This window comes from Vibrio sp. D401a (assembly GCF_030248515.1).
GTDB classification, from domain to species: Bacteria; Pseudomonadota; Gammaproteobacteria; order Enterobacterales; family Vibrionaceae; genus Vibrio; species Vibrio rotiferianus.
The window spans coordinates 1-57,671 of the sequence record NZ_JAHGAI010000003.1; the positions used below are offsets into that span (position 1 = coordinate 1).

Annotated in this window: 47 protein-coding genes and 1 pseudogene (1 of these 48 running past the window's edge); 26 read left to right on the forward strand and 22 right to left on the reverse strand. The window is 43.1% G+C overall.

Features of this window, described 5'->3' with window-relative positions:
* Window positions 1–1,865 (forward strand): annotated as a pseudogene (locus KIV41_RS02795) (calcium-binding protein); the annotation flags it as partial.
* Window positions 1,866–1,914: 49 nt separating this feature from the next.
* On the opposite strand, the gene KIV41_RS02800 reads toward KIV41_RS02795, so the two are convergent.
* Entirely contained in the window at window positions 1,915–3,108 is a 1,194-nt protein-coding gene (locus tag KIV41_RS02800; protein ID WP_010448074.1) for a class I SAM-dependent methyltransferase, read from the reverse strand.
* Window positions 3,109–3,302: 194 nt separating this feature from the next.
* Window positions 3,303–4,706 (reverse strand): methyl-accepting chemotaxis protein, encoded by a 1,404-nt coding sequence (locus KIV41_RS02805; RefSeq protein WP_038887225.1) that lies wholly within the window; start codon window positions 4,704–4,706, stop codon window positions 3,303–3,305.
* 90 nt (window positions 4,707–4,796) lie between these two features.
* On the opposite strand from KIV41_RS02805, the gene yccX reads away from it, so the two are divergent.
* The gene (gene yccX, locus KIV41_RS02810) at window positions 4,797–5,069 is read left to right on the forward strand and encodes an acylphosphatase (RefSeq protein WP_033007078.1); all 273 of its coding nucleotides are present in this window, start codon (window positions 4,797–4,799) and stop codon (window positions 5,067–5,069) included.
* A 44-nt stretch (window positions 5,070–5,113) separates the two neighbouring features.
* Here yccX and KIV41_RS02815 read toward each other — a convergent pair whose 3' ends face one another.
* The gene (locus KIV41_RS02815; protein WP_005443942.1) at window positions 5,114–5,443 is read right to left on the reverse strand and encodes a TusE/DsrC/DsvC family sulfur relay protein; all 330 of its coding nucleotides are present in this window, start codon (window positions 5,441–5,443) and stop codon (window positions 5,114–5,116) included.
* 393 nt (window positions 5,444–5,836) lie between these two features.
* Here KIV41_RS02815 and KIV41_RS02820 point away from each other — a divergent pair, with 393 nt between their 5' ends.
* The gene (locus KIV41_RS02820; RefSeq protein WP_285335624.1) at window positions 5,837–6,184 is read left to right on the forward strand and encodes a hypothetical protein; all 348 of its coding nucleotides are present in this window, start codon (window positions 5,837–5,839) and stop codon (window positions 6,182–6,184) included.
* A 101-nt stretch (window positions 6,185–6,285) separates the two neighbouring features.
* Here KIV41_RS02820 and KIV41_RS02825 read toward each other — a convergent pair whose 3' ends face one another.
* The 5 genes from KIV41_RS02825 to KIV41_RS02845 all read right to left on the reverse strand — a co-directional run bounded on the left by KIV41_RS02825 (window position 6,286) and on the right by KIV41_RS02845 (window position 11,513).
* Window positions 6,286–6,948 carry a Bax inhibitor-1/YccA family protein gene (locus tag KIV41_RS02825; protein WP_071236421.1) on the reverse strand — a complete coding sequence of 221 codons (663 nt, stop codon included), beginning with the start codon at window positions 6,946–6,948 and terminating at the stop codon, window positions 6,286–6,288.
* A gap of 378 nt (window positions 6,949–7,326) precedes the next feature.
* Window positions 7,327–8,076 carry an amino acid ABC transporter ATP-binding protein gene (locus KIV41_RS02830; protein ID WP_029560978.1) on the reverse strand — a complete coding sequence of 250 codons (750 nt, stop codon included), beginning with the start codon at window positions 8,074–8,076 and terminating at the stop codon, window positions 7,327–7,329.
* Between the two features lie 23 nt (window positions 8,077–8,099).
* Entirely contained in the window at window positions 8,100–9,197 is a 1,098-nt protein-coding gene (locus KIV41_RS02835) for an amino acid ABC transporter permease (protein WP_138955961.1), read from the reverse strand.
* Between the two features lies 1 nt (window position 9,198).
* A complete protein-coding gene (locus tag KIV41_RS02840) occupies window positions 9,199–10,404 on the reverse strand; it encodes an amino acid ABC transporter permease (RefSeq protein WP_285335626.1) in 1,206 nt (401 codons plus the stop codon).
* A gap of 80 nt (window positions 10,405–10,484) precedes the next feature.
* Complete coding sequence (locus tag KIV41_RS02845) at window positions 10,485–11,513, reverse strand: amino acid ABC transporter substrate-binding protein (RefSeq protein WP_010448059.1); 1,029 nt, start codon at window positions 11,511–11,513, stop codon at window positions 10,485–10,487.
* A 462-nt stretch (window positions 11,514–11,975) separates the two neighbouring features.
* Between KIV41_RS02845 and KIV41_RS02850 the strand changes: the two genes are divergently transcribed.
* Window positions 11,976–12,896 carry a bifunctional precorrin-2 dehydrogenase/sirohydrochlorin ferrochelatase gene (locus tag KIV41_RS02850; RefSeq protein WP_010448057.1) on the forward strand — a complete coding sequence of 307 codons (921 nt, stop codon included), beginning with the start codon at window positions 11,976–11,978 and terminating at the stop codon, window positions 12,894–12,896.
* A 115-nt stretch (window positions 12,897–13,011) separates the two neighbouring features.
* On the opposite strand, the gene KIV41_RS02855 is transcribed toward KIV41_RS02850, so the two are convergent.
* Together KIV41_RS02855 and KIV41_RS02860 are read right to left on the reverse strand one after the other, a co-directional pair.
* Window positions 13,012–13,494, reverse strand: a complete 483-nt coding sequence (locus KIV41_RS02855; RefSeq protein ID WP_010448055.1) for a YajQ family cyclic di-GMP-binding protein — start codon at window positions 13,492–13,494, stop codon at window positions 13,012–13,014.
* A 32-nt stretch (window positions 13,495–13,526) separates the two neighbouring features.
* A complete protein-coding gene (locus tag KIV41_RS02860; protein ID WP_045394779.1) occupies window positions 13,527–14,579 on the reverse strand; it encodes a 3-deoxy-7-phosphoheptulonate synthase in 1,053 nt (350 codons plus the stop codon).
* 459 nt (window positions 14,580–15,038) lie between these two features.
* Here KIV41_RS02860 and KIV41_RS02865 point away from each other — a divergent pair, with 459 nt between their 5' ends.
* Window positions 15,039–15,530, forward strand: a complete 492-nt coding sequence (locus KIV41_RS02865) for a PaaI family thioesterase (protein ID WP_010448051.1) — start codon at window positions 15,039–15,041, stop codon at window positions 15,528–15,530.
* A 24-nt stretch (window positions 15,531–15,554) separates the two neighbouring features.
* Here KIV41_RS02865 and KIV41_RS02870 read toward each other — a convergent pair whose 3' ends face one another.
* Entirely contained in the window at window positions 15,555–16,907 is a 1,353-nt protein-coding gene (locus tag KIV41_RS02870) for a hypothetical protein (protein WP_010448049.1), read from the reverse strand.
* Between the two features lie 166 nt (window positions 16,908–17,073).
* On the opposite strand from KIV41_RS02870, the gene KIV41_RS02875 reads away from it, so the two are divergent.
* Window positions 17,074–17,907, forward strand: coding sequence for a S1 RNA-binding domain-containing protein (locus tag KIV41_RS02875; RefSeq protein WP_010448047.1), 834 nt, complete (start codon window positions 17,074–17,076; stop codon window positions 17,905–17,907).
* A 346-nt stretch (window positions 17,908–18,253) separates the two neighbouring features.
* Here KIV41_RS02875 and rsmF read toward each other — a convergent pair whose 3' ends face one another.
* From rsmF to KIV41_RS02895, 4 genes are all read right to left on the reverse strand, one after another.
* Complete coding sequence (gene rsmF / locus KIV41_RS02880) at window positions 18,254–19,690, reverse strand: 16S rRNA (cytosine(1407)-C(5))-methyltransferase RsmF (RefSeq protein WP_252042065.1); 1,437 nt, start codon at window positions 19,688–19,690, stop codon at window positions 18,254–18,256.
* A gap of 136 nt (window positions 19,691–19,826) precedes the next feature.
* Window positions 19,827–22,481, reverse strand: coding sequence for an MlaD family protein (locus KIV41_RS02885; RefSeq protein WP_285335627.1), 2,655 nt, complete (start codon window positions 22,479–22,481; stop codon window positions 19,827–19,829).
* Entirely contained in the window at window positions 22,478–23,719 is a 1,242-nt protein-coding gene (locus tag KIV41_RS02890) for a paraquat-inducible protein A (RefSeq protein WP_029560977.1), read from the reverse strand. The genes KIV41_RS02885 and KIV41_RS02890 overlap by 4 nt, the downstream gene beginning before the upstream one ends.
* Before the next feature lie 21 nt (window positions 23,720–23,740).
* Complete coding sequence (locus KIV41_RS02895) at window positions 23,741–25,537, reverse strand: ABC transporter ATP-binding protein (protein WP_010448040.1); 1,797 nt, start codon at window positions 25,535–25,537, stop codon at window positions 23,741–23,743.
* 87 nt (window positions 25,538–25,624) lie between these two features.
* Here KIV41_RS02895 and KIV41_RS02900 point away from each other — a divergent pair, with 87 nt between their 5' ends.
* The 14 genes from KIV41_RS02900 to rmf all read left to right on the forward strand — a co-directional run bounded on the left by KIV41_RS02900 (window position 25,625) and on the right by rmf (window position 46,805).
* Window positions 25,625–26,098, forward strand: coding sequence for a GAF domain-containing protein (locus KIV41_RS02900; protein WP_285335628.1), 474 nt, complete (start codon window positions 25,625–25,627; stop codon window positions 26,096–26,098).
* 97 nt (window positions 26,099–26,195) lie between these two features.
* Entirely contained in the window at window positions 26,196–26,822 is a 627-nt protein-coding gene (gene proQ, locus KIV41_RS02905; RefSeq protein WP_010448036.1) for an RNA chaperone ProQ, read from the forward strand.
* 17 nt (window positions 26,823–26,839) lie between these two features.
* Entirely contained in the window at window positions 26,840–28,834 is a 1,995-nt protein-coding gene (prc, locus tag KIV41_RS02910) for a carboxy terminal-processing peptidase (protein ID WP_285335629.1), read from the forward strand.
* 209 nt (window positions 28,835–29,043) lie between these two features.
* On the forward strand, window positions 29,044–29,709 hold the full coding sequence (locus KIV41_RS02915) for a hypothetical protein (RefSeq protein WP_285335630.1): 666 nt from the start codon (window positions 29,044–29,046) through the stop codon (window positions 29,707–29,709).
* A 232-nt stretch (window positions 29,710–29,941) separates the two neighbouring features.
* Complete coding sequence (gene pepN / locus KIV41_RS02920; RefSeq protein WP_285335631.1) at window positions 29,942–32,548, forward strand: aminopeptidase N; 2,607 nt, start codon at window positions 29,942–29,944, stop codon at window positions 32,546–32,548.
* A gap of 66 nt (window positions 32,549–32,614) precedes the next feature.
* Window positions 32,615–32,833 carry a DUF2835 domain-containing protein gene (locus KIV41_RS02925; RefSeq protein ID WP_005446806.1) on the forward strand — a complete coding sequence of 73 codons (219 nt, stop codon included), beginning with the start codon at window positions 32,615–32,617 and terminating at the stop codon, window positions 32,831–32,833.
* A gap of 199 nt (window positions 32,834–33,032) precedes the next feature.
* Window positions 33,033–37,874: an NAD-glutamate dehydrogenase gene (locus KIV41_RS02930; RefSeq protein ID WP_005446807.1), complete on the forward strand. Its 4,842-nt coding sequence runs from the start codon at window positions 33,033–33,035 to the stop codon at window positions 37,872–37,874.
* A gap of 304 nt (window positions 37,875–38,178) precedes the next feature.
* Window positions 38,179–39,189, forward strand: a complete 1,011-nt coding sequence (gene pyrD / locus KIV41_RS02935) for a quinone-dependent dihydroorotate dehydrogenase (protein ID WP_017190185.1) — start codon at window positions 38,179–38,181, stop codon at window positions 39,187–39,189.
* A gap of 169 nt (window positions 39,190–39,358) precedes the next feature.
* On the forward strand, window positions 39,359–39,901 hold the full coding sequence (locus KIV41_RS02940; RefSeq protein ID WP_005446810.1) for a cell division protein ZapC: 543 nt from the start codon (window positions 39,359–39,361) through the stop codon (window positions 39,899–39,901).
* A gap of 511 nt (window positions 39,902–40,412) precedes the next feature.
* Window positions 40,413–42,536 carry a bifunctional 23S rRNA (guanine(2069)-N(7))-methyltransferase RlmK/23S rRNA (guanine(2445)-N(2))-methyltransferase RlmL gene (gene rlmKL / locus KIV41_RS02945; RefSeq protein ID WP_252042071.1) on the forward strand — a complete coding sequence of 708 codons (2,124 nt, stop codon included), beginning with the start codon at window positions 40,413–40,415 and terminating at the stop codon, window positions 42,534–42,536.
* Window positions 42,537–42,554: 18 nt separating this feature from the next.
* On the forward strand, window positions 42,555–42,806 hold the full coding sequence (locus KIV41_RS02950) for a glutaredoxin family protein (protein WP_012128011.1): 252 nt from the start codon (window positions 42,555–42,557) through the stop codon (window positions 42,804–42,806).
* A complete protein-coding gene (locus KIV41_RS02955; RefSeq protein WP_252042072.1) occupies window positions 42,784–44,703 on the forward strand; it encodes an ABC transporter ATP-binding protein in 1,920 nt (639 codons plus the stop codon). Before KIV41_RS02950 ends, KIV41_RS02955 begins: the two co-directional genes overlap by 23 nt.
* A 7-nt stretch (window positions 44,704–44,710) precedes the next feature.
* Window positions 44,711–46,471, forward strand: a complete 1,761-nt coding sequence (locus tag KIV41_RS02960) for a DUF3466 family protein (RefSeq protein WP_285335633.1) — start codon at window positions 44,711–44,713, stop codon at window positions 46,469–46,471.
* 160 nt (window positions 46,472–46,631) lie between these two features.
* Window positions 46,632–46,805 (forward strand): ribosome modulation factor, encoded by a 174-nt coding sequence (gene rmf / locus KIV41_RS02965; protein WP_005532367.1) that lies wholly within the window; start codon window positions 46,632–46,634, stop codon window positions 46,803–46,805.
* Between the two features lie 148 nt (window positions 46,806–46,953).
* Here the strand turns inward: rmf and fabA are convergent, their stop codons facing one another.
* Window positions 46,954–47,472, reverse strand: coding sequence for a bifunctional 3-hydroxydecanoyl-ACP dehydratase/trans-2-decenoyl-ACP isomerase (gene fabA / locus KIV41_RS02970; RefSeq protein ID WP_010448008.1), 519 nt, complete (start codon window positions 47,470–47,472; stop codon window positions 46,954–46,956).
* Window positions 47,473–47,542: 70 nt separating this feature from the next.
* Complete coding sequence (locus tag KIV41_RS02975; protein ID WP_285335634.1) at window positions 47,543–49,183, reverse strand: Lon protease family protein; 1,641 nt, start codon at window positions 49,181–49,183, stop codon at window positions 47,543–47,545.
* Between the two features lie 213 nt (window positions 49,184–49,396).
* On the opposite strand from KIV41_RS02975, the gene matP reads away from it, so the two are divergent.
* The 4 genes from matP (at window position 49,397) to KIV41_RS02995 (ending at window position 51,962) form a co-directional block, all read left to right on the forward strand.
* Window positions 49,397–49,846: a macrodomain Ter protein MatP gene (matP, locus tag KIV41_RS02980; protein ID WP_045394892.1), complete on the forward strand. Its 450-nt coding sequence runs from the start codon at window positions 49,397–49,399 to the stop codon at window positions 49,844–49,846.
* A gap of 10 nt (window positions 49,847–49,856) precedes the next feature.
* On the forward strand, window positions 49,857–50,168 hold the full coding sequence (locus KIV41_RS02985; protein WP_010448001.1) for a DUF3634 family protein: 312 nt from the start codon (window positions 49,857–49,859) through the stop codon (window positions 50,166–50,168).
* A gap of 120 nt (window positions 50,169–50,288) precedes the next feature.
* Window positions 50,289–50,615 carry a hypothetical protein gene (locus KIV41_RS24860; protein WP_010447998.1) on the forward strand — a complete coding sequence of 109 codons (327 nt, stop codon included), beginning with the start codon at window positions 50,289–50,291 and terminating at the stop codon, window positions 50,613–50,615.
* A gap of 129 nt (window positions 50,616–50,744) precedes the next feature.
* Entirely contained in the window at window positions 50,745–51,962 is a 1,218-nt protein-coding gene (locus tag KIV41_RS02995; protein ID WP_252042077.1) for an HDOD domain-containing protein, read from the forward strand.
* 412 nt (window positions 51,963–52,374) lie between these two features.
* Here the strand turns inward: KIV41_RS02995 and KIV41_RS03000 are convergent, their stop codons facing one another.
* Complete coding sequence (locus tag KIV41_RS03000; RefSeq protein ID WP_252042078.1) at window positions 52,375–52,794, reverse strand: hypothetical protein; 420 nt, start codon at window positions 52,792–52,794, stop codon at window positions 52,375–52,377.
* A 233-nt stretch (window positions 52,795–53,027) separates the two neighbouring features.
* Between KIV41_RS03000 and KIV41_RS03005 the strand changes: the two genes are divergently transcribed.
* Window positions 53,028–53,393, forward strand: coding sequence for a regulator (locus KIV41_RS03005; RefSeq protein ID WP_285335635.1), 366 nt, complete (start codon window positions 53,028–53,030; stop codon window positions 53,391–53,393).
* Between the two features lie 24 nt (window positions 53,394–53,417).
* Here the strand turns inward: KIV41_RS03005 and KIV41_RS03010 are convergent, their stop codons facing one another.
* The 3 genes from KIV41_RS03010 to KIV41_RS03020 form a co-directional block, all read right to left on the reverse strand.
* Window positions 53,418–54,104: a hypothetical protein gene (locus KIV41_RS03010; protein WP_285335636.1), complete on the reverse strand. Its 687-nt coding sequence runs from the start codon at window positions 54,102–54,104 to the stop codon at window positions 53,418–53,420.
* Between the two features lie 6 nt (window positions 54,105–54,110).
* Window positions 54,111–55,238 carry an AAA family ATPase gene (locus tag KIV41_RS03015; protein WP_285335638.1) on the reverse strand — a complete coding sequence of 376 codons (1,128 nt, stop codon included), beginning with the start codon at window positions 55,236–55,238 and terminating at the stop codon, window positions 54,111–54,113.
* A gap of 222 nt (window positions 55,239–55,460) precedes the next feature.
* Window positions 55,461–55,838 (reverse strand): hypothetical protein, encoded by a 378-nt coding sequence (locus tag KIV41_RS03020; RefSeq protein WP_285335640.1) that lies wholly within the window; start codon window positions 55,836–55,838, stop codon window positions 55,461–55,463.
* A 184-nt stretch (window positions 55,839–56,022) separates the two neighbouring features.
* On the opposite strand from KIV41_RS03020, the gene KIV41_RS03025 reads away from it, so the two are divergent.
* A complete protein-coding gene (locus KIV41_RS03025; protein ID WP_285335641.1) occupies window positions 56,023–56,679 on the forward strand; it encodes a DUF2726 domain-containing protein in 657 nt (218 codons plus the stop codon).
* A gap of 89 nt (window positions 56,680–56,768) precedes the next feature.
* Here KIV41_RS03025 and KIV41_RS03030 read toward each other — a convergent pair whose 3' ends face one another.
* On the reverse strand, window positions 56,769–57,671 hold the 3' portion of the coding sequence (locus KIV41_RS03030) for a secretin N-terminal domain-containing protein (protein WP_285335642.1). It continues 363 nt past the right edge of the window; 903 of the gene's 1,266 nt are visible here — the last part of the coding sequence; its start codon lies beyond the right edge, outside the window; its stop codon occupies window positions 56,769–56,771.

A 57,671-nucleotide genomic window follows, 5' to 3' on the forward strand; every position in this document is an offset into this window, starting at 1 on the left:
CCACGCAAGACACCATCGATGAGCCAGATGAAACCTTCGACCTGCAAGTGGGTGGGGTGACAGGCACTGCAACCATCCAAGATGATGACGATGCACCCGTGATCACGGAGGTCGCTTTGGTTGGCGAGACCGTACCAGAAGGCCAACCCGCTGAGTTTAAAGTGACGCTGAGTAATGCCAGCAGCAGCGACCAAACCTACACGATTGGCTTAGTCAACGGTACGGCAGGTGATGATGATTACGACACCAATTTGTCCAACATCGTGTTCAGTGATGGCGTGACCTACGACGCTAATACGGGACAAATCACCGTCCCAGCGGGCGTTACCATGTTCACTGCAACAGTGGATACCACGCAAGATACCCTCGACGAGCCGGACGAGACCTTCTTCTTAAACGTGGGAGGAGTCCAAGGCACGGCAACTATTGTTGATGATGATCTTCCCAACACACCGCCAACGGTACGTGATTTTGGTATTTTGTTGGATATCGAAGACGGAATCTTTCCCGTTCAAGATGTTGATTTTGACAGCGTAACTGGCGCTGGACTGCAAAGAGTAGAAGATTTGGAGGATGATGCTGTAACTCCGAACGATGGTGATATAGAAATCGAAATCGTTGAACTTCCTTCATTTGGTGAGCTTTTCTTTGTAGATGAAAACAACCAAGAAGTCATTATAGATCAAGATTTTATAAATAATCCCTCTAACAAATTATACGAAGATACAGAGGTTAAGTATCGACTTACGGAAGACTTTTTTGATGAGCAGAGTTTTGACTCCCAAGATCTATTGGATGAGTTTGACAAAGACTTCCTAGCTGATTCAGTTGATGTGAATGGATTGAGCTTTTACGGAGGGACAATCGATAGCAATGGTGATTTTGTAAATAATGCTCAGATCAAAGTTGATTTTGCTGCTCAACAAGTAGGCTTAGTTGTCGTGTCACCTGGAGAGACTGGACAGGGTGATGAAATCAGTACCAGTGAATTCATTGCCATTGATCTCGATGACGGTCTTGAAGCGAAAGAAGCAAGGTTAAATTTGGCAAGCTTGAATGACCGCTTCAATAGTGGTGCTGCATGGATAAACGTTTATTTTTACATGGACGGAGTTCTCGCTGAAACCCAGGTTATCCAAACTGATGACATTGTATTTACCGGAAACCAAGAAGGCTTTGCTACTGTCGCCATTAGTAGCGGTAGCTTTGACGAAATTCGTTTATTCCCAGAGACCGATAGCGCGAGTGATAAAGCGAGTTTTACATTAGTAGGTACACAGATTACCAGCTTCAACAATGTAAATGATTCATTTGACTATCAAGCAGTCGATTCTGGAGGGCTCACAAGCACTGATACTGCAACAGTTGATATCGAGTTCTCTAATGTCTCTGTAGATGCAGTAGAAGCTTCTGCTGTCCAAGTAGCGTCAATGCAAGCTAACAACATAGTTCAAGGTACTGACCAAGATGATACGTTGGTTGGTACGGATGGTAATGATATCTTGATTGGTGGACTTGGCGACGATCTGCTTACCGGTGGAGGTGGTAACGATGTCTTTAAATGGACAGAAATGGATGATGCCACAGATACAGTGACTGATTTTGGTGACGGAGATTCTTTAGACTTTGTGGACTTGTTTGATGGCGTCACAGAAGACGATCTATCTATCTTGTTAGATGATCTGAGCTCTGGTGATTATGCTGGGCAAGTTGATGATATTTCGGTATCAGTAACCGAAAGTGGGATTAACTCGACCTTGACCATCAACAAAGATGGCCAACAACTCGAAGTTAACTTTGATGGAGCATCTGCCGCTGATATTGCGAACAGTCTCATTAGCAACCTTGAACAACTAAGAGAATAAAAAAACGGAGCGCAGCTCCGTTTTCTTTTGAATCGATTTTAATCAGCGATTAAAGCACCTTACATGCAAAACCTTTCAGGTAGAAGCCTTCTGGGTATGCTGTATCTGTTGGGTGATCAGCGGCTTGCTCGAAACGTTCTACGAATTTTACTTGGCGATTCGCATCTACTGCTGCATCGGCAATGATTTTTTGGAACAGAACTTGGTCCATTAAGCCTGAGCAAGAATAGGTCAGCAGCGTGCCACCAGGCTTAAGGATTTGCATTGCTAGCATATTGATGTCTTTATAGCCACGACATGCACCATTCAATTGCGCTTTACTTTCAGCGAATTTTGGTGGGTCCATGATAACTACATCGAACTTTGTGCCTTGATCGCGGTACTCGCGCAGTAGTTTGAATACGTCTGCGTTTAGGAACACCGCCCGCTTTTTCGAGATATCAAATTCATTAAGCTCGGCGTTAAATTTCGCGGTGTCCAGTGCAGGTTGCGACACGTCTGCGTTGATAACACGCTTTGCGCCGCCTTTTAGTGCGTATAAACCAAAACCGCCGGTGTAAGAGAAACAGTTGAGAACTTCTTTGTTCTTCATGTATTTCACAGCTTGCTGGCGGCTATCGCGTTGGTCTAGGTAGAAACCTGTTTTATGGCCGCCAACGATATCTACGCTGATCTTCACGCCGTTTTCTTCAATAACCACTGATTTTGGTGGCTCTTCACCGTGTAACACACCAGTCGTTTCTTTCAGGCCTTCTTTCTTACGCACTGCTACATCTGAACGCTCGTAAACGTTGCAATCAGGGAAACATTCCACTAGCGCATCAACGATCGCTTGCTTGTTGTATTCTGCACCTGCACTTAACAGCTGACACACGAAGAAGTTTTGATAGCGGTCGATTGTAACGCCAGGTAGGCCGTCAGATTCCGCTGCGATCAGACGATAACCAGTCAGACCATCGCGCTCGATAACGTCTTCACGAAGAAGTTGAGCGTTGTTGAAACGCTTAACGAAGAACGTTTTGTTGATCTCTTCTTTTTCAAAACTCCAGATACGCGCTCGAATTTGAGAAGCAGGCGAGTATGCAGCTTTAGCTAGCCATTTTCCGTCGTGAGTGAATACATCAACGGTTTCGCCAAGAGCTGGTTCGCCCTCAACTTTACTGATGCCTCGAGAGAAGATCCAAGGGTGCTTACGCTTTACCGATTTCTCACGACCTTTAACCAAATAGATAGCAGCTGTCATTTCTTTAGCTCTTGTTGAATTTTGAAAGGGGCGTATTGTCCGGGATGTTGCCCGCAAAAGCAATATCCATCGATAATCCAGTCATTTGCTGAGGTTTCATTTTCAGCTCGATGCGCAAAGCTGACGGGGATTACTCCTGTGCAATGGAAACAAAAAAGGGCCACCGAAGTGACCCTATATTTTTCAACTTATAACTAAGCTTTAAGTCCTGTCAGTAGAGACTCCATTGTGTCACTCTGAGCACGGAGTTGTTCAACATTTTGAGACGTTGTGCTGATCATATTACACACGTTATTTGCTTGAACACGAACTTCTTCTACGCTTGAGGCAATGTTATCTGCAACCACGCCTTGCTCTTCCGCAGCAGTTGCAATCTGAATGCTGCTGTCAGAGATAGTTTGGTTCTTATCTGCTAGTGAGCCGATCTCGTGATTTACTTCTGCCATCAGAGTTTGGCCTTCGTTGGCGTTATGCACCGTTACTTCCATCAGCTTAGTGAGCGATTGGCTGTTACGTTGTAGCGCCTCAATCATCGCTTGAATTTCAACCGTTGCTTGCTGAGTACGTCCCGCAAGAGCACGAACTTCATCAGCAACGACGGCAAAGCCACGACCTTGTTCGCCTGCACGTGCCGCTTCGATAGCCGCATTCAGTGCAAGTAGGTTAGTTTGCTCAGAAATACCATTAATGGTTGTAACCACTTCATCGATTTGTGCTGCGTTCGCATCTAATTCTTCAACCGCTTGAGACGCAGATTGGATCTCAGTCGATAGATTTGAGATAGAGTGAAGGGTATTTTCTACTTTCACCTGACCAGACTGCGCAACGCTGCGAGCATCTTCAGTCTGTGTGCTTGAACTGTGTGCCAGTGTTGCCACTTCACGAATAGTCGATGCCATCTGTTCTGTTGCACTAGCTAGAGAGTTGAGGTGCTCTTGCTGCGTATTCGAGATTTCAGAGCTGTTTTGAATCGATAGGTTAAGATCAGAACTGATTTGCTGCATCAGCGCGACAGATTCTTGAATCGACTGAACCATCTTTTGTTCACGATCTGCCACTTTATCGATAGTGATTGCAATTTCACTGAACTCATCACGAACACGGAAGAAGTTCATACGTGCGGTTAGATCACCATCCGCTAGCGTGTTTAGTGCTTTATTCATTGTGAACATTGCACCGCCGATGAACGTCATGATGTAGTAAACACCAAGCGCGATAATGAACAAAGTGACAAGAATGATACTGACTTGAGTAGTGGAAAGTGCAGTCCATAGTGATTGATCGTGGTTCGCAACAAGGCTGAATGACCCATTTAGAACAGAAATGGCACCTGGGCCAGTGCCGAAGCTGATCGTCTCCGAAGTTGCAAGTAACGCAGAGACTTGTGATTGGTTGAGATTTCCAGCCTCAATAAGGTTTTTCATTAGTATCAATTCTTCTTGATACAAATGTCCCAGCATAGTGTTTGCAGCACTATTAAGAACAAGCGTAAGAACAATTAAGGCAATGACGGGGAGCAAGAAGAGTAGATAGAACTTCTCTTGAATTTTTAAATGGATGAGATATTTATCAATCCAACGGAATGGAATTTCTTTCATAATAATAAAAACCAAATAAAAACCCACTATCCTTAGTGGGGTAAATAGACGCAATTAATATATCACTCAAATATAGGGAGCGGTATACGGATGGTACTAAAGTGTGAGAAGTTTCTGATAGTAGGTCATGTACAAGGGGTAGGATTTCGATACCACACATCGCATCAAGGATTGAAGCTCGGTCTAACGGGGTATGCGAAGAACTTAAACAACGGAGATGTTGAAGTGATTGCCTGTGGCACAGAAGAGCAAATTGCCGCGTTTTCGAAGTGGTTGGAGGAAGGTCCGCGGACAGCGAGTGTGGACAGTGTCACTCAGGAAAGTGTGTCTTACAAACCTTTCCGCGGATTTAAGATCTTATAGCTTTATAAGCTTTCATTTTGTAAGTGGTATTTTAAACCAGAGCCTTACAGACATTTCGCTGGTTTAGGAAGGCCAGCCAATTTGGTTGCCTGTTTCGCTGGGCCTTTCTTAAACAGTTTGAACAGGTACTTGCTGTTACCTTTCTCAGGCCCGTGCGCTTTTTCCATCGCTTTAACAAGCATTCTTACCGCAGGTGAGGTGTTGAACTCCTCATAAAAGTCACGTACGAAGTGAACCACTTCTAAGTGTGCATCGGTAAGCTCGATCTCTTCATCTTTTGCTAGAAGCTCAATCATGCCTTCTTCCCACTGAGTGTGGTCAAGTAGGTAGCCTTGAGCGTCGGTTTCAATTTCTTTGCCGTTGTAAACGAACATAGCTTTGTTTCCGCTAAGTAACCATTGATACGTATAGGGTAGCGTAGAGACTAACGTATTCTCAACAAAAGAATCTTCTAAGCTTTTTGAGCGATGTAAATATGTGCAGCCAAGAGTAGAGCTTGGAAAGGGGCAAACGGTTTGGATAAATCAACATCTATTCACTAATTTGTCTTTTTATGCGTTTAGTTAGAAAATTCTCGGGGTAAGTATTTTGATTTTTGCATCATTATGCAGAATGTTGCTGATAATAACATCCACACTCCAAGAGTACGCTTTTGAAAGCTCAGTCGCAGTTACAATGAGATAGGTAAAAACTCATATATTGTATTGAAGTTGCAAGATTACAATCTCAGCATTTAGCAAGTTCATAAGACATAGAGGTAGGCTTAGATGGAAATTCAATGGTGGAATGCGTTAGCTTTAATTGGTTGGGTGTTACTGCAGTTGGTATTTGTCTTTTTATCTTTTTTCTGTTTAATGGTTTTTATTCGTCATAAACCGCTAAAACCAAAGTATCAAGGGATAGGTAGTCTGATAGGCGTTGTGTTTTTTATTAGTTGGCTGGTTATGTTAGTAATTCCGTTCATTTCTGTTTACCAGTTTTTTGATCTTGTATTTGAAGCTTCTGAATGGAATGATTTTGAGCCAGCAACACAGTTTTTTGGTCATTGGTGGGTAGCGCTAGGAGTGCTGTGGTTATGTTCATCGTTCGATGAGTATTTGAGAGATAAAAGCTAGCGATACATAAATCAAAAATAGGGCGTCTTTATAAAGCGCAGACAAAGAAAAAGCCCGAAGTAGAACCTCGGGCTTTTAAGTTTTGAACTCAACCTAACAGATTAATCGTCGTTCATGATGCCTAGGATGCTAAGTAGGCTGATGAAGATGTTGTAGATTGAAACATACAGCGTAATCGTTGCTGAGATGTAGTTTGTTTCACCGCCACGAATGATGCCTTGAGTGGTCATCAAAATCGCCATCGTTGAGAATACGATGAACAAGCTGCTCATTGCCAAGTGAAGGATAGTTGATTGGATGAAGATACTTGCAATCATACCTACTACTAGAACAACGAACAGTGACAGCATTAGACCGCCCATCATTGATAGGTCGCGCTTAGTTGTTAGTGCGTAAGCTGAAGCTGCCATAAATGACAGGGCTGTACCACCAAGAGCAGTAAGAACAACATCGCCCATACCAGCGCCGATGTACATATTCAGAATTGGACCAATGGTGTAACCCAAGAAGCCCGTGAATAGGAACGTAAATACAAGGCCAAGGCTGTTGTTGCGGTTTTTCTCAGTCAAGAATAGCAAACCGTAGAAACCAACCAGCATCAGGATAATACCTGGACGCGGCAAGTTAAACGCCATAGAAACGCCAGCAACCAGTGCTGACCATAGTAAAGTCATTGAAAGTAGTGCATATGTGTTACGCAATACTTTGTTGGTTTGTAGAGCACTCTCTTGAGTAGTAGTGCGTGAAAACATAGGACTGTTCATAATCTTCCTCTATAAGGGACCGTCTTATCTTTGATATATAGACATATATGGGCCCGAAAGTTCAATAAATCAAGCCCGACACGTCTATCTCTAGAACAAAATAATAATAGAAATAGTGTGTTATGTATGTGGCAACTTGTAACACAATATTACCACCTTGCATAGCAAACAACGGTTTAATACTCAAAGCTCTGAAGACCAGCTCACGAAGTGCTTGTAAGATTGTGCAAATTTACAACGTATTGAATCAACTGGATTTTCGTAACTTTGGTTTTAAGCTCGTTGTTGAATAAAGAAAAGCGCTGATTTTTACTCCAGCGCTTAGATTTTTCAGCGTCTTTCACCCCACTTGGTTCGAGGGGCGATGCAAACCCATGATTAATGATGCAGAATTTGAGCTAAGAAATTCTGGGTTCTATCCGATTGAGGATTTTCAAAGAAGTCGACAGGGTTGTTTTCTTCAATGATTTCACCAGCGTCCATAAAGATGACTCGGTCGGCAACTTCCTTCGCAAAGCCCATCTCGTGCGTTACACACAGCATCGTCATGCCTTCTTCCGCTAACTCAACCATTACATCTAGAACTTCACGAACCATTTCTGGGTCGAGTGCAGAAGTCGGCTCGTCAAACAGCATTACTTTAGGGTTCATGCACAGAGAGCGTGCGATAGCTACACGTTGCTGCTGACCACCAGAAAGCTGACCAGGATACTTGTCGGCTTGATCTGGGATCTTAACGCGCTCTAGGTACTGCATTGCGATTGACTCAGCCTCTTCTTTGGGCATCTTCTTCACCCAGATTGGTGCGAGAGTGCAGTTCTCTAATACTGTAAGGTGAGGGAATAGGTTGAAGTGCTGAAAACACATACCCACTTCACGGCGAACCGCTTCGATGTTCTTCAGATCTTCTGTGAGTTCAGTGCCTGAGACATAGATGCTGCCAGCTTGATGTTCTTCCAAACGGTTTATGCAGCGAATCATGGTCGACTTACCTGAGCCAGAAGGGCCACAGATAACGATTTTCTCGCCTTTCTTTACGTCTAGGTTGATGTTCTTTAGTACGTGAAACTCACCATACCACTTATTCATGTCCTTCAACTGGATCATATAATCTTGTTGTTGCGTCATAATACGTCCTTGATCTTGATGAGTTATCGTTTGTGACCGGTATGCAGTTTGTTTTCAAGCCATATCGAGTAACGCGACATGCCAAAACAAAATACCCAAAACACTAACGCGACAAATACATAACTTTCTGTTGCGAAGCCTAACCACTCAGGGTCGGTATTCGCGGCTTGCCCAATACCCAGCACATCAAACATACCGATAATAAGCACCAGACTGGTATCTTTGAACAGGCCGATGAAGGTATTCACAATAGAAGGGATAGTGATCTTCAGTGCCTGAGGCAAAATGATGAGCCCCATTTTCTTCCAATAGCTTAATCCGAGTGCATCTGCCGCTTCATATTGTCCTTTCGGAATCGCTTGCAAACCACCACGTACTACCTCCGCCATGTAGGCGGCACTGAACATGACCACACCGATAAGCGCACGAATTAGCTTGTCTGTTTCAGAGCCTTCTGCCAAAAACAGGGGCAGCATTACTGATGCCATGAACAGCACGGTGATCAATGGAACTCCACGCCATACTTCGATGTAAACAGTACAAATACTGCGAATGATCGGCATGTCAGAACGTCGACCTAGTGCCAAAGCAACACCAATAGGTAGCGATACTACGATACCAACGAGTGCGATGATTAAGGTAACTAATAGACCGCCCCATTTGTGTGTCTCAACTACTTCAAGACCAAACACACCACCGTATAGTAGAGCAGCGATGATGAACGGATAGATGTTAACAAAGAACAGCCATATCCAAATACGTTTTGGTGTTTTCTCGTACGCTAGCAACACAGTAAAGATCGCTAACGTGATGTAGAACAGGCGAGGGCGCCATAGCTCAGCTTCAGGGTAGAACCCATACATGAACTGCTCCCAACGGACGCTGATAAATACCCAGCACGCCCCTTCGCGAGTACAGTCATCTCTTGTTGTGCCAATCCAATCCGCATTAATAAACGCCCAATCAAGGATGTTCCAAAGAGCAGAAAACACAATGTAAGCTAGAATCAGCGTTACTATTGAGTTGACAGGGCCATTGAATAGGTTTTTGCGCAGCCAACCTACTACACCAACAGTATTTGCTGGCGGCGGGAGATCAGGCTGAAATTGATGTGTGCTCATATTATCTCTCCACCAGCGCAACTTTGCGGTTATATAAGTTCATCAACGCAGAAGTCACCAAACTCAACGTCAAGTAAACGCCCATGGTCATCGCGATAATCTCTATCGCTTGTCCTGTTTGGTTCAGTGTGGTGCCTGCAAATACTGAAACCAAGTCAGGGTAACCAATTGCCATCGCCAAAGAAGAGTTCTTGGTAAGGTTTAAATATTGGCTAGTGAGAGGAGGGATGATAATACGCAGAGCTTGCGGAATGACGACTAACTTTAGCGTCTTAGTGCGAGGCAAGCCGAGCGACATCGCTGCTTCTGTTTGACCATGACTCACCGCATTAATACCAGAACGTACGATCTCGGCGATAAATGACGCAGTATAGACACTTAGTGCAAGAAGCAGTGCGGCAAGTTCCGGAATGATGCTGATACCACCGCGGAAGTTAAAGCCTTTTAATTCTGGGTATTGCAGTGAAATAGGCATGCCCGCTAAGAAGTACACGACTAAAGGCAGTACAACTACCAAACCCAGCACAATTCTGCCCATCGGTGTTTGCTGACCTGTTAAGCGTTGTTTATTGTTTGCCCATACATTGATCAAAATACTCGCGATGACACCAAAGACAACCGCTGCGATAACAAAACTGCTTCCAGCTTCCATAACAGGGGCAGGGAAGTATAAACCGCGTACGTTCAGAAAAATTGCTTCGCCAAGACTCATACTTTGCCTTGGTGACGGGAGGGCTTGAAGAACGGCGAAATACCAAAAGAAAATTTGTAGAAGTAGAGGGATATTTCGGAACGTTTCAATGTATACCGCGGCTAATCGACTTACCAACCAGTTGGAAGAGAGACGCGCGACACCCATGACAAAACCAATTATGGTGGCGAGAATAATACCCAGCACAGAAACCAATGCGGTATTAAGGAGGCCAACGACAAACGTACGCCCATAAGAAAACGTTTCGTCGTATTCAACAAGAGTCAGACCTATCCCAAAGCCTGCTTCTTGGTTAAGGAACCCAAACCCTGTAGCGATACCTCGTGCATCAAGGTTGTTGAGTGCATTGTTGATGATTGTATAGAAAAAAAATACCAGTGCAGCAATGGCAATGATCTGAAAAAGAGCAGAACGAAAGGCTGGATTGTATATCAGGCTCTTACTTCCGCTTGGTTTGGACATCGTACTTGGCGATGCATCATTCGTCGGTTTCATACAGCGATAACCTCAAACCCTTATTTATAGATTCACTCACGAAAAAGGGCGGCATAAACCGCCCTGTGATAATCGTTGTATTAGCGGATTGGTGGCGCGTACATGAAGCCGCCTGCATTCCATAGTGCATTGACACCACGAGAAATTTTCAGAGGTGAACCAGTACCAACTGTGCGCTCAAAGCTTTCACCGTAGTTACCAACTTGTTTGATAACTTGGTAGCCCCAATCGTCGCGAATACCCAGTCCTTTACCCTTTGGACCATCCACGCCAAGAATACGCTTGATGTTTGGATCTTTTGATTTCAACATCTCATCAGCATTTTTCGAGGTAATGCCATATTCTTCCGCGTTCACCATTGCAGATAGAGTCCATTTAGCGATATTGAACCACTGATCATCGCCTTGACGAACTACTGGGCCCAGCGGCTCCTTCGAAATGATTTCTGGTAGAACCGTTGCAGCAGCGGGATCTTTTAGATTTAAGCGAAGAGCATAAAGGCCGGATTGGTCAGTCGTTAATACGTCACAGCGGCCAGCATCGAAGCCTTTAGAAGTTTGAGCAGCAGTATCAAAGACTACAGGCTTGTAGGCCATTCCTTGGTTGCGGAAGTAGTCGGCGAGGTTTAGCTCAGTAGTGGTACCCGATTGCACACATACAGACGCGCCATCAAGATCTTTAGCGCTAGAAACGCCAAGGTCTTTCATTACCATGAAACCCTGACCGTCATAGTAGTTTACACCAACAAAATTTAGACCAAGAGCGGTGTCACGGTGCAGTGTCCAGGTAGTGTTTCGTGAAAGTACATCAATCTCACCCGACTGAAGTGCAGTAAAACGTTCTTTTGCAGTTAGGGGTACATATTTAACTTTCGTTTTATCCCCAAGAACGGCAGCAGCCAATGCTTGGCAATATTCTACGTCGATACCTTCCCATTCACCTTTTGAGTTTGGGTTAGAGAAACCAGGTAGACCAGTACTTACGCCACAAGTAAGAAAGCCTTGTTTTGTCACTTTGTCCAGAGTAGTGTCTGCAGCTTGTGCTGATGTCGCCATCATTGCAGTAGAAGCCGCTACGACGGAAGCAAGAATTGTTAGTTTATTTGCCATTTGTATCCTTCCTGTATGATCCATGTTTAATCAGGAGCGACCTGATACAACGTGTCCTGTTTTGTTTGTGTTATTGTCCTACGTGATTGATTTTCGAAGAAACGGCAATCGCAAAATCAATCCGTTATAAGCGTAGGAAAGGATCTGCTAATTCTCAAATATATAATTTAAAAAGGTTTTTGGAGAGAACTCACAAAGCGCCTTGAGATTTAGAATGACGAAATGTTAATTGTTTGTAAATAGTGCAACTAATTGTCGAATTGGTGCATCAGAACAATCACGCAAAGAGGGTTTAAAACGGAAGGATAAAAGTTTGTTATTAAAACTGTCATTAGTGTAGGTTGGCTATGATAGCGAAAATTTTGAACAAAAATTATTTGTGACATCAAAACAAGGTGAACAGGTTGCCCTGTTTTTGGTAGCATGAATTTCGGTAGTTATTTAAAGTAATCATGGATTGAAATGCGATATTTTCCTCTGTTCTTAGATTTAGTCGATAAACCCGTGCTGGTTGTTGGCGGTGGTGAAGTCGCCAGCCGTAAAGTAGAAGCTTTACTTAAAGCAGGGGCTGACGTCACCATTGTATCCCCGAGCTTGGTCGATTTTCTTGCGAAGTTGGCAAACGATCACCAAGTGCGTTGGGTTCAGCGCTTTTACTCTAGTGACATTGTCACTGGTTCGTTTGTTCAAGTTTGGGCGACAACGGATAATCCGGCACTGAACCACCAAGTTTACAAAGATGCTAAGGTGTTGGGCATCTTAGTGAACGTTGTCGACGACAAGCCTTATTGTGATTTCATTACGCCTTCGATGATCAATCGAGGTCGTATTCAAATCGCTATCTCTAGTGGTGGTGCTTCACCTGTTTTGATTCGAAACATTCGTGAAAAGCTAGAAGCGATCCTGCCACAAAATATGGGATTGATGGCAGAGTTTGCTAATTCAAAACGCAATTCGATTAAGGAAGCACTGCCTAGTGTCGACTTACGTCGTAAATTTTGGGAGAACTACTTCTCACACCCAGATGTTGAGAATGCACGTGATAACCGTGAGCTTGAAACCATTTACCAACAAACAATGGCAAAGCCTCTAGATGACCAAGGAAGCTGTACTTGGATTCAAGTAGGTAATGATGTCGAAATGCTACCAATTAAAGCTGTGCGTTACATGCAGCAAGCTGAACTCGCATTGTATTCAACAAAGTGCGAAGCAGATGTTATGGAACTCGTAAGAAGAGATGCCGAGCGTGAGTCATTCTCGAGTGCCACTGAGCTATCTGATATGCTGCAAAAAGCAAAAGAGGACAATTTACGAATCTGTGTCTTTGTTCCGCAGGGCACGAGTGAGTTTTCACTTTTGCAAGGGCAAGACTTAGTTATCTAAAAGCGATATCTCCCTCCTTCTAAGCGATACATACAAAAACGCCGACGATTCTCTCTCGTCGGCGTTTTTTATTCCACTATTCCTATCCAATTATAGGGAGAATAGGAGAGCGCAATTAATCACGGAAGTTGTTGTACTGGAATGGGATACCCATATCTGCTTCACGGATCGCTGCAATCGTCGCCTGCAAGTCGTCACGCTTCTTACCTGTAACACGAACTTTGTCACCTTGGATCGAAGCTTGCACTTTAAGCTTTGCGTCTTTGATCAGTTTAACTAGCTTTTTCGCGGTTGGAGTGTCGATGCCTTGGCGGAAAGCGATATTTTGGTGCCAGTTTTTACCTGTTGCTTCTGGATTTTTCGCGTCCATAGCATTTGCATCAATATTACGCTTAGCCAGGTGGCTACGCAGGATGTCACGCATTTGCTTAAGCTGGAACTCACCTTCTGCTGACACTTTTACGTTTTCTTCTACTAGCTCAAAGCTCGCATTCACATTGCGGAAATCGAAACGAGTAGACAGTTCTCGGTTAGCATTATCAACCGCGTTACGTAGTTCAACGGTATCGATTTCTGAAACAATATCAAACGATGGCATGAAGATTCCTTGATTATCTTGTTATAGGGAAATTACTTACTGGATTTTACTGCTTCTGCCAGCATATCTAGCATAGTCACAGTATCATCCCAACTCAGACATGGGTCAGTGATAGATTGACCATAAGTAAGGTTGTTAATATCAGTCATTGGCTGATTGCCTTCAATAATGAAGCTCTCTGCCATGATACCAGCAATACGAGTGCTGCCTGACTTAATTTGGTCACAAATGTCTTGTGCTACTTCTATTTGTTTACGATGTTGCTTTTGGCAGTTAGCATGGCTGAAGTCTACAATCAAACGTTGTGGCAAGTCGAACTCGGCAAGTGCATCACACGCTTGCTTCACTGATGTCTCATCAAAGTTTGGACCTTTTTCACCACCACGAAGAATGATGTGGCCATAAGGATTACCGCTAGTACGGTAAACCGTCATACGGCCATGCTTGTCTGGAGAGTAGAAGTAATGCGATGCTTTTGATGCACGGATAGCATCAATGGCAATTTTTACGTTACCGTTTGTACCATTCTTAAAGCCAACTGGACATGAAAGAGCAGATGCCATTTCACGGTGGATCTGAGACTCTGTGGTGCGAGCGCCAATCGCTCCCCAAGTAATCAGATCTGCAATGTATTGACCAGTGATCATATCAAGAAACTCAGTAGCAGTAGCAAGACCAAGCTTGTTGATATCCAGTAGCAGTTTACGTGCTTTGTGAAGACCAGCTTCTAGCGCGTATGAACCATCTAGGTTAGGGTCAGTGATAAGACCTTTCCAACCAACTACTGTACGAGGCTTCTCGAAATAAGTGCGCATGACGATAAATAGTTCATCTTTGTACTTATCTTGAATGTTAGCAAGGCGCGTCGCGTAGTCGATCGCTGCTTCTGTGTCATGCACTGAACAAGGGCCAACGATAGCAAGAATACGATCGTCTTCGCCTGTTAGGATTTTTTCAATTTGACGGCGAGATTGAGCTATACGATCCGCGACATCGTCAGTAATTGGATACACGCTTCCAAGCTCTGCGGGTGTAGGCATTGGACCCAATGGTTGGGTTCTCAATTCATCTGTTTTAATAGGCATGTTATAGCTTTTTTCTCTATTGCGAAGCGGTAAAGATAACGGAATTATAGTTAGGAATAAACCGTTTAACGGTATTCTTACCCAGTAAATAGTGCTTTACCTATGTGGAAGTGCTCATTTATTCACGACATTTATTTGTGAGGGCGCGTTTTACGCAATGCTATCAATGCATAGCGACTTGATTTTTAGAGCAATATTCCTATTTTCAAACATAACGAATTGAGCGGCGGCAACAGTAGTTGTGAGGGGCTTTATTCAGTTTGATAATGAACTGGTTGTTAGGCTCGACCATGCTCTATATAAAAGAAGTTAGCGGAGTTTTGGTATATATCGACATACCCGTGAGTAAAATGAAATGACATTGACGTCTGGTTTTAATCTTGTCCTGTTAACATTTCTTTGACATTTAAGGCGTTGGCTGATTAACTGGTCAGACTAGTTTGGTAGGGAGACCAAAAAATGTTGTCAGCAGTGCGTCGTGCAAACTTCTATTTAAATATGTTTGGTTTTACAAAAGTGCCGCTAATTTGGCTATGTAGACCAAAGATATTAGCTATTGACGAGAAGCACGTTGAAGTAAGAATTCCTCTGAAACGAAGAACCAAAAACCACCTAAATAGTATGTATTTTGGTGCTTTAGCTGTGGGCGCAGATGTAGCTGGTGGCTTTCTGGCTATGAGTAAAGCGGAAGAGCAAGGCGAGAGGATTTCTTTAGCATTCAAAGGTGTTAAAGCGGATTTTTTGAAGCGTCCAGAGGGTGACGTTCATTTTGTTTGTCATGATGGCCCCTTAATTGATGACATGTTGCGAAGAACATTAGAAACGGGGGAGCGAGTTAACCAAGATGTGAAAATTACGGCTTTGTGTCCAAGTTTGCATGGTGATGAGCCAATGGCAGAGTTCTCTCTTACTCTGTCGATAAAAAAAGCAGCCCAAAAACAAGCTGCTTAACATCATTCATTGTAGAAGTAGTGGTTAGGTCAGTTCTATTTTTTCGATAGAGACGATTTTGGAGCGGTTTAATACGACTTTCCAACGGTAATAAACCGGATCATCCGTGTGGTTGTCTTCTTTGACAATCACATTGAGTAAGTGTCTTTTCTCAACAGACTCTTTACTTACTTGTCCATCCGCCAAGCGGTAAACACGGTTTGAGCTTTTATCCATTAGACGAATAATTGGACGCAAGCTGATGTTTAAAGTCTCACGAGTCTGTTCGTAACCACTTAAGAAGAGAGAAGTGGCCATTTCTGTCTTAGCATGGTAATGAAGAATTTGCTCTTCGCGCTGAACAACGCGCTTCTTACGGATATTTTGAATGCGGTCAGGCAAACTCGAAAGTGAGCGGTAATCTAACCATTCCAACTTACGGCCAACGACTTTCTTGGTGGTCGGATCCATGTACTTCTTACGCCACTTTGGCTTACCTTTTCGGATCCAACGCCACATCGCATCGCGGAGGTCATCTTTAAAGATTTCGCGTAGAGCATAGATGAAAGACATCGCGATAATAAACGACGCAGAAATCTCACCAAGGTAATCACGAGCAAGAATCACCGTACTTGTGACAACAACCATGACTAAGCCTGTCGCAATACCTTTGATTGCACGCTTGATGTTATTGCCCATCGACATTGTCTTTTCGCGTAAAACGATAGGGTGCTCAATCAAGCGCCTTAGTAAACGCATTTTATTCGATAGACGCGTTACATCATCAACCACACTTGCAGAGTTATAATTGTTCAATTTACGGTGCGCTTGCTCTTTCTCACACAGGGTGATCAAACGCTCTTTAATTGTGCTGTAATCACCTTCTCGTGGAAGATGAGCAACTAACGACAAAAACTTCTGCTCAGTATACCAAGATAGGTAGTTATCAATATTTACGTAGTAGCGCTTGAGGCTTTCTTCATATGGAATCGAGCGACGAAGGCGTTTTAAAATATCCAGCGTTAGCTCTATAACTTCATCTACCTCTTCAGCGGTGACGCTGTCACTCTCATGTTTATTCAGCGCTGCTACTGCTTTATCGAGTGCAATGACGTACTGATAGGCGAATAAACTCAGACTCACGCGGTATTGCTGGTTAGATAAACGGCCTCGTTTTGCTAAACGACTGTGCACTAGAGGGAGAAGTACCTCAGTACTGTAATAAGAACGTTTTTGGGTGATCGAGGTATAGTAGAACTCAGACTCACTGATGATGTCGGAATTTAGCCCCAATTCCCCTGGGACAAAAAAGTAGATATCAAGGTCAAGTGTTTTACTCTTTGCCAATGCGTGGCTAATTTTTAAAGTTATTGAGTCTTGTTTATCGACAGTGACCAAGGAAGGCTCCTGATGTTGCTAAAGCAATGTGTACCCATATCACGATAGTTGAATTACTAGGGAGGTGGTTGAACAGCAACAGCATAACAGAGAGGTTTGCTTTTCTCTCTGATTTTCTTGTTAGTTTGGGTATAATTCCCAGTAAATTTAAAAAGAGACAAATTCGATGATTAAAATTGGTCAAATTAACAGCTTAGAAGTCATTAAAACGGCTGATTTTGGCGTATTTCTGGATGGTGAAGATTACGGTTCTGTATTGCTGCCTAACAAGCATGTACCAGAGGGCACAGAACTGGGTGATCACCTAGACGTATTTCTTTACTTTGATTCAGAAAGTCAGCTAGCTGCGACCATTGATAAGCCAATTGCTCAAGTGGGCGAATGGGGACTTATGAAAATCGAAGGCATCAACAAAACGGGTGCATTCGTTAACTGGGGTATTAAAGAGAAAGACCTTCTTATCCCATTCAGCGAGCAACGTGCTCGTTTTACTGCTGGCCAAAATATCCTGGTATACGTATACACAGACAAAGCATCTGGTCGTATCGTAGGTACGACTAAATTCAACAAATGGCTAGATAAAACTCCCGCTAACTATGAAGTAAACGAAGAAGTTAATCTTATCATCGCAGAGCGCAGCCAACTTGGTTACAAAGCGATCGTTAACGGTGAGCACTGGGGTATGATCTTCCCATCAGATGTCTTTGGTAAGCTATTTATCGGTAAGAAACTGAAAGGTTACGTTAAGCAAATTCGTGAAGACGGAAAGATTGACTTAGCGCTTCAAAAAGTTGGTGTTGCGAAGATGGATGACCTATCGAGCAAGATCATGGAACAACTTGAGAAGAAGGGGGGATTCTTACCTCTTAACGATAAGTCTTCTCCAGAAGCAATTTTTGAAGCGTTCCGCACTAGCAAAGGTACTTATAAAAAGACCATTGGCGGGCTATACAAGGATGGTAAGATCGTTATTGAGAAAGACGGTATCCGTCTGGCTTAATAAGCTCGCTAACCCCTCAAAAAGGTTGCTGGTTGAGTTCCTTATAGCTGATGAGCTTTGAGCTCACGTTGACAAATGCTGCAGCCAAAAAAATGGCCCAAACTCGTCCTTTTTTTGGGCCTAGGGGAAACGGCTCCTTTTAGAGCCTGCGCTAAACTTTTTTGACCAACACATATTGTCGGTTAAACATAGAGAGAAATGCCGTTTCAAAGCGATGCTTTGATACATTCAGTTTAGTACAGGGCACTCGAATCGCTAGTAAGCTCAGCTCCAATCATGCTTTATAACTAAAAAGCCATCGTAAATACGATGGCTTTTCATTTGTTTATAGCATGTCAATTTGTTACTAAAATAAGTTCTTATCACGCACAAGTTCGCGTGGCAGACCGTTTTTAATTCGATTGCTGACCCATTTCCCAAGACCAATGATCGTGCCTTCATACTTAACTAGAACTTCACCTTTCCCTGTCTTCATATCGGAAGGAATGTTTTGAGGGCGCACGTCTCGTCCCATATACCATTCACGAGCCTCTTCAATAGTCAGCTCAATAGCTTTCTTTTCTGAGCCCGTTGCAAGTGCCGTCGCCACTTGATGCTGCCAGCGATAACCGTTTTTGTGTGATTCGGCAATCTTTATCCCCATTCGAGAGAAACGCAGTTCGCCAATCATGGACTCTAGCTCATTCGGGAACAACCAAACGTCTTTGTCGCGAATCCAAACTGAACTGTCACCTGGTAACTCAATATCCATCGTGCTTCGCAGTTGCTTTGCAATCTCTGCTGACTCTTTGTTCGATGCTTTAACAAATGGGAATTTACCCATACGCTTTTTCACCTTTGGTGCTTCTACTGCAGCAAGCTTACGAATGCGTGCCACGAAAAAGCCCTCACAGTCATAGACTTGCGGGAAAATATGTAAGAAGCCTTCTTCTGTAAGCGCCGCTTCGGCATTTTCGAACAGATCTTTTAAGCTTTCGAATTCAACCGCATCACCAAATGTCTCTTTCAGGTGATGACAAACTTGTTGGTTTTCTTCCGTGCTTAGCGTACAGGTTGAATAAACCATTACGCCGCCTGGCTTTAGAGCGTGGAAAGCACTTTCAATCAGGTCTTTCTGAGTATCTGCAATTTCCACTACTGACGCTTGCGTCCAGTTTTTCATTGCATCTTCATCTTTACGAACCGTACCTTCACCGGAACAAGGTGCGTCGAGTAAAACGGCATCAAACTGTTCAGGTAGCCAACCACCAAAGACACGACCATCGAAGTTGCTAAGCGCGGCGTTACGAACGCCACAACGTTCGATGTTTGCGTGTAACACTTTGACACGACTCGCTGCGTATTCATTTGCAACCAATACGCCCTCGTTATTCATCAACGCGGCGATTTGAGTCGTTTTAGAACCTGGCGCTGCGGCTGTATCTAGAACGGCTTCGTACGACTCATCGTTCATGAATAGGGCAGAGACAGGCATCATAGAGCTGGCTTCTTGAATGTAGAAAAGCCCAGACATGTGCTCAGCAGTATTTCCAAGAGGTACAATCGACTCATCAGCTTCGATCCAAAAACCTGTTTCACACCATGGTACAGGGAAAAGAGTCCAGCCTTTTGCTTCTGCGCGCTCTAGAAACGCTTCTACACTTATCTTCAGTGTGTTTACACGAATACTTTTGCGAAGTGGCTTTTGGCACGATGCGATAAAGTCTTCCATGTTAAGGTGAGCAGGGAGAATAGTTTGGATTTTTTCCAGAAAAGCTTCTGGGATGTAAACATTAGGATGCAAAGTGAAATCTCGATTGCAGAATTTGCTGCAAATAATATACGAAAGCGACTCAGAAACGAATAGTTATGCGGCGATGGTCATAAAAAAGAGCAGTGATTGCTGCTCTTTAGATCGAGATTATTATCGCTTCTCGCGATTACGGTTTTGGAATGGCGGTGCGCCATTTTGACCAGTTCTCGTCTGCTTGTGGGTACAGATAGAATGATTGACCATCTTTTGCCGCAGGCGGGATTTGTGATTGTTCCGGGGTAGAGAAAGCAATACCGCCACGAACTAAGCTATCAAATGTGCCTGCTTTGATGTTCGCGCCAGTAATGCCAATTGATACATCTACACCTGAGACATTCCAGAACACACTATTTTGACGAACAAGGTAAGCGTATTCAGGTTGTATCTCAATCTTAGTGACAATACGATCCGCAAACTCGCCAAGACGAACATCAGTCACGCTGCCAACCTCCATTTGACGATATAGAATTGGGGTGCCAACCTGAACTGAACCTCGCTGCTCACTTTGAAGTGTGAATGAGATGCCTTTTTCTGCTTGCTGACTTTTGGCTAAATCAAATTTAAATTTTTCTGCACCATGACCAGGTTCAACACTGATTGATTTCGAGACCAACGCACCTAAGTTTTTCACGCCACCTAGCCCTATCTCGGGTTCAGTTAGCCAGAAGTGTGAGCCTGTAACAGCAACATCACTGACAAACTCTGGCAGAATTCGAGCAGTGACGTCGATATGCTCTTGTTTAAAGTTCGGTACAACTAAGGTAACTTCACCGACTTTCACTCCTTGGTAATTAATCGGCATGCCTTTTGTTACTTCTTGAGTCCCATCGGTGACCAGTTCAATGATTCGGCCAAACTTACGCGCTTTGTTCTGGTCACTATAAAGCTTCCAGTTCTGTCCAATTTTATTCTCAATCCCTGGAATAGAGTCGAAGGCGATACCGCCTTTTATCAGCGTTTTTAATGGATGAGCTTTGACGCTAATACCAGCCAATGACGCTTCAACTTCTACTCCTGAACGGTTCCAAAATACCGTTTGGTTAGTAAGTAGGTGTGCATAGCGATTTTCAATTGTCGCTTTTACAATTACACCGCCATCAACGAGGTTGAAGTCAGAGACACTTCCGACAGGAAGGTTGCGGTAGAGTAGAGGACTGCCTTTTGAAATAGGAGGAAGCTCGTTGGCGAAGAGCGTCAAAGTTTGTGACCCGCTTTGATTATATTTTGCTAATTCCGCAAGAGAAGCACTTTGGAACAATTGATACTCACTAGTGATGGACTCTTTTCCTTCACTAACGAAACTGATTGAACCGGTTAGAAGCTGCTTTGCTGGTGGCACGGTGACGCTTAATCCTGATTCAGTTAACTCAGCAGAAGCACTGCCGGTCACATAGAAGCGGTTATTAGATTTAATTAAGTGCTTGAACTCATGGTCAATGAGGACATCCATAAACACTTCATGTTTCACTTGTGTAGCGCTCTCTTTATCCAGCAAGCCAACGTTGATAATCGAACCTACAACGATTCCTTTGTATAAGACATTTGCCCCAGTATCTAAGCCAAATGAGTTGTCTGACACTAAGCGAATGGCGATAGACTTTTCTTGCTGTTGATTGAAATCTGTTTTACGAATAGCACTGAAACGACGAGCGCGATCGCCTTGCTCTGGGACGATGGTAAGGAAATTACCGCGAACTAGGTTAGTGATATTTTCCACCCCAGAGAGTGACACTTTCGCTTCTTCTAAGATGAACTTTGTATTTGTTGTCAACATGTCGCTAAACGCAGGCTGAATCGCAGCAGAGGCGAGAATTAACTCTCTACCCTCAGATAGACCCAAGTCTGTGATTTGGCCAATCTCAATGCCGCGATACATGATTGGTGCGCCTTCACCGCTAATATTGTTGTCGTCGGGTAGTGCGATCTTAATCGGAATACCTCGACCAGCCGTTTTTAGATCGCGATACAGTCTGAACTGCTTGTTTTCTTCTACTGGTTCACCATCATCCGGGGAATCAACGGCTATTGCCCCACCAAGAAGGGCGCTCATGCTCTCTAAACGAACATCTACGCCATCAAAACCGATGCTCGCACCAATACCACTCACATTCCAAAAGCGACTTCGGTTATTAATAATGTGTCGGTACTGCTCTTGAATGTTGGCATGGATCGAAATGGATTTTGCGTCTTCATTTAACTGGTAGCTGTACACTTCGCCGATAGGGATCTTTTTATAGACAATCTGAGACCCAACCGACACACCTCCCAAATCCTTACTCTTGAGTATGATATTAAGACCTTGAGTGACGCGAAGATCAGTAGGTGCTGAATCTAACGCATGAAATGTTGTTTCATATTCTTTGCTATTGCCTGGCTGAATAGAAATATAGTTACCAGAAACTAAGGCGTCTAAGCCGGAGACACCAGACAAACTCGCCGTCGGTTTAACTAGCCAAAATCGTGTACTTTCATTCAATAGCTTTGTCGCTTCTGGATAAATATCCGCATCAACGTAAATGTTACTGAGGTCTTTAGATAAGTTGATGTCTCTGACGATACCTACCTCTAACCCTTGATATCGGATCGTCGTTCTGCCCGCTACTAATCCCGCGGCGTCAGAAAAGTAAATTTGTACTCGTTGACCAGCATCGTGAATGGATTTAACCACTAACCAGCTGGCAAGTACCATGGTAAGAATAGGTAATAGCCAAAGAGGAGACAGGCCAATACTTTTCTTGACGTCAGGGGAGTAAGAATTTTGAGAACTATTCTGAACACTCATTTATGAACTCTTTTTTTATAGTCTGGAGCATTATCCCAAATAAGCCTTGGGTCTATGCTATCTGCTGCGAGCATAGTTAAAACAACTACTATTCCAAATGCGACTGCACCATAACCTGGTGTGAAATCTAAAATCTGTCCACGGTCGACTAGCGTCATCATTATTGAAATAACGAATAAATCCATTACTGACCATTTGCCAATCCATTTTACAGCGAAGTAAACCATCATACGCTGTTTATGAAATACAGAACGCTTGAACTTGATGCAAAGTAGGATATAGGCCAAACCTAAAATCTTGATGACGGGGACGATGATGCTGGCGACAAATATAATTATTGCAATGCCGTACATGCCATTTTTAACTAATCCAGCAACACCTGAAAAGATTGTATCTTCTAAACGTCGTCCATTTGTGATCAAGATAGATATAGGAATTAAGTTAGCGGGGAAGATTGCAATCGTCGCTGCAATTAAGTACGCCCACGTTTTTTGAATGGAGTTTGGTTTTCGATGATATAGCACATGATGGCATCGTTGACATTTATCACCTTCGGGCTGTGAAAGGTGGCACTCATGACAATGAATATCTTTGTGCTCGAAGTGAAAAGCTCGTTCTGGTTGCCAGGCTTCCCAATATCGACGAACGCTGATACGGGTGATTAATAATACAGTAAACAATTGAAGGAGAACTAAGCCAATAAGCCCAGGACCAACGAAAATATCTGAGTAATCTTGGAGCTTAAAACATGAAATGGCGATGCTAACAAGAAATACGTCAATCATCACCCAATGCTTTAGGTGTTGAACAAGCCAGAGTGAGATACGCATACCGTTAAACCAGCGGATCTTCATCGATGCATGAGCGACGACAACAGAGCTACAAACGATAAATGGAGCTAGAGAACTACAAAATAGAATCAAAAGTGACAGTGCAACGAAACCTTCGTCCATTAACGTAATCATTCCAGCAGGGAGGGTTGCCGGGATCATGACCCCAACTAAACGAATACTGATGAAGTCAAAGAAGTGGGAAGGGATGAACAGTAATAAGCAAGTGACGGCAATTGCCAGATTCCCAGAAAGGCTAGGAGAGCCGCCACGATAAAGTTGCGTGCCACATCGAGGGCAATAGGCGTGTTTCCCTCTAGGTAGAAGGAGGGTATCGACAGGTAATTCGCAACCCTGACATAGTCTGACATTGTCAGGGTTATTTGCATGCTTATCTAGAGAGGCCAATATGACCTCCCTGCGATAATACTAAACGTGGGACTGAACTCCCCCGTATAACGTTTGGTACAAACCTTCTTGTTCAACTAACTCACCATGCGTGCCCGACTGGGTGACTTTTCCATCTTCAAGTACGTAAATTAAATCAGCTTGTTTTACTGCAGACAGCCTGTGCGCAACGATTAAAGTGGTTCTGCCGTTCAGAAACTCTGTTAACGCCTTATGGAGCGCTGCTTCCGTAGCGGTATCTAATGCTGATGTCGCCTCATCAAGTATTACAAACTGAGGATCGCTTAACACCATACGAGCAATGGCCAATCTCTGTCTTTGTCCACCAGACAATCGGATACCGTTCCTACCGATTTGGGTGTTTAAACCATTGTCTAATTGCTTCATTACGTCTTGTAACTGAGCAACTTCTAATGCGCGCCACAAAGACAACTCATCAAAGTCACCACCAAGCGTAAGATTATGCCTTAGCGTGTCGTTAAATAATATAGGTTGCTGTAATACAACGGCAATTTTATTACGAATTACATCGAAGCTTATATCTTCACTGAGTTCATCATTAAAACGTATGTTTCCAGAGTTTTGTCGATAAACACCAATTAATAGTTGGATCAGTGTGGATTTACCTCCACCAGAAGCACCAACAAGTGCCACTTTTTTACCCGGTGGAATGTGCAGTGAGAGGTTATCCAAGACCTTTACCTCACTATTGTATGAAAAATCTACATTCTCGATTTTAACATCAACTTCTTGGCCTTTGTTGAAAGGATTTACCTTAGAAACAGGTCTATGTTCTTCCTCGAGTTCAAGAAGGTCATTGATGCGTTTTAGGGCAGCTTTAGCGCTGTACCAAGAAAACTGAATGCCTAATAGCTCTTGTACTGGGGACAACATAAACCAAAGATAGCCAAAGACCGCAAAAATCTGACCGATGGTGAGGTCACTGAACATCACCATGAGCATTGCGACGGCACGGAAAAGTTCAAAACCGATTAAGAAAAGAAGGAAGGACACACGACCAGCTGCCTCTGACTGCCAGGCGTATTTGTCTGCGTCGATACGGATCTGATCAGCATCGAATTTTAACTGTTGAAGAAACTCACGTTCTTTGTTGGCTGCTCGCAATTGGTAGATGCCATCTAAAGTTTCAACCAATCGGTTTTGGAAAACTTCGAATGAGTGGTTCTCTTTGCGCTTAAGATGTTTGACCGTACTTCCCAGCTTGCGTGAAAAGTAGATAACGATAGGGTTCACTAGAAGAATGAATAATCCAAGACGCCAGTCTAACCACAAGAGAATGATGGCCGTACCTATGACGGTGAGTAAGCTAATAACAAATTTAGCTAACGTAGAACCGATAAACTTATCTATGGTCTCTATGTCAGTGATAAGGTGAGCGTTGATGCCGCCGCTACCTTTTGTTTCATATTGGCGAATACTTATCCGACCAAGTTTGTCGATCATCTTGCTTCTCATTCCATAAGTAATCGTCTTTGAAACAAGAGTAAACTGGCGGCTTTGAACTATGTTAAGCGCTTGGCTGGCAGCGCGCATGAGAACAACAAGGAAGAGAGTAAAGAAGATATAACCCGTAGGAGTATGCCATGCCTCTGGTAAAACAAGATTCATGGCTGCCAAACCAGAAGCTGGCTTATCGAGTAGTACTTCATCGACCATAAGTGGCATCAGAAGTGGGATAGGAACACTAATCAGAGTTGCTAAAACCGCAATAAAGTTAGCCAAAGCCAATTTAGACTTGTGCTTTTTTGCTTGAGTTATCAACCAAGAACGGCTAATAGTGTCATTTCGTGAAGTCATTGTAATGAGAATAAGTCCTATTAAATTTTAGGCGAGCATTGTATTCACTAATAATGGAAGCCTCAACAGAATAATTTGGAAGTTAATATGACCATAGAACAATACCAAACACTTACCAAACAGGCGGTTGCACTTATCGAGTCGGAACCGGATTTAATTGCAAATCTTGCGAACATAAGTTCACTTTTATTTATGGAACTAGAAAACCTAAACTGGGCGGGATTTTATTTGAAAAAAGGAAACGAGCTCGTTCTTGGTCCGTTTCAAGGTAAACCCGCTTGTGTGCGTATCCCTATGGGGCGAGGAGTATGCGGAACTGCGGCGCAAACTAATCGCGTACAAAGAGTGTACGACGTACACGAGTTTGAAGGTCATATAGCGTGTGATGCAGCAAGTAACTCAGAAATAGTTCTGCCATTTACGATTAATGGGGAAGTGACTGGTGTACTTGATATTGATAGCCCAAGTATTGGTCGTTTTAATGAAATTGATGAGCAAGGCCTCACACATTTCATGTTAGAAGTAGAAAAGCTGCTTAATTCGCACGCTAACGACGCATAAATTCGCCCTCGAGTGTGGTTTTTCCTTGGCATGTCACTATAATACGAGAATATTTTTCTTAATGCTTCGCGGAAATCCGCTCAAATCAGGAACCCTCATGACTGAAAAGTTAAAAAACAGCAAAGAAGTTATCGCATATATTGCTGAATGTTTCCCTAAGTGCTTTACTTTAGAAGGTGAAGCAAAGCCTCTGAAAATTGGTATTTTTCAAGATCTTGCGGAACGTCTAAATGAAGACGAAAAAGTAAGCAAAACTCAGCTTCGTGCAGCGTTAAGACAGTACACTTCATCATGGCGTTACCTACACGGCGTAAAACCTGGTGCGGTACGTGTTGATCTAGATGGCAACCCTTGTGGTGAACTAGAAGAAGAGCACGTAGATCACGCTAAAGCAACACTAGCTGAGAGCAAAGCTAAAGTGCAGGCTCGTCGTAAAGAGCAAGCTCAAAAGGCTCGTGAAGAAGGTAAAGCTAAGGCAAAACCATCGGCTAAAAAACCTCAACAGCCTCGTCGTACTAACAAACCAAAAGTACAAAAAGAGAATAAGCCTGTAGAAACACGCGCATTAAACGCTGATGAAATCACAGTAGGCAATGCAGTAAACGTGAACATGGGTAAAGGAAACATGGCAGCGACCATTGTTGAAGTCAATAAGGATGATGTACGTGTTCAACTTGCTAACGGCCTACAAATGGTTGTAAAAGCGGAGCACTTGCGCGCATAAGGGAGATACTCCTACGCATGAATTGCCGTTCAAAAGTGACACTGATTGCTGCTAGCTTAATGCTAGCAGCTTCAGCTCAGGCTCTAGAAGCCAAACTAAACAAAGATGATTTGCCGGTTCTCGCTCCTGAAGTTCAGCACGAAACAGCCAGCAAACGTGTAACATCTCGATTCACACGATCTCACTATAAGCACTTCAATCTTAACGATGATTTCTCCAAAGCGATCTTTGAGCGCTACGTAGAAATGCTTGATTACAATAGAAATATTTTTACTCGAGCCGATATCGACTCTTTCAAAGATTGGTCAATCAGCCTTGATGATCAACTTAAAGCTGGCAACAACAAGATTGCTTTTGATGTTTATAACCTTTCGATGCAGAAGCGCTTTGACCGTTTCGCCTACGCACTGACTCTACTCGATAACGAAATCAAGTTTGATACTGATGAATTTATTGAATTAGATCGCTCTGAAGCTGCATGGCCAAAAGATGAAGCGGAATTGAATGAACTGTGGCGTAAGCGTGTTAAATATGACGCTCTTAACCTCAAGATGACTGGTAAAGAATGGCCAGAAATTAAAGAGGTATTAGAGAAGCGTTATAACAACGCAATGAAACGTATCACTCAAACTCGCAACGAAGACGCTTTCCAACTTTACATGAACGCTTTCGCTCGTGAAGTTGATCCGCACACTAGCTACCTGTCTCCTCGAAATGCAGAACAATTCCAATCAGAGATGAATTTGTCTCTTGAAGGTATTGGTGCCGTACTTCAAATGACCGATGACTACACAGTGATTCGATCTTTGGTTGCCGGCGGTCCTGCTTCTAAGAGCAAACAGTTGGGCGAGGGTGACCGCATCATCGGTGTTGGTCAAGATGGCGAAGAAGTTGTCGATGTCATTGGTTGGCGTCTTGATGATGTCGTACAGTTAATTAAGGGGCCAAAAGGCACTAAAGTTAATCTGCAAGTCTTGCCAGAAGGTAAAGATGCGAAGAGTTACGTTGTCACTATTGTTCGTGACAAAGTTCGCCTAGAAGACCGCGCGGTTAAATCTGAAATCATCGAGAAAGACGGTAAAAAGATTGGTGTGCTTGAAGTTCCAAGCTTCTACGTTGGTCTCTCGAAAGATACAGACAAACTGCTTGCTGAACTAAAAGCCAAGAACGTTGACGGCGTGATCGTTGATTTACGAAACAACGGTGGTGGTGCACTGACAGAAGCAACCGCTTTAACAGGTCTCTTTATTAAAGAGGGCCCGGTTGTTCAAGTTCGTGATAGCTACGGACGTATCAAGGTAAATGCAGATACCGATGGCCAAATAAGTTACGACGGCCCGCTAACTGTATTGATCAACCGTTACAGTGCTTCAGCGTCTGAGATCTTTGCGGCAGCAATGCAGGATTATAATCGTGCGATTATTCTTGGCGAAAACTCTTTCGGCAAGGGTACCGTTCAGCAACATCGCTCACTGAACCATATCTACGATCTTTTCGATAAAGAGCTTGGTTATGTTCAATACACGATTCAGAAGTTCTACCGCATTGATGGTGGCAGTACTCAGAACCGTGGTGTTGCACCAGACATCGCTTATCCAACGCCAGTTGAGCCAAGCGAAACAGGTGAAAGTGTTGAAGATAACGCGTTACCTTGGGATAGCATTGATAAAGCAAAATATCAGACATTCCCAAGTAACGACGCACTTGTGACTCAACTGACTGAACTTCACAACAAACGTATCGCAGATGAAATGGAATTCCGCTTCATCAAAGAAGATATCGAGAAGTACCGTAAAGAGAAAGACGATAACTTATTGTCTCTTAACGAGAAAGTTCGTGAGGATGAATCGGATAAAGCCGAGGCTCTACGTCTAGAGCGCATCAATGAACGTCAAGCTGCAATGGGTAAAGAACCATTCAAAACGCTTGATGATGTGCCAAAAGATTACGAAGCACCAGACGTTTATCTAGATGAATCCGTTGCTGTTATGGTCGATATGCTGAAGAGCTAATAATTCAGTCATAATGACTAACAATTCTGTGTATTAAGAGCGAGTCATAGCGACTCGCTCTTTTTTTATGTGTATTTACCACTATGTTCAAACTGAATTCGGTGAATCCTACGCTTAATTTTCTCCAACAAATTACGTGATGTAGATCAAATATTTCGCGAAAACGAGATCTAGCACCTAAGCTAAAAGAAAACGATAAGGATACCGTTATGAAATGGTTCATCATTTTACTTAGCTTTTGCTGCTTTAGTGTTTCTAGTGCGGAACCCAACAAGGAAGACGAACTCAGTCACTTTGACACCCCGTTTTTGATCGGCGACTGGTACTTGATGAATCCCAACCCGGAAGAATCATCAGAGAATTTCCGTGCTATCAAACTGACTTTGGGTTCTGATTACACCTTCTCGATCGATATACAGAAAAAAGACTACTCAATAGACCATTGGGAAGGGATGTATAACGCCAATGAAGACACCATTGTTCTTGGTTTGAATACAGACGAACCACAAATTTATGCATATCGAAACAATCACAACACATTAGATTTGAACGGCGTGACCTTCACAAAAGGACTCTCAAATGCGCTTGCCGGCATTTGGTCCAGTTCACAAGTCGGCGGCGATGGTATGCTCGCCAATAACATCAATCAGATGGATTTGATTCTACAACCTGACTTTGTGTTCATGTTCCGTGTCGCGAACGATGAAGGTGAGGAGTCTGTTAAGCAGGGCGTGTTCTACACCGAGGGGGAACATTTGGTTCTTTTGTATGAAAACGGGGAACATGGTACTCGCTACGTACTCAATCAAAATGAGCTTACGATTAAGGATTCAAACGGTGATATGTACGCGGTTCTCAACCGAGTGACACCCTAAATGATTCATCCTCATTATTTCACGCTAGGTTATTAATAGTGAAATATTCTGATGTTGATTAAATGTTAAACGGAAAGCGGAGCTAAGCCACTAAAAGCTCCGTTTTTTTATAGAAAGACTTGTATTCTGATACCATAACCCCTACAAATAGCTTATATCGTGATACCAGTGTGAGGTGTTTGAGCCTCTAGTCCTGGTATTTTTGTGGTTCTATATACAAGGATTTATGGACATGTCTCAAGCTCCCCAAGCGAAATATCGCAAAGATTATAAGGCGCCATCTCATACCATTACTGATATCGATTTGACGTTTGATCTTTATGACAACGACACAATCGTCACAGCAGTATCAAAAGTAGTTCAAAAGGGTGAATCAACCACGTTAGAACTGGACGGTGAAGGGCTAGAGCTACGCTCCGTAAAAGTGAATGGTGAAGATTGGTCTCACCATGAAGTAAAAGAAGCCTCTTTAGTGCTTACCGATTTGCCTGCGGAATTTGATTTAGAAATCATTACTAAGATCGACCCAGAAGCAAACACGGCACTTGAAGGTCTTTACAAATCAGGTGGTGCGTTTTGTACGCAGTGTGAAGCAGAAGGCTTCCGTCGTATTACTTACTACCTAGACCGTCCAGACGTTCTTGCGAAATACACAACAAAAGTGATCGCAGACAAAGCCGTGTATCCATACCTATTAAGCAATGGTAACCGCGTAGCTGAAGGTGAGGTAGAAAATGGTCGTCATTGGGTTCAATGGCAAGACCCACACCCAAAACCAGCTTACTTGTTCGCATTAGTAGCCGGTGATTTCGATGTACTACGTGATAAATACACAACCACATCAGGTCGTGAAGTAGACCTAGAAATCTTTGTCGACAAAGGTAACCTAGATCGTGCTGGTCACGCGATGACTTCACTTATCAACTCAATGAAGTGGGATGAAGACCGCTTTGGTCTTGAGTATGATCTAGATATCTACATGATCGTGGCCGTTGATTTCTTCAACATGGGCGCGATGGAAAACAAAGGTCTAAACATCTTCAACTCGAAGTTTGTCCTTGCGAATGAAAAAACCGCGACTGACCGTGAATACCTTGGTATTGAGGCGGTAATCGGTCACGAATACTTCCACAACTGGACGGGTAACCGTGTTACTTGTCGTGACTGGTTCCAGTTGAGTTTGAAAGAGGGCCTAACGGTATTCCGCGATCAAGAGTTCTCATCTGATCTTGGTTCACGTGCAGTAAACCGCATCGACAACGTTCGCATTATTCGCGGTCCGCAATTCGCGGAAGATTCAAGCCCAATGTCGCATCCAATTCGTCCGGATAAAGTTATTGAAATGAATAACTTCTACACGCTAACCGTGTACGAAAAGGGCAGCGAAGTGATTCGCATGTATCATACGCTACTTGGCGAAGAAGGTTTCCAAAAAGGTATGAAACTGTACTTCGAGCGTCATGATGGTACTGCAGCAACGTGTGAAGATTTCGTTTCTGCAATGGAAGACGCAACGGGCGTTGACCTTAAGCAATTCCGCTTATGGTACAGCCAGTCTGGTACGCCAACACTTCGTGTAAACAGTGAATACAATGCGGAAGCAAAAACTTACGCACTAACAGTTGAACAATTTACTGAAGCAACGCACGACCAATCAGAAAAACAAGCGCTACATATTCCATTCGATATTGAGCTGTACGCACAAAACGGTGATGTGATTCCACTGGTTATCAACGGTGAATCGGTACACAACGTTCTAGACGTGAAGCAAGACAAGCAGACTTTCGTATTCGAAAACGTCGCAGAACAACCAGTGCCATCATTGCTTCGTGAGTTCTCTGCACCGGTTAAATTGGAATACGATTACAGCGATGATGAACTGATCTTCTTGATGAAGCACGCAACAAACGATTTTGCTCGTTGGGATGCAAGCCAAATGCTGCTAGCGAAGTACATTCGTCAAAACGTAACTAACGTTCAAGCGGGTGGTGAGGTTAAGCTATCAGAAGACTTAATCGATGCATTCCGTGGCGTGTTACTTGATGCGAATCTTGAGCCAGCGTTTATCGCACAAGTTCTGTCTTTACCTTCAATTAACGAAATCACTGGTTGGTACAAGCAGATTGATATTGATGCGGTAGATACGGTACTGAATGACATTACAGTGTCACTTTCTAAAGAGCTAGAAGATGAACTGAGTGCCACCTACCACGCATTGAACCAAGCAGAGTACAGCATTGATCACGACGCTATTGGCAAACGAGCTTTGCGTAACCAATGTCTGCAGTTCCTAGCTCATACTGAGAAGGGTAATGAACTAGTTAAAGCGCAATACGAGTCATCAAACAACATGACTGATACGATTGCGGCAATGAGTGCAGCAAACAATGCGCAACTTACATGTCGTGAAGCTCTAATGGCGGACTACAGTGACAAATGGAAGCACGATGGTCTGGTTATGGACAAATGGTTTGTTCTTCAGGGCAGCAACCCAGTTGAAAACGCACTTGAGAAAGTGAAAGAAACCATGAGCCACGAAGCATTTAGCTTGAAGAACCCGAACCGTACGCGTAGCTTGATTGGTTCTTTCTTAAACGCAAACCCTGTGCGCTTCCATGATAAATCAGGCTCTGGCTACCAGTTTGCTGGTGAGATCCTTCGTCAGTTGAACGATACCAACCCACAAGTGGCGTCTCGTATGATCGATCCTCTATTGAAGTTCCGCAAATACGATGAAGGTCGCCAAGCCCTTATCCGTGCAGAGCTTGAAAAGCTTAAAGCGATGGACAATTTAGCGAAAGACCTATTCGAAAAAGTGACTAAAGCACTAGACGAATAATCGACAAAAGAATAGGGTGGTCGTTATGATCACCCTAGTTTTTTGTTCTGACAATAATCCATTCTCATGAACCAGTATTACTTCTCTCTCAACATCTCTTATCAAACATTTCTTTCACACTACTCTGGTGCCGCAAGTTCTGTACAAGTCATTACTGACAATGGTTTGAGGGTGCAACTAGATGCATCAAAATTTCGACCATTTCTTAGTCAATTAGGCATTAGAGGTCGTTTTAGACTCACAACTGACCAAAATAATAAGTTTCTAAAGTTAGAAACTCTGTGATGCCTGATATTCCTAGTGAGTTAAACAGGAATCTTAGTCACATAATCAAACATTTCACCTCCTACCACTGCGAATTTTTGTTAAACATTTGTAATTATGCTTTTACAATAAGTGCATGCATTACCTATGCTTAGTTTCGAGGCTAAAACCCGAAGTTAAGTCCCCCTACAAAACAACAATTCTAATGTGGAGTGTGAATATGACCGCGCGTGAAAATGTAGTGCCGGTTCTGCTTGAAAAGGTATACCAACTAATTCAAGACAAACTCGAGCTTTCTCACCAACCGCTTGTAACTAAACTTGCTCAACACTTATTTAGTAACATTGCTGATGATGACTTGATTCAGCGAAACGAATCCGACCTATATGGTGCCGTTGTTAGCCTGTGGCATCATGTCAATGAAAAGAAACCAGAAGACATTTCTGTCAGGGTATTCAACCCAACTGTCAGCCGCCAAGGTTGGCAATCAACACACACTATTGTTGAAATTGTTGTTCCGGACAGCCCGTTTTTGGTGGATTCCATCAAGATGGCGTTAACGCGACTTGACCTTGTTTCTCACTTGATGCTCAACAACCCAACGCAACTAGAACGCGATAAAAAAGGGCAAGTGACGGACGTTAATGGCGAGGGTGGTGTTCTTCAATCTCTGTTCCATATCGAAGTTGACCGCTTAACCAGTAAAGGTGAAATGCAAGAGCTGAAAAATGAGCTACTGACCATTTTGTCTGACACGCGTTTAGTGGTTGATGATTGGAAACAAATGGTTGATAAACTTAAGATCGTTACTGATGATCTTGAAAAGAACAAAGATCGAGTTTCGATGAAGACTGATCGTTTAGATGAGACGATCGAATACCTACGTTGGTTAGGGGATCATAACTTCACCTTCATGGGTTACAAAGAGTATGATCTTGTTAGCGTCAATGGTGACACTGAGCTGCAACCTGTTAAAGAGAAAGGTCTTGGTCTCTTTGCCGATGACAATCGCATTCGCAGCATCAAGCTTTCTGAACTGTCCGACTCTGCACGCCTAGAAGCGAAAAAGCCTTACGCATTGATCATCACTAAGGGCAATCAAGCATCTCGTATTCACCGCCCAGCTTACACTGACTACATTGGCGTTAAGAAATTCGATAAGAACGGCAAAGTGATTGGTGAGCACCGTTTCACAGGTCTTTACACTTCTGCTGTATACAACCAAGCCGTACAAAGTATTCCTCTGATCCGCGAGAAAGTGGATCGTATTCTAGAAGCGAGTGGTTACCGTAACGGATCGTACTCGTACAAAGCCCTGCACAACATTCTAGAAAACTACCCACGTGACGAATTACTTCAAGCTCGTGAAGAAGAGTTATTAGAAGTGGGGATGGGCGTTGTTCAAATGCAAGATCGTGACTTGTTACGTCTATTTGTTCGTAAAGACCCGTTTGGTCGATTCTTCAGCTGTATGGTTTACGTGACAAAAGATCGATACAACACAGAGCTTCGTCGTCAAACGCAACGCATTCTTAAGCAGTACTTTGGCTGTGAACAAGAGGTTGAATTCACAACCTTCTTCTCAGAAAGCCCGTTGGCGAGAACCCATTACATTGTTCGTGTAGACAATAACAACATTGATGTAGACGTGAAAAAGATTGAGCAGAACTTAATGGAAGTATCGACTTCATGGGACGACCGCCTAAAAGAGTCTATCATTGCTAACTTTGGTGAAAGCAAAGGTCTTCCGCTTTCGAAAGAGTACATGAGTGCATTCCCACGTTCATATAAAGAAGACATGATGCCAGGTTCTGCGGTTGCAGATATCGAACGTCTAGAAGCGTTAAGCGACGACAACAAACTCGGCATGTTGTTCTATCGTCCGCAAGAAGAAGCGGCTGAATCGAAAGCAGTTCGCTTGAAGCTATACCACCGCGACGAGCCAATTCACCTATCCGACGTGATGCCAATGTTGGAAAACCTAGGGTTACGTGTGATCGGCGAATCGCCTTATGAGATCGAAACCAACAATGGTCAAACATTCTGGATCCTAGATTTCTCAATGCTGCATAAGAGCGACAAGACCGTTGATCTTCGTGAAGCTCGCGATCGTTTCCAACAAGCATTCGCAGCGATTTGGGCTGGTAATCTAGAGAGTGATGGCTTCAACCGCTTGGTACTAGGCGCTTCACTGTCTGGTCGTGAAATCTCAATTCTTCGTGCATACGCGCGCTACATGCGCCAGGTTGGTTTCCCATTCAGCCAACAATACATAGAAGATACCCTTAGCCATTACCCAGATTTGGCAACGGGTCTAGTAAACTTGTTTGCCAAACGATTCGATCCAAAACACAAAGGCAGCGAGAAAGGTCAGAACGATCTTATCAAGAAAATAACCGAGCAACTGGATCGCGTTGAAAGCCTAGATGATGATCGTATCATCCGTCGCTACATGGAAATGATCACGGCAACGCTACGTACTAACTACTACCAATTGGACGAAAATAAGCAGCCGAAACCTTGGTTATCATTGAAGATGAAGCCAAGCGAAATCCCTGATATTCCTCAGCCAGTGCCTGCGTTTGAGATCTTCGTTTACGCACCTGATATTGAAGGTGTACACCTACGTGGCGGTAAAGTCGCGCGTGGTGGTTTGCGTTGGTCGGATCGTCAAGAGGACTTCCGTACTGAAATTCTTGGTCTGGTTAAAGCACAGCAAGTTAAGAACACGGTTATTGTTCCTGTGGGTGCAAAAGGTGGCTTCGTATGTAAACGTCAGCCAACTCTAACTAACCGTGATGAAATCTTCGCTGAAGGTCAACGTTGTTACAAACGCTTCATTCGCGCGCTTCTCGATGTGTCCGATAACATCATCGAAGGCGAAGTTATTCCGCCGAAGAGTGTAGTGCGTCACGATGAAGACGACCCATACTTAGTTGTTGCCGCCGATAAAGGTACAGCGACATTCTCTGATTTGGCGAACTCTGTATCGGATGAGTACAACTTCTGGCTAGGTGACGCGTTTGCATCAGGTGGTTCTAACGGTTATGACCACAAAGCAATGGGTATCACTGCGAAAGGTGGTTGGGAATCGGTGAAACGCCACTTCCGAGAAATGGGCATCAACTGTCAAACCACTGACTTCACAGCAATTGGCGTGGGTGATATGGCAGGGGACGTATTTGGTAACGGTATGCTGCTATCTAAGCATATTCGTCTACAAGCTGCATTTAACCATATGCACATCTTCATTGATCCAAATCCGGATTCAGCCACCAGCTGGGAAGAGCGTAATCGCTTGTTCAATCTCCCACGATCAAGCTGGGAAGATTACAACGCCGAGTTGATCTCGCAGGGCGGTGGTATTTTCTCTCGTCGCTCTAAATCGATCCAACTAACGCCAGAAATCCAAAAAATGCTGGGCACGAAGAAAGCGTCTCTAGCGCCAAACGATCTGATTAAGATGATCCTGCAAATGGAAGTGGATCTGCTTTGGAATGGTGGTATCGGTACGTATGTTAAAGCTTCTAGCGAGACACACACTGATGTTGGCGACCGTGCAAATGACGTACTCCGTATCGATGGACGTGATTTAAAAGCGAAAGTGGTTGGTGAAGGCGGTAACTTAGGTATGACTCAGCTTGGTCGTATCGAATACGCAAGCACAGGCGGTCGTGTAAATACGGACTTTGTGGATAACGTTGGTGGCGTAGACTGTTCGGACAACGAAGTGAACATTAAGATCTTCTTGAATGGTTTAGTATCGAATGGCGATCTAACGGTTAAACAACGCAACCAGATTCTTGAATCGATGGAAGACGAAGTGGGCGAAATCGTATTGGACGATGCATACCGTCAATCTGAGTCTATTTCGGTGACTGAACAGCAAGGTGTTGGCATCGTTAAAGAGCAAATCCGCTTTATCCATACAATGGAGAAAGCAGGGTACTTGGATCGTGCTCTTGAGTACATTCCAGACGATGAAACCTTGATTGAGCGAGAGAAACAAGGTCTTGGTCTGACACGTCCTGAACTTTCAGTACTCGTAGCTTACGGTAAGATGGTTCTGAAAGAACAATTGGTTGCTGACGAAATTGCAAATGATGAATTCCATGGAAAACAGTTAGTTGCTTATTTCCCAAGTGAGTTACGCCGTAACTACAAAGATCAGATGGTAAACCACCCGCTGCGTGCTGAAATCATCGCAACAGCGCTGGCAAACCAAATGGTTAATGAAATGGGCTGTAACTTCGTGACTCGTCTTCAAGAAGAGACGGGCGCGAGTGTCGTTGATATTGCGAACGCTTACAGTGCAACACGTGAGATCTTCGAACTGGAAGATATTCTTAAGCAAACTCGTGCACTCGATAACGTTGCAACTGCAGAAGCACAGTATGAGATCATGTTTTATGTACGTCGCGCATTGCGCCGTATCTCTCGTTGGTTACTTCGCAATCGCAGCGGTAAGAGCACAGTAACTGAGTTAGTTGCACTATATAAAGACGATGTTCACACTATTACTGAAACGCTAGACACCATGCTAGTTGCATCAGAAGTGGAAGAGCATAACGAACTTGCTCAGAAATGGATTGAGCGCGGAGTAGAGGAGAAACTGGCACACCATGTAGCTCGTCTCTCTAGCCTACAGTCTGCACTGGATATTTCAACAGTAGCAAGCGAAACGGGTAAAACGGTTGAACAAGCCTCGAAGCTTTACTTTAATCTAGGTGACCGTTTATCACTTCACTGGTTCTTGAAACAGATCAATAGCCAAGCGGTTGATAATAACTGGCAAGCTCTTGCTCGTGCAGCATTCCGTGAGGATCTTGATTGGCAACAACGTCAATTGACTGCTCAAGTTCTAACTTGCGGCTGTTCAACAGAAGATCTAGACGTGATGCAAGCACTCGAAGATTGGATGACAACGAATGAATTGTCATTGCATCGTTGGGAGAGCATCTTGAATGAATTCAAAGTTGGTTCCGTTCATGAGTTCGCTAAGTTCTCTGTTGCACTTCGAGAATTGGTTCTACTTAACCTGAACTGTTCTTCGAACGAATAGGGTAAGTGACTTTAGCAAAAGCCTCGCAATCGCGGGGCTTTTTTATGTTCAAATCATTATAACTTTACACAATACGTGACGACGTAACTCGTGATTTAAATTTTTCTGGCATGAAATCGTTTGCTTTTAAATAAAAAGCTAGCAATTTTGTATAGAGCATAGAGTGCTAATCAACTGTTTTTATGAACAAAATTAAAATGAGACATACTATTTTGCTGAATTCACTCATTTTCATTGAATTGCGCTGAAAAACAGTAAATAATATTGACCCGTTTACACGGGGCTTTTTTCTTTCGGAGGCACAATGCTTTACCGTCTAGCCAGAACTGGCTTTTTCCAACTTGATGCCGAAAAGGCACATGATCTTGCAATCAAAAACTTCCAACGCTTTAACGGCACTCCTCTCGATCTTTTCTATCGTCAACAATTACCAAATCGTCCAGTAGAATGCATGGGGCTTACATTCCGTAACCCAGTGGGTCTTGCTGCTGGTTTGGACAAAAACGGCGAATGTATCGAAGCGTTTGACGCCATGGGCTTTGGTTTTGTCGAAGTTGGTACTGTTACGCCTCGTCCGCAACCAGGTAACGACAAGCCACGTTTGTTCCGCCTAGTTGAAGCGGAAGGTATCATCAACCGTATGGGCTTTAACAACCTAGGTGTGGATCATCTGGTTGAGAATGTGAAAAAGGCAAAATACAACTGCATTCTTGGTATCAACATTGGTAAAAATAAAGATACACCAATTGAGAAAGGGGCAGAGGACTACCTGATTTGTATGGAAAAAGTGTACGAGTATGCCGGTTACATCGCCGTGAACATCTCGTCACCAAATACACCAGGGCTTCGTTCACTTCAGTACGGTGAAGCGCTAGACGAATTGCTATCTGAACTCAAAGAGAAGCAAGCAGAACTTGCAGAAAAGCACGGTAAGTACGTACCACTTGCGCTAAAAATTGCACCGGATTTGAGCGATGACGAAATCAGCCAGATCTGTGAGTCGCTAATTAAGAATAACATCGACGGTGTGATTGCAACAAACACAACGCTTGATCGCACAGTCGTTGAAGGCATGAAACATGCGAACGAAGCGGGTGGTCTAAGCGGACGTCCGGTTCAATCACGTTCAACAGAAGTTGTTCGTAAACTTCATGAAGAGCTTGGCGATAAACTTCCGATAATCGGTGTAGGCGGTGTTGACTCATACGTTGCAGCGAAAGAGAAAATGATGGCAGGTGCACAACTTGTTCAAGTTTACACTGGTTTCATCTACCACGGACCAGGTCTCGTACGCGATATTGTTAAAAATCTATAAGAGCAATCGCTAAATCGTTGAGAAATCGACGCTTGTTACTAAAAAAAGAGGAATTCGTTTCCTCTTTTTTTTTGCCCGTTCGTTTGTAAAATTTAAAAATCATGAGTAGGTAATTAAGCGTCTTACCTCTTATTACTGATTAACTAGTCACAAACAAGAGAACGGAATAATGCTTAAACCCAGCGACAAATGGAATTGGTATTTTGACGAGCAGAAAGCTTGCCTAATGCTGGATTTGGGGGAGGAGATGATTTTCCAAACCAATCTATGCCGTAAGCTGTTGGTCAATTGTGCCTTCTCAAACAATGAATTCACTGTTGATGACGCAAGCGCGTTTCAAACGTACAACGAACGAATCCGTTGTCTCGACATCAACGAATACCGTCAAGCCGAACTTACGCTCTATTGCGTAGCTGCAAAACGCTTTCATAAACCTGTTCAACCGAAGAGCTGGTTCTTCGACGCCCAATGCGATGGGCATGAGCCAGAAGAAGGGGATATGGTCTTCCTAACAAATCGATATTCAGAAGGCGTATTCATCGTTCTAGAACCAGGTGAAACATCAAGCCTATGTGCTTACGTAGGGCAGGATGAATTTCTACTTGATGGCAACAAAGTACTGCCATTTGGGCAACCAATTAAAGTAATGCACGATCGCATGGTGTGTGCCAATCACTTATTCACGATGGCACCAATGGCGATGGTGGGTTAATTTCCTTTTGATTTTTCTTTATTTTCGTTCCTTTGTTTGCATTAATCGACCTCATTAGGTCGATTTTTTTTGCCTAGAATTTTCTGAATCTCTCCTTGTACGCACCCAAAACTCATCCCTAGATGAGGGGGATTTCATATCTCATATATGAAGCAACTCACTTTTATTCCAATTTTTTCACTTTAGCTTTTCCTTAAATTAGGCAATAAGACGCTTTATATTTCACCTTTTATTCCTCTATACACCCATTTTGTAAGTAAATTACATGCCAAAACCCATCTTGGTATATACCAATTTGTTAGTGAATAAGTATTTACTTTCGCCACAGGCCGCATTTTTACAAGAAGGTGATAAGGAGACGTATTCTGTTTATGGAGGTGATGTGATTTGACTTTCAGTTGGTGAGATTGGCGACTGTTTGCGCTAATAAAGCGAAAAAGCCTTTAAAAACGAGGCATTGATCGTAAAGTCAGGTATAATCAAAGCCATTTTTTATCGACGAAAGAACACTATGAATCAATATCTCGCGGTAACTTCAAACGGCATGGAAAACTTGCTTGTAGAAGAGCTGACTAAACTAGGCATTGAAAACGCCAAACCAGTACAGGCAGGCGTAAAATTTAAGGCAACGAATGAACAGATTTACCGTTGCTGTTTGTGGAGCCGCTTAGCGTCTCGATTTGTACGTGTTTTATCGGAGTTTACCTGTAACGACGACATGGATCTTTACCTGTCAACGTCTGCAATCAACTGGGTAAACCAATTCCATAGCTCAAAGCGTTTTGTGGTTGATTTCAACGGTACTAACCGCGAAATCCGCAACAGCCAATATGGCGCGATGAAAGTCAAAGATGGCATCGTAGACTGCTTTGAGAAGAAAGGACTTCCTCGTCCGAACATTAGCAAAGAGCGTCCAGATATCCGTGTTCACGTTCGTCTACATAAAGACAAAGCGATTCTTGGTGTCGATATGGTGGGCAGTGGCCTTCATCAACGTGGCTATCGCCCAGAATCTGGCCGAGCTCCACTTCGTGAAACGCTTGCTGCAGCAATCGTAATGCGTTGTGGCTGGGATGGCTCTCAACCACTTCTAGACCCAATGTGTGGTTCTGGTACGTTGCTGATTGAAGCGGCAATGATGGCAGCGAACATGGCACCTGGCGTTAAACGTAAACAGTGGGGCTTTGAAGCGCTAGAAGACTTTGAACCTGAGCTTTGGGCAGAGATTAAATCAGAAGCAAATGTACAAGCCCGACGCGGTGTCAAAAAAGTTGACGCTAAGTTTTTTGGCTTCGATAACGACCCGAAAGTTCTGAAAGTAGCACAGGACAACGCTCGCAGAGCTGGAGTTGAAGAGCTAATTACATTTGCACAAGGCGACGCAGCAACTATTACTCGTCCGGCCGGTTTCGAAGCTGGTGTTATCGTGTCTAACCCGCCGTATGGTGAGCGTCTTGGTACTGAGCCAGGTCTGATTGCGCTATACACAGCGTTTGGTGGTCAGCTAAAAGCAGAATTTGGCGGTTGTAAAGCGTCTATTTTCTCTAGTTCAGACGAGCTACTAAGTTGTCTTCGTATGCGTGCGGACAAACAGTTCAAATTGAATAATGGTGCGTTACCGTGTCACCAAAAGAACTACAGCATTGCGGAGCGTAGTGCTGATGAAGTGAAAGGTGCGGACACTAACGTCCAAATCGCACCTGACTTTTCAAACCGTTTGAAGAAAAACATCGGCAAGATTGGTAAGTGGGCGCGTAAAGAGAAACTAGACTGTTACCGTATCTACGATGCGGACCTTCCAGAATACAACGTAGCTATCGACGTGTACGGCGAGCAAATTGTGATTCAGGAATACGCGGCACCTAAAAACATTCCTGAGGAAAAAGCTAAGCGTCGTCTAACGGACATCATCCGTGCAACGATTCAGGTAACAGGTGTAGAAGCGAACAAAGTTGTACTTAAAGTTCGTGAGAAGCAGAAAGGTCGTAGTCAATACCAAAAACTAGGTCAAGTTTCAGAGACGCTTGAAGTGAATGAGTATGGCGTGAAGCTGATCGTGAACCTTCACGATTACCTAGACACAGGCTTGTTCTTGGATCATAAGATCACTCGTCGTCGCCTTGGTGAGATGGCTCAGGGTAAAGATTTCCTTAACTTGTTTGCTTACACTGGCAGTGCGACAGTGCACGCTGCCGTTGGTGGTGCGCGTTCTACAACCACGGTAGACATGTCTAACACTTACCTTAACTGGGCGAAAGACAACATGCAGCTAAATGGTTGTGTGGGTCGCCAGCATCGTTTTGAGCAAGCTGACTGTCTACAGTGGCTTGAGAACGCGAAAGGTGAATACGATCTTATCTTTATTGATCCACCGACATTCTCTAACTCTAAGCGAATGGAAACGTCGTTCGATGTACAACGCGATCATATTAAGCTAATGACAAACCTGAAGCGTCTATTACGTGCCAGCGGTACGATTGTGTTTTCTAACAATAAACGTCACTTCAAGATGGACGAAGCGGGGCTTGCAGAACTTGGCTTAAAAGCGCAGAACATTTCTTCTCAAACTCTGCCATTGGATTTCTCTCGTAACAAACAGATTCACAACTGCTGGTTGGTTACGCACGCAGAATAGGGACGGAACAGTAAAAGGATGTTGAATGTGCTAACACTTTACAGCACAGAAGGATGCCATCTCTGTGAGATGGCGTTTGACCTCGTTGGTCAGATTGGTCTCGCCGAACAAACTCACATCGTCGACATTGCGTTCGATGATGTTCTCTTTTCTCGTTACGGCGTCACAATTCCCGTATTAAAATATCAAGATTCTGAGTTGAACTGGCCGTTTGACTTAGAACAACTCACACATTGGTTGGATAATAATGGCATTACTTACCATTCATAACGCACAACTTGCATTTGGTGACCATCCATTGCTAGACAAAGCCGAGTTCGCTCTTCAAGAGAACGAACGCGTTTGTTTAGTTGGTCGCAACGGTGCAGGTAAGTCTACATTAATGAAAGTGCTTGCCGGCGACATTTTGTTGGACGATGGCAAGATTCAAATCACTCAAGACGTAGTTGTTTCTCGACTTGAACAAGATCCACCGCGTAATCAAGAGGGTACGGTTTACGAATACGTATCTGGCGGTTTGGCTGAAATCGGTGAACAGCTAAAGATCTATCACGATCTTCTCGATCTTGTGGCTCAGGACCCAAGTGAAAAGAACATCAACCGACTCGCTAAGATTCAAGAACAGCTGGATCACCTTAACGCTTGGCGCTTTGATGATCGTGTTAAGAATGTACTTGGCGCGCTAAAGCTAAGTCCTGAAACCAAACTGACCGATTTATCAGGTGGCTGGCAACGCAAAGCTGCGCTCGCTCGTGCACTTGTTTGTGACCCTGATGTATTGCTTCTTGATGAGCCTACTAACCACCTTGATGTAACAACCATCGAATGGTTAGAGAACTTCTTAAAAGACTTCAAGGGCTCGATTATCTTTATTTCTCACGACCGTGCGTTCATCAAATCGATGGCGACACGTATCGTTGACTTAGATCGTGGTCAATTGGCTTCTTTCCCTGGCAACTATGACCAATACTTGAATGACAAAGAAGAAATGCTTCGTGTTGAAGAGATGCAAAATGCAGAGTTTGACAAAAAGCTAGCTCAGGAAGAAGTATGGATTCGTCAGGGTATTAAAGCGCGTCGTACACGTAACGAAGGTCGCGTTCGTGCTCTTAAAAAGCTGCGTGAAGAACGTCGTGACCGCCGTGAAGTTCAAGGTAAAGTTAACCTTAATATCGATGATGCATCGCGTTCAGGCAAGATCGTCTTTGAAGCAGAGAACGTCTCTTTTGCTTTTGAAGGCAAAAAGATCGTGGATGACTTCAGCTTCAACATCATGCGCGGTGATCGAATCGCACTTATTGGCCCTAATGGCTGTGGTAAAAGTACTGTTCTCAAGTTGCTACTAGGCCAGTTAGAGACACAAGGTGGTCGTCTACATTGCGGTACAAAACTTGAAGTGGCTTACTTCGACCAGTACCGTGAAATCCTCGATCCTGAAAAGACGGTTATCGATAACTTAGCGGATGGTAAGCAAGAAGTAATGGTGGGCGGTCGTCAGCGTCACGCATTGAGCTACCTGCAAGATTTCTTGTTCGCACCAAAACGTGCTCGTACGCCAGTAAAAGCGTTATCAGGCGGTGAAAAAAACCGTTTGTTGCTAGCGCGTATCTTATTGAAACCTAACAATTTGCTTATTCTGGACGAACCAACTAACGATTTGGACATCGAAACGTTGGAACTTTTAGAAGAAATGCTTGCCAATTATCAGGGTACGTTACTGTTAGTAAGCCACGACCGTGAGTTTGTAGATAACACAGTAACGACCAGTTGGATTTTTGAAGGTAACGGCGTAATCGAAGAGTTCGTTGGTGGCTATCACGATGCAAAACAGCAACGTGATCAAGTTCTTGCTTCGCGTGGTCAGGTTGAAAAAACAGCGAAGAAAGAGAAAGTGGTTGAGGAAACTCCCAAAACTACGCAACCTAAGAACAATTCGAAGAAGTTATCGTATAAGCTGCAAAGAGAATTAGAGGCTCTTCCAGCTAAACTAGAACAATTAGAGTCGGATATTGAGACTCTACAAGAACAAGTGAATGACCCAGAGTTCTTCACTAAACCTGTAGAACAGACTCAACCGGTATTGGAACAGCTCGCTGCCGTAGAGCAGGAGTTGGAAATCGCGTTCGAGAGATGGGAAGAACTCGAAGCAATGCAACAGGACAGTTAAGAATTCCATGAATTGTAGTAACAAATTCAAATTGACCGCCGTCGCGATGATGGTGGGTACGGCAATGAATGCTAACGCTGCGCTTTACCGTGTGGTGGAGGTGGCTCCAGAAGGTATCAATACCGATTATGCCACATCATATGGCGTTGCAATCCAAGCTGGTAACGTTTATGAAGACACTGATAAAACAACACCATATCAGTTAGGTTGTTTTGATAATGGTGCCGCTTGTGATGAAACAACATTCAAGCTAGCCGGTGAAACGAGAACGACCAAGATACTATCGGGTGAAGCGGTAGATGGTGTTAGCTTTCGTGAGGAAGTACCATTTGCGATGGATGCTCAGTTCCGTTACATCGAAGACTTTGATGACGTTGAGTTATATTGTATTAGAGAACTACGATATTCCACATGTGAGAGTTGGGCTTCACGTGTTTGGGAGCCTTGGTATCAAGAGAAATACACACTAAACGAAAAATCGAATGCGCTAGCATTCTCAGAGGGTGCTCCTTTTGATAACAAGTACAACAATGTAATAAACGCTCTTACTGAAAGCGGTCAGGCGATAGGTAATCAAAGTGTACTTAACAGTAGCAGCGATGGCTCTCTCGCTAGTAAATTGAAAACACGTAACCAAGTTGTTGCCCCTGTTTATCCTAGTTATATTAAGGAATCAGATGATGATGCTAAGACAGAGTATTATCAATCTAGAGCTTGGGCTAGCGATGATAGTTTTGTGTCGGGTAGTGTTTCATATTCAAAAGTTAATGACTATGGCTCGAATTACAGCTCGAAGGCAGCAATTTGGGATAGTGCAGGTAATACCGCTCTTATTGGTTGGTCTTCTGGCAATACCATAAGAAATGACCGTATTGCGCAAGGAAGTATGCGAGATTTTGTATCTAAAAAGGATTCTGCAAACAGTGTGATATACGGCGTTGGATATAACACTTACGGAAATGATGACAATTACCTAGAGGCAACTATTTTTAAAGGCACTTTTGATTCTTCTTCTAATGTATCCACCGCAGCTTGGACATCATCACGTGTATCAGGTGCAACATCAGAAATTAGTTCTGACTTTATTTATACTAATTCTGTAGTTGAAACGATAAACGATAACCTTATAGCAGTCGGCGAGGCAAAGCGATCAGGTGGTGCCCCCGAAAATGGTTCAGCGTCAAACAGGCTATTTGTGGTTAGTAACATTGAACAGCCAACTGCGAACTACCTATCCGGAGGTATCTTTTTTGATGGTATCGGCGGTAAAGTTGGGGCCATCAACAATTACAATGAAATTGTTGGTCAGCTAGATGCGGAGGATACGCGTGAAGTTGATGGCAAAGCACGCCGAAAACGCGGCTTTATCTTACCTTACGACGCAACAGGGACAGTTGAAGCGAGAAGAGATATCTTCCAAGATCGAGCTTGGTACTTGGACGACCTTACTAATGGTGGTGATTATTCAGCTGAAAACAACCAATTCCGCATTATTGATGCAACCGACATTAATGATGCAGGTATGATATCCGCAACGGCGACGATGTGTCCAGGTGGCTATGATACGTTTGCACATAACTCACTGTGTAACGGTGGTGAGGCAAATGCTGAAAAAGTGGTGGCGGTTAAACTAATTCCAATCGCATCCAATGATGCAACTGACATTGTCACTCGATCTGTCGACCAAGCGGCAGCAGAACGCCAAGGTGCTGGGCTTGGCATTTTTGCTTTGACACTACTTGGGCTTTTCGGGTTCCGTAGAAAATAGTCAGTATTTTTTAAATCAAGCAGAGGCTCACAGAAATGAGTCTCTGCTTTTTTTATGCCTTGAGAAAAAGCAAACTTTGATCGATTCTTATAAGTGGAGTCATAAAAACTCCATCAAAGTTTCACAATAACAGTTGTACGACCTGTATGAGGAATTACCTATGAAGAGACAAAAGCGTGATCGCCTAGAACGAGCTCAATCTCAAGGCTACAAAGCTGGGTTGAATGGAAGGTCCCAAGAGGCTTGCCCATATCAACAAATTGATGCTCGGTCGTATTGGTTAGGTGGTTGGCGTGATGCCAGAGATGAAAAACAGTCTGGTCTCTACAAATAACTCTCCACATACAACTAGAAGGATTTGAAAAGGCTCATTTAGAGCCTTTTCTGCGTTCATAAGCCTAGATTTTGTTTTAAAACAATACTGCGGATAACAAAAAGGCCCCTTAAAAAAGGAGCCTTATAAAACGCTTCAGAGTAGGTGATTAGAAGCTAGAAGTGTCTTGGAACAAACCCACTTTCAGATCTTTTGCTACGTAGATTTCTTTACCGTCTACACATACACGGCCATCAGCTAAGCCCATCACCAACTTACGGTTAACAACACGCTTCATGTGGATTTCGTAAGTTACTTTTTTCGCTGTTGGTAGGATCTGACCAGTAAATTTCACTTCGCCAACACCAAGAGCGCGACCTTTGCCTTTACCGCCAACCCAGCCTAAGAAGAAACCAACAAGCTGCCACATTGCATCAAGACCAAGACAGCCTGGCATTACCGGGTCACCAGGGAAGTGGCAATCAAAAAACCAAAGGTCTGGAGTAATATCCAATTCTGCAAGAATTAAACCTTTACCAAAATCGCCTTCAGTCTCAGACATTTTAGTAATACGATCCATCATTAGCATGTTTGGCGCTGGAAGCTGAGGGTAACCAGGTCCGAACAGCTCACCTTGGCTAGAAGCTAGAAGATCGTCACGGTTATAAGAATCACGTTTGTTTTGCATTATCAATTACTCCGATTTTTGATAGCTGCATCTTAGTGAACACGTGTACGCTAAACAACTCCGATCAGTACTAGACAAACCAGTTTTTGATGCGCTCCACAATTCCTTCAGGATGTTCGTGTCTTTCAAAGCTTTCAATACGTTCAGCAATTTTACCAATGACGCTATCTTCTTCTCCACGAAATGGTTTTGACATCAGGATAGGAATCGCTTCGTCTACAGTAGAAACAGACCAAATATGGAACTCATCATTCTTAATGCTCTCTATGACATCTTTATGTAACGCGAGGTGCTTGAGGTTAGATTTGGGCATAATCACACCTTGCTGGCCAGTGAACCCTTGGTGTTTACATACTTGGTAGAAACCTTCGATTTTTTCGTTCAGGCCACCAACGGCTTGCACACGACCAAATTGGTCTACAGCTCCGGTGACGGCGATCTGTTGATTGACTGGAGATTCAGACAGGGCACTTACCAAACAGCAAAGCTCGGCTAATGAGGCGCTATCACCGTCAACTTCACTGTAAGACTGCTCAAATACAATCGATGCGGAGTATGGTAGGGGTTCATCAAGATCCAGTGCTGAGCTCACAAATGCTTGCATGATCATCATGCCTTTGGCGTGCAAGTTACCGCCAAGCTCTGCCTTGCGTTCAACATCGGAAATATCACCATCACCGAAGTGTATAACACATGAGATACGAGCGGGCTCTCCGTAAGAAACTGGGTGTCCAGCCATATCGATAACGGTCAATCCGTTAATTTGGCCAACCTGTTCTCCCGTAGTCTCGATGATCACTTGCCCGTCAAGAATATCATCAACCGCTCGTTGAGGCAGGTATGACTCACGGTAGTACTTGTCATCAATAGCCTGATCAACCGCGTTAAAGTTAATGATATCGCTCGAAGCATATTGTCGTGAAAGACCAAGTAACTGGTTGTGCCACATCACACCAAGAGGTAAGTAATGCTGATCCTCCGTGTATCGCATACCAGCAAGAATTAACCTTTTAAATGCACTACAATCTAAATTTGGATGCTGATATTTCTTACAAATCCAGTTAACCAATCCAATATAGTTACCGAGGTTCTCTTGAGAAAGATGAATGTCTTCTTCCACTTCTGTATACATCGTTAAGCCTGCCGAAAAGTCATCATCAACATATTCTATTTCGGCCAACTGATTACGATCGCCTGTGATTATCAGTTTTACATCGTAAGTTTTTGCCGTAACTGGTGAAGAGGCGATACGCTCAGGCGTTAGGTTTATTGGCGAAAATCCAGTCCCCTGAATAGCTGCTTTGATACTCGGCCAACGAGCGGCATTAGCAAGAACCAAATTTGCTGGAACAATTAGATAGCCACCATCTGCTTTAGAGAGCAAACCCGATTCACATGTCGTGTTACCATCTCGACTCACCCTGTAACGGTCAAACAACTCTTTCGCGTCAAGCGATTCTGTTGTGATAACAGGACCAGACGTTTTACCCTTTACTACATCAAAGATAAACCCTCTATAAATGGCGTTATCAGTACAGTTGACCAAGAGTATGCGAGTGAGTCCTCGGACGTTAGTAAATCTATTAATGGTTGCTTCAAGTCTTGGCTGAAGGTCAATAAAGGATTTTATCGGAAGAGTAGTTGCATTGCTTAAAAGCTCTTCATATTGCTCGAAAGAAGGGGTGACATCTTGCCAGTTAACTTGGTTCATTAAAATTCATCTTAATCTAATCTTGCGAAGCATTATAACGAAACGATGATCAACTCCCTAGCGACAATTTAACCAATCCCAAAAGTTGAAACGGTACGCCGGTTAAACTTTAGACAAATAAGTGATCGACATCGATACTTTCACGAGTTTTAATTGCTGAATTGACATCTCTGGGTTACGCTGTCACCCAGATGCGCATTAAGGGTCGAAAGGATGAAATATCAGCAACTTGAAAATTTAGAATGTGGTTGGAAGTGGAAGTATCTCATCAAAAAATGGAAAGATGGAGAGGCGATAACACGCTACATTGACACCAGTGAAGCTGACGCAGCAGTTGCTGAGTTGCGTAAAATAGAGCATGAGCCAACACAAGTTCTGACTTGGATTGAAAACCATATGTCAGAAGAACTCGATAATAAGCTCAAGCAAGCGATTCGCGCTAAGCGCAAACGTCACTTTAATGCTGAGCAAGTTCATACCAAGAAGAAATCCATCGATCTTGACTATCGTGTATGGGAAAAGCTCTCCAGTAGAGCGAATGAGCTAGGTTGTACGTTATCCGATGCCATCGAATATTTATTGTCCGAAGCATCAAGAAGCGAAAAGGCAAGTCTTAAGGTATCATCAATTAAAGAAGACTTGAGTAAACTGTTGTCTAGCTAAGGAGCACCGAATGCTTTATGTAATCTTGATTGCTGCTGTTGTTATTTTTTGGTTGATAGCTGTAGATCGCCCAGTTTTAAAGGTGAACTTTGACAAGGGTAGTTTGACTAAAGTGAAAGGCCACATTCCACCTTCTTTTAAGCACAACTTGCAAGATATTGCTGAACATTTTCCTTTTGATGGTCAACTGAAAGTATATAGTCAGCGCACTGGTATGCGACTGGTGTTTTCTAAACAGGTACCCAAGAAAGTACAGCAGCGTATTAGAAACGTTTTTCCTCACCAAGGTTTTAAAAGTAGCAAAGGGAAAAAGCAGGCCTAACAAACATATCACTTACGAAAAAACACTCACCGGGACGCACAACATGCGTCCCGGTTTTATTTACGAAAGAGAACTTAATATAGTCAGTATTCATGGCTTCTAAATACTATCTGACTGAAAATGCGTTCAATACTCCTGTTTCCTTTATTATTGTTTTCGAACCTTATTGTTGCAGATGATTCGGAATTCAATCCTGTGGCAAAGAAAATCAAATCTAAGCTCCAAAAGCAGGTAGATAAGAGGTTTGATGATTACCAAGGGTATTGTGATGTCATGATTGAGCTAGAGCACTCCAACAGCACTGCCAAGATAAGGCGTGTCACTGGCATAGGTGACACGAAGATCTGCAAATTTGCCAAATCGAAGCTGAAGAAAGGCAAAAAGTTTAAATATCGGTATCCCGAAAAGTTTATCCGCCTTCACCTGTCTACTCTGTCAAAATTGTAGTTTGTTGATGGTTTAGTAGATTCGGATGGGGCATTATCTGAATTAATATCACACAAAACTTAAGATTGATTGCCATATCGTATACACTATACCAATTAGATTCATTATAAGAAGTATAGGGATAGAAGCTTGTTGCTAACCAAGAAAACCTACACGCAAGAAGCAATTGATATAGCAAGTAAAGTATCGAAAGAGGTAGAAATTCGACACGCAAAATGGCTTGTTAGCATGAAGTACCTAGTTGATCAAACAGAGGTCGATGATTTACTAAGTTTACAAGGCCGCTATTGTGACGACGTCATCTTCAACGAGGATGAACGTATAACCCGAAATCAACGTATTTTACTTATGTGCGAACAAGAGCGGGTACAGGAAAGACGTCAGGTTGTTGAAGACAAACAAAAAACACTAAGAAAAGTTGTGCGGGATGTTTCACGAGTAGCTGAACGCATGTTGATTAGTAAGTTAGAGTCTTATCCTATTGATAAACTATGCGGAGGAATCCCTCTTTTTGATCATTTTGCTTCTTTTGCATACTCTCCATCACTGTCTTTTTCGAAGTTAGGGACACTCACGACCCTTAGTCACCAATTGAACTCTACCATTGTAGATCTCATTTCTAACCCCAAATTTTGTGAAAGGCTAGGGCGTAAACCTAAGGGCGTACCGGATGCAAAAGTTGCTATTGGTCAAATCGGAATTGAGAATTGTCGCCTGTTATTTCCTGTCTTAATGGCAAGGCCGATGCTCAAATGGGCAGATCGGAATACCAAACTTATTGCTCCTAAAATGTGGCAACACCTTGTGGTAACTGCAAATGTCACACGAATGCGTTTACAAAGTGCAGGTGTTCGAGAGCCAGACGCAGGTATCCTAATTGGTGTTTTGCGTACGCTAGGTAACTTCGTCATCGTCAATCATTTTACTTATACCTTTGAAGACGCATTGGTTGAGGTCATGCTTAACTACAGGAAAGCAGAAAAAAAAGAAGAATACTATGCTTGTGCTGACATAAAAGCCAATACCGCCTTTTTACCAAAAGTCATACACGAGATGGAAGCATCGATTACACGCCGTATTCTCGAATCATATGATTGGCCAAAAGCTTCATTACATATCAAAAATGCTGTCATCGAAGATCTTGATAACATACCAATATTGGAGAGAAGCGACTATGGCGCAGCATTGGCACAAGCCAAAGCGTACTCAATTTATGAAGGCTTAACAAAAAGTAGCGCCTTCATTGATAAGCACAAGCCATTCTGGTTCGCAAATGTTCAGATGTCTGGAGAAGCACTAAAAGAAGTGCGCTCAAGAATCCCCGGGAAGTTAACATTAACAATGTAGAAATCAGTATGAAAAGAAAAGCTCGCGTCGCGAGCTTTTTTGTTGTTAAGCCGTAAGGTACGACTAAATCAATTAATAGTTACAGTGTGATGTCGTGAAGTGCGAGAGCATCTGAAGTGCTATCCAGAAATTTTAATATGTATCAACTTCTAAGATACTTGGCCAAAGCTAGGTTGAACATAGGTGGAGCAGGGAGCTAGCCGTCCTTGTTGGTTACGCGGTAACGAAATCCTTTAATTAGCTCATGCTTGAAAGAAGATGAGCAGCTTAGTAAAAACTACTTAAGTCTTTGGCTCCAAAGGAAACAACCGCTTTTGTAGTCAGACAGAAAATCTATTAGATGATTTGAGCGTGGTTCATGTCAAGACATCCATAGTGACAACGTCACCATGAAAAAGAAGCGTAACCAAGTTTAGGTACACGTGGTGCGAACCATCAATTTGAATGAGCTCACGCAATCACGTCGGTAACGAGGTTGGTAAACTCGGGGCTTGCGTTTAGAGTGTGGGACCCAAAGCCCGTCGGCGATCATCCATTGACGTAGAGTCTCTTTGGATACCGCGAGGTTGTGTTGTACTGAGAGTTTTTCTAGAGCGAGCGTTGGTGAGAAATCAGAATAATACTTGTGAATGATCTTTAGTATTTTAACTTTAAAATCTTCAGAGTAACGTCGGTAACTCGGACGACCACGAGCAGCGTGTGCGAGACTTTGAGTTCCTATAGTGCAAATTCGATTGAGTAAGCGCCGGATATGACGAACAGACACATTTAGAATAACTGCAGCCAAGGTGGTCGCGTACAGATCTTTTTGTAGCAGCAGAAATGTACACAAACCAGTTCATTGACGCCTAGAAAGAGCGAATGAACTACGTGCAATACAAACAAATTGCGCCTGATTTGGGGATAAGCCTCAAATGCTCACAGAGGACGAATATCGCAAAGAATTCAATGGGCTTGGATTGTCTGGAATTTAAATGGTATTACAGTGCGCATTATATCTGCTTATGTTTAATGCGATTGCATATGCAAAATTTATAATATATTCCTCTTTTGAGGGACAATTCAATGAAGTATCACGAAATGACAAAAAACTATATTTTTCGTGAGTTTGAATGTGGTTTATCCGTCGAACAAGCTGCTGAACTTTGTTTAAAAACCGTGAGGACGGTCAAAGAATGGGATAAGGGAAAAACCATACCGCCGGAGTGTAAAAGGCTTATGAGAATGACTAAGGGCAGGGAACTTAGTTCGTCTGAACAATGGGAGCAATTCAAAATGCACTATGATCGTTTGGAGCTACCTACAGGGCAATTGGTAACTGCTCAACAAGTTTTGACGGGAATAGCTCTATTAGAGATAGGGGCTTTGACAGATCTAGAAGCAGCGGGTCAAATATTAAGGCATGCTAGGGCATTAAAGGACATGATGTAAAAGGTAAGGCTCCTTAGAGGAGCCTTAATTTAGTTTTTCAGCAATTTCTTCAAGAGTTTCAATAAAAGGAATTAAGCACTCTAAATCTCTTCTATTTTTGACTCGTTCGCAAACTTTTTCAAAATACTTAGGATCCGCCACTGGTGAACAATTACTCTTAGTATAACGAAGGCCTCGTTGACGAAGCGCTTTCATAGCATACGCAGCATGAAACTGCGAATGTGTGTAGTCTTCGTTATAGTGCCCCATCAACTGTGGGTCGTCATCCAAAGCTTTATAGTACCTGTAGTAACTGATTAATGGTTCAGAATTTGGCTGCCTAGGTAAAGCATTTCTGTTACCAAGCAACACCGTTTCAAAGCATCGCTGCTGAACTACAATCGTTACATGTAATCGGTCAGGGGTTTCCGTTAGCTTATCTAGACACTCTTGTACTTCTGCTTTTCGGCTTTCAATAGGATCCTCGTCAGAATCTAGTATTATGAAAAAGTAATCAACACTCCCATCAGAAACTATATCACGCATAGCATTTTCTACGTGATTCAGAATAGAGGGATAACCTTCACCAGAAAAAAAGTAAATCCCAGATTCGGAAGCTTTAAAGTCATCTAATTTAATATGATGAGTTAAAGTAGGTAAGTGATATTTTATCCACTCTGGATAAACTTGCATCTCAGAAGATATCCCTTCAACTAGAAAATATAACTTCATGAGCAACTAGCAGCCTTTATATTCTGGACTATTAATAAGTTGGAGAAATGCTTCATGATTACTTCCTTTTGGAAGTACGTCTTCTGCTTTCTTCGTTACCACAGAGCCATCTTCTGATCTACTAACAATGTTCCAGTGTCTAACAGGAATCTCATTTATTACTCTTGGATGGTGGGATGTGATAATTACCTGATTAGAAGCCATATTTAGCTCTGCTAATATATCTGGCAAGCAGTTTACACCTAAACTGTTTTCAATCTCATCAATAATTATTGGTGATTTATTATTGCCAAAATACAACTCAGATAAGATCATCATTGTTTTGAACATTCCCGATGATATCTGTCCTTGCCTAACTACGCGTTTATTTTTCAAGTGTAAGCTTATCATTATCGCTCTTTCTCTATCACTACCATGAGAGTAAGTTTTCATTGCTCTTACTGATACGCTTTTAACCTGTGAAAAAATTGAAGTATAAATATCTTGAAACTCGCTGAATGCTTCACGGTCATATTCATGAGCATAATATAATTTTTCTCTACAACTCAGTTCTTTGTGAGAACAAGAAAATTTCTTTATACTGAACTTTGATTTAAATTCACTAATCTCATTGTGTAAGGTCTCTTTAAAGAAAGTTACTTTTTGAGACTGAGAAAAATCGCTGGAATCCACATCTACAATTACTGCAGAAGAAATGGAGTTTTGTATTTTCTTTATTTTTTTGTCGTTTCTAAGATGAAATATTAAACTTTTCGTATCATCAAGCTTTGGTAATTTAACACCCAAAAGTTCAATTCCATCTTGATTACTACTAAAAATTTGCTCGTTATTAACAACTAATTTTTCTTGCACAAACGAAGCAACAACATCACCTTCGTTATTAATATCCCAGTTTCGTGAAGTCTTACCAGTCCAAAGAACATCATTATTGTCATCATCTAAGAAGGATAATTCCCAATCAACGCCACTGTCGCTAAAACCTTCCGCGATTCTAACGAGTCTTTTTAAAGCTGTAATGATTGATGTTTTGCCTGCACCAGACACACCTACAAGTACGTTTAACCTAGCGAAAGTGATATCGTTAATAGTGATGCCCGACATTAAATCTTGCACATATAGTTTTTGTATTCTCACTACGTATTCCTCACAGATGAACTGTCCATAGTCTAACCCAAAGTAATGGAAGAACACAGACTTAGGCGCTTGAGTTAAACAAAAATAGAAGCTCTAATCCCAATTTGATGTGTAGATTAATCATATACCAAGCTAACGAGCTTAGTTGAATTTACGACCATGATAGATTGTTGGGGACTTTCAGTACCTATGAGTGCGTCCGTAGACTTAGAGCCTAAACAGCTAAAGCCTACCACTATGGATAAAATGAACATTATTGTAATAGCGTTTATCTTCCTTTGGCTGATAAGGCAGAGCCCTCGGTTTGCCATTGAATAGCACGACGTAAAACTCCCCAAGTCTACGAACTCCAATCAAATAATGATTATTGTCCACTTTGATCCAATGTTTACCATCATCGAAGCTGTACTCAGTGAAACCAACAAGCTTAACCTTCTGACACGAACGACATTCGAAAGCATTGATAACACCGCCGTATCTATCGTACTTATATTCTCCATTACGAAGAAGTGCAGGGACTTCTACACACTTACCGTACCCATCATAACCATTAGCGTCTAGGATCGAGCCGCTATGGCTCTTAACGTATCGAATCAGCATAAAACCACCACATACTGTATATATATACATACTATCAGCGACATATTGATAGGTGAAGACTTTCACCCATAATTACTACCTGTAGCGATGCTTTTACTTTTCTGGACGTAGTTAACCTTTAGATTTGCCAAGTTTGCATATGCTACAATTTGCAATTCGCTTGCTTAATAGAATGGAGCTTTAAGTGTCAGAATTAATAATAATTTTATCTATTTCATGCATCGTCTATGTGATGATTAAGGGAGGAAAAAAGAACAAGGGAGTAAATAGACATAGACGCCGGATGGAGCAGGAAAACCCACTTTTCCAGAAAGACATAAGCAAACCACATTCCTATGAAGCTAAGTCAGGTTTTGGAGGTAGAGATCTAACGGTAGATGTTCCGATTCCTTCAGCTAGTAATACCAACACAACAACACAGGTCGTTGTCCCACATAAAAAGAGCACATACCTTGCCACCAAGACAGAGAGGAAGTTTTATAACGTTCTGCAAGACATCCTGACAGATGACTACGTTATTCATACGCAAGTTTCATTAATGGCGCTAGTGCAACCGTTGAACTTCAAAGATAATTCTAAGACATGGGCCAAACGCATGGACTATGTAATTACAGACAAAGAAACGAAAGTCTATGCGGTTATTGAATTAGACGACTCTAGCCATAGACAAAAGAAACGCCAAGAAAGGGACCATTACGTTAATAGCGTCTTAGAAGGTCACCACCCATTGCTTAGATTTGAAGCCAGAAGTCATTACGACAAGGCACATCTTACAAAGGTCATAGAGCGTGATACTGACATCAAGTGCAAAGAGTACAAATCTGCACTTCAGCATTGTTGATGACAACTGACGCGCTATCGCTTGTCGGCTTCTCACTGACTCTACATGCAAGCATATAGCAGCCAGTAAGAACCTTGGTTTTATCGTGACTAGAGTATGGTGGTTTTAATAACTACTTTGAGCTCTTTCTCGACCGTATTGGTCTTTTCAGTGCGGAACATGGCTCCAAGTAGAGGGATGTCCATCAGAATGGGAACGCCTGAGACAGAATCACGTTGCTCGGAAGATATGAGGCCGCCAAGTGTAATGGTTTGGCCATCTTCCACCTTAACAACGGTTTGCAGGGTTCGGGTATTGGTGATGATGTCAGAAGCGATAGAGGAGTCTGTTACTGAGTCAGATTTTTGTGTTATCTGAAGCACTACATGACTGCCCATCACATGAGGCGTTACATCCAGCGATACGCCGACATCTTTACGCTCTATTTGTTGGACTTGATTGCCACCATCCGTGACTTCGGTTGAAGTCAGGAAAGGCACGTTTTGACCCACGGTTATGTATCCGCGCTCTCTGTCCATAATAAACATATTGGGGCGAGACAGGAGCTTAGTGTTTTGGTTTTTAGCGACCGCCTTAATGAGCGCATTAAAATCACCACCTTCATAAAACAGTATGTTATCGACTGCCTTTTTGATGGAGGTGGGTTGAGATATAAATCCCGCCTCATCAAGTGCTAAGCTCATGTTAACGCCAACCTCTTGAGAGTCGCCTAGTTCAGACTCCGTAATAATCGCCTCGATAAATACCTGTCTTTGCAATTGGTCGATGCCTTCAATCAAAGCGTCTATCTTCTCGAGCTGGGTGCGCGTTCCGGTCACTATGATGCTGTTCGTTGTCGGTAGGACTTCGACTTTGTAGTTCTTCAACGACTTTTGATTCAACGTTTGTGTTTGCGTGGCTTCCAACATCGAAGACATTAGATCAACAATCTTGGTGTTCCTTACGTGGTTGAGTTTGTAGAGCTTCACAAAAGAAGGCTCGATGGTTTCTAC

Coding starts and splice junctions, on each gene's coding strand:
- KIV41_RS02800 (WP_010448074.1), bottom strand. CDS start 3,108: ATGACAGCTGCTATCTATTTGGTTAAAGGTCGTGAGAAATCGGTAAAG.
- KIV41_RS02805 (WP_038887225.1), bottom strand. CDS start 4,706: ATGAAAGAAATTCCATTCCGTTGGATTGATAAATATCTCATCCATTTA.
- yccX (WP_033007078.1), top strand. CDS start 4,797: ATGGTACTAAAGTGTGAGAAGTTTCTGATAGTAGGTCATGTACAAGGG.
- KIV41_RS02815 (WP_005443942.1), bottom strand. CDS start 5,443: ATGTTCGTTTACAACGGCAAAGAAATTGAAACCGACGCTCAAGGCTAC.
- KIV41_RS02820 (WP_285335624.1), top strand. CDS start 5,837: ATGGAAATTCAATGGTGGAATGCGTTAGCTTTAATTGGTTGGGTGTTA.
- KIV41_RS02825 (WP_071236421.1), bottom strand. CDS start 6,948: ATGAACAGTCCTATGTTTTCACGCACTACTACTCAAGAGAGTGCTCTA.
- KIV41_RS02830 (WP_029560978.1), bottom strand. CDS start 8,076: ATGACGCAACAACAAGATTATATGATCCAGTTGAAGGACATGAATAAG.
- KIV41_RS02835 (WP_138955961.1), bottom strand. CDS start 9,197: ATGAGCACACATCAATTTCAGCCTGATCTCCCGCCGCCAGCAAATACT.
- KIV41_RS02840 (WP_285335626.1), bottom strand. CDS start 10,404: ATGAAACCGACGAATGATGCATCGCCAAGTACGATGTCCAAACCAAGC.
- KIV41_RS02845 (WP_010448059.1), bottom strand. CDS start 11,513: ATGGCAAATAAACTAACAATTCTTGCTTCCGTCGTAGCGGCTTCTACT.
- KIV41_RS02850 (WP_010448057.1), top strand. CDS start 11,976: ATGCGATATTTTCCTCTGTTCTTAGATTTAGTCGATAAACCCGTGCTG.
- KIV41_RS02855 (WP_010448055.1), bottom strand. CDS start 13,494: ATGCCATCGTTTGATATTGTTTCAGAAATCGATACCGTTGAACTACGT.
- KIV41_RS02860 (WP_045394779.1), bottom strand. CDS start 14,579: ATGCCTATTAAAACAGATGAATTGAGAACCCAACCATTGGGTCCAATG.
- KIV41_RS02865 (WP_010448051.1), top strand. CDS start 15,039: ATGTTGTCAGCAGTGCGTCGTGCAAACTTCTATTTAAATATGTTTGGT.
- KIV41_RS02875 (WP_010448047.1), top strand. CDS start 17,074: ATGATTAAAATTGGTCAAATTAACAGCTTAGAAGTCATTAAAACGGCT.
- KIV41_RS02885 (WP_285335627.1), bottom strand. CDS start 22,481: ATGAGTGTTCAGAATAGTTCTCAAAATTCTTACTCCCCTGACGTCAAG.
- KIV41_RS02895 (WP_010448040.1), bottom strand. CDS start 25,537: ATGACTTCACGAAATGACACTATTAGCCGTTCTTGGTTGATAACTCAA.
- KIV41_RS02900 (WP_285335628.1), top strand. CDS start 25,625: ATGACCATAGAACAATACCAAACACTTACCAAACAGGCGGTTGCACTT.
- proQ (WP_010448036.1), top strand. CDS start 26,196: ATGACTGAAAAGTTAAAAAACAGCAAAGAAGTTATCGCATATATTGCT.
- prc (WP_285335629.1), top strand. CDS start 26,840: ATGAATTGCCGTTCAAAAGTGACACTGATTGCTGCTAGCTTAATGCTA.
- KIV41_RS02915 (WP_285335630.1), top strand. CDS start 29,044: ATGAAATGGTTCATCATTTTACTTAGCTTTTGCTGCTTTAGTGTTTCT.
- pepN (WP_285335631.1), top strand. CDS start 29,942: ATGTCTCAAGCTCCCCAAGCGAAATATCGCAAAGATTATAAGGCGCCA.
- KIV41_RS02925 (WP_005446806.1), top strand. CDS start 32,615: ATGAACCAGTATTACTTCTCTCTCAACATCTCTTATCAAACATTTCTT.
- KIV41_RS02930 (WP_005446807.1), top strand. CDS start 33,033: ATGACCGCGCGTGAAAATGTAGTGCCGGTTCTGCTTGAAAAGGTATAC.
- pyrD (WP_017190185.1), top strand. CDS start 38,179: ATGCTTTACCGTCTAGCCAGAACTGGCTTTTTCCAACTTGATGCCGAA.
- KIV41_RS02940 (WP_005446810.1), top strand. CDS start 39,359: ATGCTTAAACCCAGCGACAAATGGAATTGGTATTTTGACGAGCAGAAA.
- rlmKL (WP_252042071.1), top strand. CDS start 40,413: ATGAATCAATATCTCGCGGTAACTTCAAACGGCATGGAAAACTTGCTT.
- KIV41_RS02950 (WP_012128011.1), top strand. CDS start 42,555: ATGTTGAATGTGCTAACACTTTACAGCACAGAAGGATGCCATCTCTGT.
- KIV41_RS02955 (WP_252042072.1), top strand. CDS start 42,784: ATGGCATTACTTACCATTCATAACGCACAACTTGCATTTGGTGACCAT.
- KIV41_RS02960 (WP_285335633.1), top strand. CDS start 44,711: ATGAATTGTAGTAACAAATTCAAATTGACCGCCGTCGCGATGATGGTG.
- rmf (WP_005532367.1), top strand. CDS start 46,632: ATGAAGAGACAAAAGCGTGATCGCCTAGAACGAGCTCAATCTCAAGGC.
- fabA (WP_010448008.1), bottom strand. CDS start 47,472: ATGCAAAACAAACGTGATTCTTATAACCGTGACGATCTTCTAGCTTCT.
- KIV41_RS02975 (WP_285335634.1), bottom strand. CDS start 49,183: ATGAACCAAGTTAACTGGCAAGATGTCACCCCTTCTTTCGAGCAATAT.
- matP (WP_045394892.1), top strand. CDS start 49,397: ATGAAATATCAGCAACTTGAAAATTTAGAATGTGGTTGGAAGTGGAAG.
- KIV41_RS02985 (WP_010448001.1), top strand. CDS start 49,857: ATGCTTTATGTAATCTTGATTGCTGCTGTTGTTATTTTTTGGTTGATA.
- KIV41_RS24860 (WP_010447998.1), top strand. CDS start 50,289: ATGCGTTCAATACTCCTGTTTCCTTTATTATTGTTTTCGAACCTTATT.
- KIV41_RS03005 (WP_285335635.1), top strand. CDS start 53,028: ATGAAGTATCACGAAATGACAAAAAACTATATTTTTCGTGAGTTTGAA.
- KIV41_RS03010 (WP_285335636.1), bottom strand. CDS start 54,104: ATGAAGTTATATTTTCTAGTTGAAGGGATATCTTCTGAGATGCAAGTT.
- KIV41_RS03020 (WP_285335640.1), bottom strand. CDS start 55,838: ATGCTGATTCGATACGTTAAGAGCCATAGCGGCTCGATCCTAGACGCT.